This window comes from Ruegeria sp. O5 (assembly GCF_056535105.1).
Genome location: NZ_JBQERN010000006.1, coordinates 57,308 through 113,062 on the forward strand (window position 1 = coordinate 57,308; position 55,755 = coordinate 113,062).

55 protein-coding genes and 4 pseudogenes (2 of these 59 only partly in view) are annotated in these 55,755 nt (G+C 57.7%); 31 read left to right on the top strand and 28 right to left on the bottom strand.

Annotation, left to right across the window (positions count from 1 at the left end; all coding sequences use genetic code 11):
- The 8 genes from ACR0M3_RS10260 to ACR0M3_RS10295 all read left to right on the top strand — a co-directional run.
- Positions 1-96, top strand: the 3' portion of a protein-coding gene (locus ACR0M3_RS10260) for a flavin-containing monooxygenase (RefSeq protein ID WP_480899433.1). 1,221 nt of this gene lie to the left of the window's left edge; 96 of the gene's 1,317 nt are visible here — the last part of the coding sequence; its start codon lies beyond the left edge, outside the window; its stop codon occupies positions 94-96.
- Positions 93-995 carry a bile acid:sodium symporter family protein gene (locus ACR0M3_RS10265; RefSeq protein ID WP_480899430.1) on the top strand — a complete coding sequence of 301 codons (903 nt, stop codon included), beginning with the start codon at positions 93-95 and terminating at the stop codon, positions 993-995. Before ACR0M3_RS10260 ends, ACR0M3_RS10265 begins: the two co-directional genes overlap by 4 nt.
- Complete coding sequence (locus ACR0M3_RS10270) at positions 992-1,924, top strand: SDR family oxidoreductase (RefSeq protein ID WP_480616674.1); 933 nt, start codon at positions 992-994, stop codon at positions 1,922-1,924. The genes ACR0M3_RS10265 and ACR0M3_RS10270 overlap by 4 nt, the downstream gene beginning before the upstream one ends.
- Entirely contained in the window at positions 1,921-2,685 is a 765-nt protein-coding gene (locus tag ACR0M3_RS10275; protein ID WP_480910577.1) for an SDR family NAD(P)-dependent oxidoreductase, read from the top strand. Before ACR0M3_RS10270 ends, ACR0M3_RS10275 begins: the two co-directional genes overlap by 4 nt.
- Positions 2,686-2,764: 79 nt before the next feature.
- Complete coding sequence (locus ACR0M3_RS10280; RefSeq protein ID WP_480910580.1) at positions 2,765-5,233, top strand: heavy metal translocating P-type ATPase; 2,469 nt, start codon at positions 2,765-2,767, stop codon at positions 5,231-5,233.
- A complete protein-coding gene (gene cueR, locus ACR0M3_RS10285; RefSeq protein ID WP_480557736.1) occupies positions 5,230-5,619 on the top strand; it encodes a Cu(I)-responsive transcriptional regulator in 390 nt (129 codons plus the stop codon). The genes ACR0M3_RS10280 and cueR overlap by 4 nt, the downstream gene beginning before the upstream one ends.
- A 26-nt stretch (positions 5,620-5,645) precedes the next feature.
- The gene (locus ACR0M3_RS10290) at positions 5,646-6,593 is read left to right on the top strand and encodes an NAD(P)-dependent oxidoreductase (protein ID WP_480910692.1); all 948 of its coding nucleotides are present in this window, start codon (positions 5,646-5,648) and stop codon (positions 6,591-6,593) included.
- Between the two features lie 107 nt (positions 6,594-6,700).
- Positions 6,701-9,766: an aminotransferase class III-fold pyridoxal phosphate-dependent enzyme gene (locus ACR0M3_RS10295; protein WP_480910582.1), complete on the top strand. Its 3,066-nt coding sequence runs from the start codon at positions 6,701-6,703 to the stop codon at positions 9,764-9,766.
- A gap of 48 nt (positions 9,767-9,814) precedes the next feature.
- Here ACR0M3_RS10295 and ACR0M3_RS10300 read toward each other — a convergent pair whose 3' ends face one another.
- A complete protein-coding gene (locus tag ACR0M3_RS10300) occupies positions 9,815-10,291 on the bottom strand; it encodes a hypothetical protein (protein WP_480910585.1) in 477 nt (158 codons plus the stop codon).
- Complete coding sequence (hemP, locus tag ACR0M3_RS10305) at positions 10,288-10,455, bottom strand: hemin uptake protein HemP (protein ID WP_209504713.1); 168 nt, start codon at positions 10,453-10,455, stop codon at positions 10,288-10,290. The genes ACR0M3_RS10300 and hemP overlap by 4 nt, the downstream gene beginning before the upstream one ends.
- Before the next feature lie 217 nt (positions 10,456-10,672).
- On the opposite strand from hemP, the gene gph reads away from it, so the two are divergent.
- A complete protein-coding gene (gene gph, locus ACR0M3_RS10310; protein WP_480482160.1) occupies positions 10,673-11,332 on the top strand; it encodes a phosphoglycolate phosphatase in 660 nt (219 codons plus the stop codon).
- Between the two features lie 327 nt (positions 11,333-11,659).
- Positions 11,660-13,363, top strand: coding sequence for a SulP family inorganic anion transporter (locus ACR0M3_RS10315; RefSeq protein WP_480482162.1), 1,704 nt, complete (start codon positions 11,660-11,662; stop codon positions 13,361-13,363).
- 17 nt (positions 13,364-13,380) lie between these two features.
- Here ACR0M3_RS10315 and ACR0M3_RS10320 read toward each other — a convergent pair.
- The 4 genes and pseudogenes from ACR0M3_RS10320 to ACR0M3_RS10335 form a co-directional block, all read right to left on the bottom strand.
- Positions 13,381-13,554, bottom strand: a pseudogene (locus tag ACR0M3_RS10320) (D-lactate dehydrogenase); the annotation flags it as partial.
- Positions 13,555-13,576: 22 nt separating this feature from the next.
- A pseudogene (locus tag ACR0M3_RS10325) lies at positions 13,577-14,008 on the bottom strand (integrase core domain-containing protein); the annotation flags it as partial.
- 133 nt (positions 14,009-14,141) lie between these two features.
- A complete protein-coding gene (locus tag ACR0M3_RS10330; RefSeq protein WP_480910586.1) occupies positions 14,142-14,708 on the bottom strand; it encodes a tetratricopeptide repeat protein in 567 nt (188 codons plus the stop codon).
- A 30-nt stretch (positions 14,709-14,738) separates the two neighbouring features.
- Entirely contained in the window at positions 14,739-15,221 is a 483-nt protein-coding gene (locus tag ACR0M3_RS10335; protein WP_480482166.1) for an Lrp/AsnC family transcriptional regulator, read from the bottom strand.
- 108 nt (positions 15,222-15,329) lie between these two features.
- On the opposite strand from ACR0M3_RS10335, the gene putA reads away from it, so the two are divergent.
- Together putA and ACR0M3_RS10345 are read left to right on the top strand one after the other, a co-directional pair.
- Positions 15,330-18,728 (top strand): bifunctional proline dehydrogenase/L-glutamate gamma-semialdehyde dehydrogenase PutA, encoded by a 3,399-nt coding sequence (putA, locus tag ACR0M3_RS10340; protein WP_480910589.1) that lies wholly within the window; start codon positions 15,330-15,332, stop codon positions 18,726-18,728.
- Positions 18,729-18,770: 42 nt separating this feature from the next.
- Positions 18,771-19,514: a rhomboid family intramembrane serine protease gene (locus ACR0M3_RS10345; protein ID WP_480910590.1), complete on the top strand. Its 744-nt coding sequence runs from the start codon at positions 18,771-18,773 to the stop codon at positions 19,512-19,514.
- A 412-nt stretch (positions 19,515-19,926) separates the two neighbouring features.
- On the opposite strand, the gene ACR0M3_RS10350 is transcribed toward ACR0M3_RS10345, so the two are convergent.
- Entirely contained in the window at positions 19,927-20,703 is a 777-nt protein-coding gene (locus ACR0M3_RS10350) for a cupin domain-containing protein (RefSeq protein ID WP_480910593.1), read from the bottom strand.
- Positions 20,704-20,781: 78 nt separating this feature from the next.
- Between ACR0M3_RS10350 and ACR0M3_RS10355 the strand changes: the two genes are divergently transcribed.
- The 5 genes and pseudogenes from ACR0M3_RS10355 to ACR0M3_RS10375 all read left to right on the top strand — a co-directional run bounded on the left by ACR0M3_RS10355 (position 20,782) and on the right by ACR0M3_RS10375 (position 24,702).
- Complete coding sequence (locus tag ACR0M3_RS10355) at positions 20,782-21,525, top strand: ABC transporter substrate-binding protein (RefSeq protein WP_480910595.1); 744 nt, start codon at positions 20,782-20,784, stop codon at positions 21,523-21,525.
- 79 nt (positions 21,526-21,604) lie between these two features.
- A complete protein-coding gene (locus ACR0M3_RS10360) occupies positions 21,605-22,261 on the top strand; it encodes an amino acid ABC transporter permease (RefSeq protein ID WP_480773744.1) in 657 nt (218 codons plus the stop codon).
- Positions 22,258-22,995, top strand: coding sequence for an amino acid ABC transporter ATP-binding protein (locus tag ACR0M3_RS10365; RefSeq protein ID WP_480557754.1), 738 nt, complete (start codon positions 22,258-22,260; stop codon positions 22,993-22,995). The genes ACR0M3_RS10360 and ACR0M3_RS10365 overlap by 4 nt, the downstream gene beginning before the upstream one ends.
- A 180-nt stretch (positions 22,996-23,175) precedes the next feature.
- Positions 23,176-23,412: pseudogene (locus ACR0M3_RS10370) on the top strand (cupin domain-containing protein); the annotation flags it as partial.
- Positions 23,413-23,445: 33 nt separating this feature from the next.
- A complete protein-coding gene (locus ACR0M3_RS10375) occupies positions 23,446-24,702 on the top strand; it encodes an NAD(P)/FAD-dependent oxidoreductase (protein WP_480899409.1) in 1,257 nt (418 codons plus the stop codon).
- A gap of 90 nt (positions 24,703-24,792) precedes the next feature.
- On the opposite strand, the pseudogene ACR0M3_RS10380 reads toward ACR0M3_RS10375, so the two are convergent.
- The 3 genes and pseudogenes from ACR0M3_RS10380 to ACR0M3_RS10390 form a co-directional block, all read right to left on the bottom strand.
- Positions 24,793-24,899, bottom strand: a pseudogene (locus ACR0M3_RS10380) (transposase zinc-binding domain-containing protein); the annotation flags it as partial.
- Between the two features lie 720 nt (positions 24,900-25,619).
- Positions 25,620-26,405, bottom strand: a complete 786-nt coding sequence (locus ACR0M3_RS10385; protein ID WP_480773747.1) for an inositol monophosphatase family protein — start codon at positions 26,403-26,405, stop codon at positions 25,620-25,622.
- Between the two features lie 98 nt (positions 26,406-26,503).
- On the bottom strand, positions 26,504-27,409 hold the full coding sequence (locus ACR0M3_RS10390; protein WP_480482174.1) for a LysR family transcriptional regulator: 906 nt from the start codon (positions 27,407-27,409) through the stop codon (positions 26,504-26,506).
- Between the two features lie 94 nt (positions 27,410-27,503).
- On the opposite strand from ACR0M3_RS10390, the gene metF reads away from it, so the two are divergent.
- Positions 27,504-28,370, top strand: a complete 867-nt coding sequence (gene metF, locus ACR0M3_RS10395) for a methylenetetrahydrofolate reductase [NAD(P)H] (protein WP_480773748.1) — start codon at positions 27,504-27,506, stop codon at positions 28,368-28,370.
- Between the two features lie 229 nt (positions 28,371-28,599).
- On the top strand, positions 28,600-29,265 hold the full coding sequence (locus ACR0M3_RS10400) for a DnaJ domain-containing protein (protein WP_480910597.1): 666 nt from the start codon (positions 28,600-28,602) through the stop codon (positions 29,263-29,265).
- Positions 29,266-29,314: 49 nt separating this feature from the next.
- On the opposite strand, the gene ACR0M3_RS10405 is transcribed toward ACR0M3_RS10400, so the two are convergent.
- Positions 29,315-29,833 carry a YHS domain-containing (seleno)protein gene (locus ACR0M3_RS10405; RefSeq protein WP_480475567.1) on the bottom strand — a complete coding sequence of 173 codons (519 nt, stop codon included), beginning with the start codon at positions 29,831-29,833 and terminating at the stop codon, positions 29,315-29,317.
- 248 nt (positions 29,834-30,081) lie between these two features.
- Between ACR0M3_RS10405 and yghU the strand changes: the two genes are divergently transcribed.
- Positions 30,082-30,960, top strand: a complete 879-nt coding sequence (gene yghU / locus ACR0M3_RS10410; protein WP_480505973.1) for a glutathione-dependent disulfide-bond oxidoreductase — start codon at positions 30,082-30,084, stop codon at positions 30,958-30,960.
- A 59-nt stretch (positions 30,961-31,019) separates the two neighbouring features.
- Here yghU and ACR0M3_RS10415 read toward each other — a convergent pair whose 3' ends face one another.
- Together ACR0M3_RS10415 and ACR0M3_RS10420 are read right to left on the bottom strand one after the other, a co-directional pair.
- A complete protein-coding gene (locus ACR0M3_RS10415) occupies positions 31,020-31,808 on the bottom strand; it encodes an SseB family protein (protein WP_480482184.1) in 789 nt (262 codons plus the stop codon).
- Positions 31,801-32,388 carry a uracil-DNA glycosylase family protein gene (locus ACR0M3_RS10420; protein WP_480910600.1) on the bottom strand — a complete coding sequence of 196 codons (588 nt, stop codon included), beginning with the start codon at positions 32,386-32,388 and terminating at the stop codon, positions 31,801-31,803. Before ACR0M3_RS10420 ends, ACR0M3_RS10415 begins: the two co-directional genes overlap by 8 nt.
- A gap of 248 nt (positions 32,389-32,636) precedes the next feature.
- Here ACR0M3_RS10420 and ACR0M3_RS10425 point away from each other — a divergent pair, with 248 nt between their 5' ends.
- The 4 genes from ACR0M3_RS10425 to ACR0M3_RS10440 are packed head-to-tail and all read left to right on the top strand — an operon-like array spanning position 32,637 to position 37,208.
- Positions 32,637-33,296 (top strand): ABC transporter ATP-binding protein, encoded by a 660-nt coding sequence (locus ACR0M3_RS10425; RefSeq protein WP_209504732.1) that lies wholly within the window; start codon positions 32,637-32,639, stop codon positions 33,294-33,296.
- Entirely contained in the window at positions 33,274-34,857 is a 1,584-nt protein-coding gene (locus ACR0M3_RS10430; RefSeq protein ID WP_480910603.1) for a capsule biosynthesis protein, read from the top strand. Before ACR0M3_RS10425 ends, ACR0M3_RS10430 begins: the two co-directional genes overlap by 23 nt.
- A gap of 5 nt (positions 34,858-34,862) precedes the next feature.
- The gene (kdsA, locus tag ACR0M3_RS10435) at positions 34,863-35,696 is read left to right on the top strand and encodes a 3-deoxy-8-phosphooctulonate synthase (RefSeq protein ID WP_267364357.1); all 834 of its coding nucleotides are present in this window, start codon (positions 34,863-34,865) and stop codon (positions 35,694-35,696) included.
- A gap of 15 nt (positions 35,697-35,711) precedes the next feature.
- Positions 35,712-37,208: a phosphomannomutase/phosphoglucomutase gene (locus ACR0M3_RS10440; protein ID WP_480910604.1), complete on the top strand. Its 1,497-nt coding sequence runs from the start codon at positions 35,712-35,714 to the stop codon at positions 37,206-37,208.
- A gap of 47 nt (positions 37,209-37,255) precedes the next feature.
- Here the strand turns inward: ACR0M3_RS10440 and ACR0M3_RS10445 are convergent, their stop codons facing one another.
- Positions 37,256-39,211 (bottom strand): AsmA family protein, encoded by a 1,956-nt coding sequence (locus ACR0M3_RS10445; protein WP_480910606.1) that lies wholly within the window; start codon positions 39,209-39,211, stop codon positions 37,256-37,258.
- Positions 39,212-39,306: 95 nt separating this feature from the next.
- On the opposite strand from ACR0M3_RS10445, the gene rimO reads away from it, so the two are divergent.
- Complete coding sequence (rimO, locus tag ACR0M3_RS10450) at positions 39,307-40,695, top strand: 30S ribosomal protein S12 methylthiotransferase RimO (RefSeq protein ID WP_480910609.1); 1,389 nt, start codon at positions 39,307-39,309, stop codon at positions 40,693-40,695.
- Positions 40,696-40,831: 136 nt separating this feature from the next.
- Here rimO and ACR0M3_RS10455 read toward each other — a convergent pair whose 3' ends face one another.
- Positions 40,832-41,020, bottom strand: coding sequence for a hypothetical protein (locus ACR0M3_RS10455; RefSeq protein ID WP_209504738.1), 189 nt, complete (start codon positions 41,018-41,020; stop codon positions 40,832-40,834).
- A gap of 227 nt (positions 41,021-41,247) precedes the next feature.
- Here ACR0M3_RS10455 and ACR0M3_RS10460 point away from each other — a divergent pair, with 227 nt between their 5' ends.
- The gene (locus tag ACR0M3_RS10460) at positions 41,248-41,490 is read left to right on the top strand and encodes a CDGSH iron-sulfur domain-containing protein (protein ID WP_480773753.1); all 243 of its coding nucleotides are present in this window, start codon (positions 41,248-41,250) and stop codon (positions 41,488-41,490) included.
- Here ACR0M3_RS10460 and ACR0M3_RS10465 read toward each other — a convergent pair whose 3' ends face one another.
- The 5 genes from ACR0M3_RS10465 to ACR0M3_RS10485 form a co-directional block, all read right to left on the bottom strand.
- The gene (locus tag ACR0M3_RS10465) at positions 41,491-41,751 is read right to left on the bottom strand and encodes a DUF6455 family protein (RefSeq protein WP_480487616.1); all 261 of its coding nucleotides are present in this window, start codon (positions 41,749-41,751) and stop codon (positions 41,491-41,493) included.
- The gene (locus ACR0M3_RS10470) at positions 41,751-42,020 is read right to left on the bottom strand and encodes a DUF6455 family protein (RefSeq protein ID WP_267366459.1); all 270 of its coding nucleotides are present in this window, start codon (positions 42,018-42,020) and stop codon (positions 41,751-41,753) included. Before ACR0M3_RS10470 ends, ACR0M3_RS10465 begins: the two co-directional genes overlap by 1 nt.
- A 14-nt stretch (positions 42,021-42,034) precedes the next feature.
- Positions 42,035-42,286 (bottom strand): DUF6455 family protein, encoded by a 252-nt coding sequence (locus tag ACR0M3_RS10475; RefSeq protein WP_480910610.1) that lies wholly within the window; start codon positions 42,284-42,286, stop codon positions 42,035-42,037.
- Between the two features lie 68 nt (positions 42,287-42,354).
- Positions 42,355-42,723, bottom strand: coding sequence for a YigZ family protein (locus tag ACR0M3_RS10480; RefSeq protein WP_480773754.1), 369 nt, complete (start codon positions 42,721-42,723; stop codon positions 42,355-42,357).
- Entirely contained in the window at positions 42,720-43,427 is a 708-nt protein-coding gene (locus ACR0M3_RS10485) for a M48 family metallopeptidase (RefSeq protein ID WP_480773755.1), read from the bottom strand. The genes ACR0M3_RS10480 and ACR0M3_RS10485 overlap by 4 nt, the downstream gene beginning before the upstream one ends.
- A gap of 121 nt (positions 43,428-43,548) precedes the next feature.
- On the opposite strand from ACR0M3_RS10485, the gene ACR0M3_RS10490 reads away from it, so the two are divergent.
- Positions 43,549-43,788: a hypothetical protein gene (locus ACR0M3_RS10490; protein ID WP_267364243.1), complete on the top strand. Its 240-nt coding sequence runs from the start codon at positions 43,549-43,551 to the stop codon at positions 43,786-43,788.
- Here ACR0M3_RS10490 and ACR0M3_RS10495 read toward each other — a convergent pair.
- On the bottom strand, positions 43,785-44,060 hold the full coding sequence (locus ACR0M3_RS10495; protein WP_480910613.1) for a DUF167 domain-containing protein: 276 nt from the start codon (positions 44,058-44,060) through the stop codon (positions 43,785-43,787). The two genes, ACR0M3_RS10490 and ACR0M3_RS10495, sit on opposite strands and share 4 nt — an antisense overlap.
- Positions 44,061-44,194: 134 nt before the next feature.
- Here ACR0M3_RS10495 and ACR0M3_RS10500 point away from each other — a divergent pair, with 134 nt between their 5' ends.
- Positions 44,195-44,773 (top strand): nitroreductase family protein, encoded by a 579-nt coding sequence (locus ACR0M3_RS10500; RefSeq protein WP_267364247.1) that lies wholly within the window; start codon positions 44,195-44,197, stop codon positions 44,771-44,773.
- Positions 44,770-45,468, top strand: a complete 699-nt coding sequence (locus ACR0M3_RS10505; RefSeq protein ID WP_480910616.1) for an EI24 domain-containing protein — start codon at positions 44,770-44,772, stop codon at positions 45,466-45,468. The genes ACR0M3_RS10500 and ACR0M3_RS10505 overlap by 4 nt, the downstream gene beginning before the upstream one ends.
- 6 nt (positions 45,469-45,474) lie before the next feature.
- On the opposite strand, the gene ACR0M3_RS10510 is transcribed toward ACR0M3_RS10505, so the two are convergent.
- The gene (locus ACR0M3_RS10510) at positions 45,475-45,747 is read right to left on the bottom strand and encodes a DUF1467 family protein (RefSeq protein WP_267364249.1); all 273 of its coding nucleotides are present in this window, start codon (positions 45,745-45,747) and stop codon (positions 45,475-45,477) included.
- A 24-nt stretch (positions 45,748-45,771) separates the two neighbouring features.
- Positions 45,772-46,176, bottom strand: coding sequence for a methylmalonyl-CoA epimerase (mce, locus tag ACR0M3_RS10515; RefSeq protein ID WP_170346086.1), 405 nt, complete (start codon positions 46,174-46,176; stop codon positions 45,772-45,774).
- Positions 46,177-46,312: 136 nt separating this feature from the next.
- Between mce and ACR0M3_RS10520 the strand changes: the two genes are divergently transcribed.
- Entirely contained in the window at positions 46,313-47,032 is a 720-nt protein-coding gene (locus tag ACR0M3_RS10520) for a response regulator (RefSeq protein WP_267364252.1), read from the top strand.
- A gap of 180 nt (positions 47,033-47,212) precedes the next feature.
- Here the strand turns inward: ACR0M3_RS10520 and aspS are convergent, their stop codons facing one another.
- From aspS to ACR0M3_RS10540, 4 genes are all read right to left on the bottom strand, one after another.
- Positions 47,213-48,988 (bottom strand): aspartate--tRNA ligase, encoded by a 1,776-nt coding sequence (aspS, locus tag ACR0M3_RS10525; RefSeq protein ID WP_267364254.1) that lies wholly within the window; start codon positions 48,986-48,988, stop codon positions 47,213-47,215.
- 79 nt (positions 48,989-49,067) lie between these two features.
- Positions 49,068-49,739: a CPBP family intramembrane glutamic endopeptidase gene (locus ACR0M3_RS10530; RefSeq protein ID WP_480910619.1), complete on the bottom strand. Its 672-nt coding sequence runs from the start codon at positions 49,737-49,739 to the stop codon at positions 49,068-49,070.
- A complete protein-coding gene (locus tag ACR0M3_RS10535) occupies positions 49,736-50,383 on the bottom strand; it encodes an aminotransferase class IV family protein (RefSeq protein ID WP_480910622.1) in 648 nt (215 codons plus the stop codon). Before ACR0M3_RS10535 ends, ACR0M3_RS10530 begins: the two co-directional genes overlap by 4 nt.
- Entirely contained in the window at positions 50,338-51,465 is a 1,128-nt protein-coding gene (locus tag ACR0M3_RS10540; protein WP_480910625.1) for an aminodeoxychorismate synthase component I, read from the bottom strand. Before ACR0M3_RS10540 ends, ACR0M3_RS10535 begins: the two co-directional genes overlap by 46 nt.
- A gap of 178 nt (positions 51,466-51,643) precedes the next feature.
- On the opposite strand from ACR0M3_RS10540, the gene carB reads away from it, so the two are divergent.
- Positions 51,644-54,997: a carbamoyl-phosphate synthase large subunit gene (gene carB / locus ACR0M3_RS10545; RefSeq protein WP_480546130.1), complete on the top strand. Its 3,354-nt coding sequence runs from the start codon at positions 51,644-51,646 to the stop codon at positions 54,995-54,997.
- A gap of 65 nt (positions 54,998-55,062) precedes the next feature.
- Here carB and ACR0M3_RS10550 read toward each other — a convergent pair whose 3' ends face one another.
- Positions 55,063-55,755 carry the end of an efflux RND transporter permease subunit gene (locus tag ACR0M3_RS10550; protein ID WP_480910627.1) on the bottom strand. 2,355 nt of this gene lie beyond the right edge of the window, so the window shows 693 of its 3,048 coding nt (coding positions 2,356-3,048); the start codon falls outside the window, past its right edge; the stop codon is at positions 55,063-55,065.

Here is a 55,755-nt window from a genome sequence, read left to right on the forward strand (position 1 = left end):
ATCGACCTGCCCCGCATGGCCTATTACGTGGACAAGAATACCTACAGAAAGGCTGTCACCGGCTGGATCGACCGGCTGCGGAAGGCCGCCGCATGAGTGGTATTGACCAGATCACACTGAATTTCAGTCCGGCGTCTCTGACGCTGTTGAATGCTATTCTGGCAATCGTGATGTTCTCGATTGCCATCGACCTTACGCCTCGGGATTTTGACCGTTTAAGGCGCGCACCCAAACCAGTGGTTGTCGGATTGTTTTCACAACTCGTCGTCCTGCCTGCGCTGACCTTTGTGATGGTGTGGATTACCACACCGCAACCGTCAATTGCGCTTGGCCTGATCCTTGTCGCGGCCTGCCCAGGGGGCAATATCTCGAACTTCATCACCCACCGCGCGGGCGGGAATGCAGCGCTTTCGGTGTCGATGACAGCCTTCGCCACCATCTGTGCGATCTTCATGACACCTTTCAATATTGCGCTTTGGGGTGGGCTTTACCCACCGACCCGCGCAATCCTGCAACAGACCCAGATCGACCCAATGCAGATCGCAATCCTGGTCGGTCTGATGCTGATCCTGCCGCTGGTTCTGGGAATTACGCTGAATCAACGCCTCCCCGCCTTGACGGCACGGTTGCGCGCACCGCTGCAACTTCTGTCGATGGGTATCTTTGCTGGGTTTATCGTACTTGCTCTGGCTGCCAACTGGGGGTTTTTCCTTGGGTTTGCCGGGGCTGTTGCCGGGCTTGTAATCCTTCACAATGCCCTGGCGCTGGGGGGCGGTTGGGTTGTGGCCACTCTGACCGGGCTGTCCCCCTTTGATCGCCGCGCCATCACCATTGAGACCGGCATTCAAAACTCCGGGCTTGGGCTCGTCCTGATCTTTGCATTCTTCAACGGTCTTGGCGGCATGGCCGTGGTCGCTGCATTCTGGGGAGTATGGCACGCTATTTCGGGCCTGGCTTTGGCTTCGGTCATGGCACGAACCGAGGCCGCGCGATGACCCGCATCCTGATTACCGGCGCTGCCGGGATGGTCGGGCAAGCGCTGTTGCCCGAACTTGTTGGGCACGAGGTCTTTGCAACCGATCTGAAACGCCCGGATAACCTGCCGGAAGACGCCTCATTTTTGTCCATGGATGTTACAACCGACGCTCCTGCACGTGCGATTGCCAAGGTGAATCCGGATGTGATTGTGCATTTGGCTTCAGTCGTAACGCCGCCGCCAAAGATGGGGCGCGCCGCAGCCTATGCTGTCGATGTCGAAGGCACGCGAAAAGTGGTGAATGCCGCCATCGCAAACGGGGTGCGCAGATTGGTCGTCACATCTTCCGGTGCCGCTTATGGCTATCATGCAGACAATCCTGTGCCGTTGCGCGAAGGCGATCCATTGCGCGGCAACCCCGAGTTTCCTTATTCAGATCACAAGCGTCAGGTCGAAGAGATTTTGGCCGAAGCCCGCAGCACCGCCCCCGATCTTGAGCAGGTTGTCCTGCGTGTGGGTACGGTTCTGGGAGCCGGAACCGAGAACCAGATCACCGCCCTGTTTCGAAAGCCCCGGTTGCTGGCGGTGTCCGGCAGCGAAAGCCCGTTTGTCTTTATCTGGACCCGGGACCTGGCACGCATCCTTCAGCGCGCAGCAACCGACGGACCAGCCGGGATTTACAACGTCGCCGGTGACGGCACGATGGGTGTGAACGACTTGGCGCGCGCCATGGGAAAACCGGTTCTGCGCCTCCCCCCCTGGGTGCTGAAAGCGGCCCTAGCCTTGGCTCGCCCACTGGGTTTATCTCGCTATGGGCCGGAACAGGTAAGGTTCCTTCAATATCGGCCAGTTCTGGATAATTCTGCCCTGAAATCTGAATTCGGCTATACGCCTGAAAAATCCAGCGCCGAGGTTTTTGCGCTCTGGCAACGGCAGGCCGGGTTATGAAAACCGCGGTCATCTCTGGCGGTGCGGGCGGTTTGGGACAGGCTTTAAGCCGTGCATTGCAAGCCCGTGGGTGGCGGGTGGTGCTGTTAGACCTTGATGTGTCCGGTCTGCAAACAGAACCGAACCAACTGCCAATTGCCTGTGATCTGACTGACCCCGAACAGCTTGCCAACGCAGCTCAAAGGGCGATCACGTCAAGCGACAGCATTGATCTGGTCATCTACAACGCCGGGGTTACGCAAATTCGGGGGTTTGACCAGTCCGACACGGCCAGTCACCGTGCACTGTTTGATATCAACTATTTTGCAGCCGTTGAGATGGCTCGCGTATTTTTGCAGCCTCTCCGCGCGTCAAAGGGAACACATCTGGCGATCTCGTCGGTGGCTGGTTTCGCTCCGCTCTGCCATCGCACGGCTTATGCAGCCTCAAAACACGCGCTTGAGGGTTTTTTCAAATCGCTTCGATCCGAAGAAAAGCCACATGGCGTTCAGGTTCAGATTGCAGCGCCGTCTTTTGTGGCCACCAACCCCGGCAACGCAATGGAGCAACCCGATGGAACCGCGCGCCCCGGATCGGCCAAGGACGGAATGGACGAAATGAGCCCCGAGAGTGCTGCCATGGCAATCCTGCGCGGACTGGACAAATCGCAGCCCATGATCCCGGTCGGACGCGTTGCACACTTATCGTGGTGGCTCAACCGTCTGTCCCCACGCCTGTATCAGTGCTTAATGGAACACAACATGCGCGGGCCGGGATCGTAGAATTTTGCCGTGACCCCCTTGACCTTCCTGTCACTGGAACCCCCATCTGGAGGGCAGACAACCACGTGGGATGAGTCGCATGGCGCAAAAAGCACTGACAGAACTGAAAATCACCGGCATGGGATGCGCATCCTGTGTGGGCCGTGTCGAGGCTGCACTGCGTGATGTGTCTGGTGTTGATGCGGCCTCGGTCAATTTCGCGACCAAAACGGCACAGGTGGAATTTGACGGGCCAGTTTCGGCCCTGACAGCGGCGCTGGATGCAGCTGGCTATCCGGCTGAAACAAGCCATTCAGATCTGAGCATCGAGGGCATGAACTGCGCATCCTGCGTTGGCAAGATCGAGCGCGCGTTGGCTTCCACCGCTGGCGTGATCGAAGCGCAGGTCAATCTGGCAACTCGGACAGCTACGGTGACTTACGCCACAGCTGCAACTACGCCCGAGGCGCTGGCTCAGGTTGTTACCGGAATTGGATACCCCGCGCGTATCCAAGGCGTTGCGGAACCAGAAAGCCGGGAAGACGATGAAATTCAGCGGCTGGTCCGTTCCACAATACTGGCAGCGGCACTAGCCCTGCCCGTATTCATTCTTGAGATGGGCGGGCACATGATCCCCGTCTTCCACCATTGGATACAGGCGACCATTGGAACGCAGACGAGCCATTTGATTCAATTTGCCCTGACCTCGGCTTTGCTTATCGGACCGGGCCGTGTGTTTTACCGCAAAGGTATCCCGTCGCTGTTGCAGGGCACGCCGGACATGAACGCGTTGGTAGCGCTTGGGACCGGCGCGGCTTATCTGTATTCGGTCACGGCCACATTCGCGCCCGGCCTGCTGCCGCAAGGTACCGCCAATGTCTATTTCGAAGCGGCCGCGGTGATCGTAGTTCTGATCCTTCTCGGCCGGTTGATGGAGGCGCGTGCCAAAGGCAAAACAGGGGCTGCGATCCGAAAACTGGTGGGTTTGCAACCAAAAACCGCGCGGGTCGAACTGGATGGACAGATACAGGACCGGCCAATCGCCGAAATTGTTGTCGGAGATATCCTGCACATCCGCCCCGGCGAGCGTGTGCCGGTGGATGCCGAAGTGCTTGAAGGCACCTCTTACGTCGATGAAAGCATGATCACGGGCGAACCAGTGCCTGTTGGCAAGTCGGCAGGTGCGCCTGTTGTCGGCGGCACCGTGAATGGCACCGGAGCTTTACGGGTAAGCGCTACCCGCGTCGGCGGCGACACGGCTCTGGCACAGATCATTCGTATGGTGCAGCAGGCGCAGGGCGCGAAGCTGCCGATCCAGGGGTTGGTGGATTGGATCACCTATCGCTTTGTTCCTGCGGTCATCGCTGTTGCGGTGATCACTGTCGCGCTCTGGCTGATCTTCGGCCCCAGCCCGGCCCTTCCCCTGGCGCTTGTCGCAGGTGTTTCAGTTCTGATCATCGCCTGCCCCTGCGCTATGGGGTTGGCGACCCCAACCTCGATCATGGTGGGCACCGGGCGTGCGGCAGAACTCGGGGTTTTGTTCCGCAAGGGGGATGCGTTGCAACAGCTTCAGCAGGCGCGCGTCATTGCGTTGGACAAGACCGGAACCCTGACGCTGGGGCGCCCCGAACTGGACAGCGTGACAACGGCAAAGGGGTTTGACCGGGAGGAGGTTCTGCGGCTGACTGCAGCCCTTGAGGCACGGTCGGAACACCCGATCGCATCCGCCATCACCCGCGCGGGGCCCGCGACACTGCCAGAGGTATCGGATGTCCGTTCGCTTACCGGGCTTGGCCTGCAAGGGTTGGTTGAAGGCCGCGACGTGTTGATCGGGTCGCACCGGTTGATGCAGCAGCGTGGGATCACCCTTGGAGCCCTGGCGGATGAGGCAGAAGCCCGTGCCGCACAGGGGGCAACCCCTCTGTTCGTCGCTCTGGATGGGCAGGCAGCGGCCACTTTGTCCGTTTCCGACCCGATCAAGCCCGGCACAGTGGAAGCGCTGGAACGGTTGCACCAGATGGGTTTGACCGTGGCCATGATCACGGGTGACAACGCACGCACGGCGCGGGCTCTGGCCGACCGGCTGGGGATTGATCATGTCACTGCCGAGGTACTGCCTGATGGCAAGGTAGACGCAATCACGGCCTTACGGGACCGGTTCGGAGTGCTGGCCTTTGTCGGTGACGGGATCAACGACGCCCCCGCTCTGGCGGCGGCTGATATCGGCATCGCCATCGGAACCGGCACGGATGTGGCCATCGAAACAGCCGACGTTGTCCTCATGTCCGGTGATTTGCGGGGCGTCGCGAATGCGACCGAGATCAGCCGCCGGACAATGAGGAATATTCGCCAGAATTTGGGCTGGGCCTTCGGATACAATGTCCTTCTGATACCGGTGGCTGCCGGTGCGCTGTACCCGTTTGGCGGCTATCTTCTGTCCCCAGCACTGGCAGCTGGTGCAATGGCACTGTCGAGCGTTTTTGTGGTCTCGAATGCGCTGCGCCTGCGCCGTATTCGCGCTAGCGTGCCGGAAACCTCAGGTACGGCCACCAAAGAGGTGCGCGCATGAATATCGGAGATGTTTCCACGCGCACCGGCCTGCCCGCCAAGACGATCCGGTATTATGAGGACATCAACCTGATCAAACCAATGCGCGACGACAATGGCTATCGCCGGTTTCGCGACCAGGACGTGCACAAGCTGAACTTTCTGGGCCGCGCCCGGGCGCTTGGGTTCACCATCGAGGATTGCCGGACCCTGCTGGCACTCTACGAAGATGAAACCCGTGCCAGTGCCGACGTGAAACAGGTTGCACGCGATCATCTTGTTCAGATTGAAACCAAGATCGCTGACCTGAACGCCATGCGCGATACGCTGAGCCATCTGATCGAGGCCTGCGCGGGGGACGACCGGCCCGATTGCCCAATCCTGCGAGATCTGGGCGGGAAAGGCTGACTTGGGGTTGCCCTTTGGGCGCAGCTTTGCTTTGTCTTCGCCAGAGATTTCGGTCAGGCCTGTTTCGCGGAAGCCGACCGAACAGCGGAGAGGATCACAAAATGGCAAAAGTCGCGTTCCTTGGCCTTGGTGTCATGGGCTATCCCATGGCCGGACATCTGCAAGCCGCAGGCCATGACGTCACCGTTTACAACCGCACGACCACCAAGGCCGAGGCCTGGGTCGCGCAGCATGGCGGCGCAATGGCGACCACTCCGAAAGGCGCCGTCAAGGGTGCTGAGTTTGTCATGGCCTGCGTCGGCAATGACGACGACCTTCGCGCGGTTTGCACCGGAGAGGATGGCGCGTTTCAGGGCATGTCCGACGGGGCCATTTTTGTCGACCACACGACAGTTTCAGCAAAGGTCACGCGCGAGCTTTACGCTGCTGGCCAATCTCAGGGTATCGCTTTTTTGGACGCCCCTGTTTCGGGTGGTCAGGCAGGTGCTGAAAACGGCGTTCTCTCGATAATGTGTGGCGGTGATCAGGCAGCTTATGATGCGGCTGAGCCGGTGATGAATGTCTATTCCAAGATCTGCCGTCGACTCGGAGTCAGCGGCGCGGGCCAGATGACCAAGATGTGCAACCAGATTGCGATTGCCGGTCTGGTTCAGGGTCTCAGCGAAGCCTTGCACTTTGCCGAAAAAGCGGGCTTGGACGGGAAGGCCGTTGTTGAGGTGATCAGCCAGGGTGCGGCTGGCAGCTGGCAGATGTCAAACCGGTATGAAACCATGCTGAATGATCAGTTCGAACATGGCTTTGCTGTGGACTGGATGCGCAAGGATCTGGGGATTTGTCTGGATACGGCCAATGAAACCGGCGCGTCTCTGCCGGTGACCGCTCTGGTCGATCAGTTCTACAAGGACGTGCAGAAACTGGGCGGCGGGCGATGGGACACGTCATCGCTGTTCAAACGTTTGCGTGCCTTGGATTAAGGGGTCGGGGGGCTGTCTGCCCCCTCTTGTCCCTTTGGGCCAATTCACCCCCGAGGATATTTTCGGCCAGATGAAGAGGATCCCGGATGAGCGGGACGGAGAAAGACATGAGCGATTTGGTGAACTTCTGGGCGGACGCGCTGCGCCAAAATTGGGGACTGGACGCACGGTTAACCCGGCTGGATGGCGAATATGATCTGAACTTTCTGGCGCAAGCCACAAATGGCCAGGACTATGTGCTGAAAGTCATGCGCGCGGGGTGCGATGCGGGTCTGGTAGATCTTCAGATCGAAGCACTTGCGCATATCGCCTCGGAAGCTCCCGGGTTGCCGTTTCCAAAGGTGTTCCCGGCGTTGAACGGCGCAATGTTGCCGGAAATTTCCGATTCCGAAGGGAAATCGCGGCTGGTGTGGTTGCAGGAACGCCTGCCCGGGCGCTGCTATGCACAAGCGAACCCGAAATCCGAAGAGTTGATCCTGAAATTGGGTCGTGTTCTGGGCGCAACGGATCGCGCTCTGGAGGGGTTTCAGCATGAAGCTTTGCACCGCCCGGATTTCAAATGGGACCTGGCGCAAGCGGGTTGGATCAGTGACAAGCTGGGCGCCATCAGCGATCCCGCGCGTCGGGCGTTGCTTCGGGATATCTGCAACGAATTCACGGCGATCACGGATAGGCTCGAAGGCCTGCCGAAACAGGCCATTCACAACGACGCCAATGACTATAACATTCTTGTTGAAGGTGAATTGGGTGAGCGGAGGCAGGTTTCCGGCCTGATTGATCTGGGTGACATGTGTGCGGCACCGCGCGTCTGTGATCTTGCGATCGCCGGGGCCTATGTGGTGCTAGATCATGCCAGACCCGAGCGGGCATTGACTGCCCTTGTGCGGGGATACCATGCCGCAAACCGGCTGCAAGCCGAGGAGATCGACCTGATCTGGCCTCTGCTGCGGATGCGATTGGCAGTGTCTGTCCTCAATTCGACCCTTATGGCAGTCGAAAACCCGAACGACCCATATGTGACAATCTCTCAGGCACCTGCGTGGCGGTTTCTTGAGAATGCTTCCGTCAATGGCGGGCTGATGTCTGCGCGTCTTCGGGCAGCGTGCGGGCTGCCGGTCGTGGACGGCGCAAAACGCATCCATGCGTATCTGCAAGGACATCGCGGCCGGTTTTCCCAGATGTTCGGTCAGGACCTAAGCGATATTCCGATGGGGTCGTTGTCGGTTGAAAATTGCGTGTGGCCCCAGAACCCTTTCCACATGCCATTGGCCGAGGCCGCACGTGTTGGCGAGGAGTACGGCGAAGGGCTGTGGTTGGGCTATTACAACGAACCCCGCCTGATTTATGCCGAGCCAGGATTTCGCAAAGGGCCATGGAAAGCCTCGGACCGGCGAACAGTGCATCTGGCGGTGGATGTGTTTGCACCCGCAGGGACGGTGCTGCACGCGCCAATGAGCGGTCGGGTCGAGGTGGTCGAGAACCGAGATCAGCACCTCGATTACGGTGGGGTAATTATCCTGCACCATGAAACGCCCGAGGGCGATCCGTTCTACACACTCTATGGTCATCTGGACCCGGAATGCTGTGACCGGTTGAAACCCGGTGATCCGGTGGCACAAGGGGCAGCGTTTGCCCGATTGGGCGACGCCAGCCAGAATGGCGGATGGGCCCCACATGTGCATTTCCAGCTGGCGCTGACAACCAATGGCATGGAAGCGGATTGGCCTGGTGTCGGCGACCCGGATGAGATGGAGCTATGGCACGCGGTTTGCCCGAACCCGGCGGCCTTGCTGAACCTGCCGGATGACAAGGTGTTCTACCAACCCACCGACAAGCAGGCGATCCTGCAAGGCCGCCGCGATCACTTTGGTGGCAACCTGTCGCTGACTTATGATGACCCAGTCATGCTGGTACGCGGGTGGAAACATCACCTGTTTGACGAATGGGGCCGCCCCTATCTGGACGCCTATAACAACGTCCCTCATGTGGGTCATGCGCATCCCCGTATTCAGGCAGTGGCTGCGGATCAGTTGAAGCGGATGAACTCAAATACACGATACCTGCATCCGGCACAGACAGCTTTCGCCGACAAGATCCTGTCCAAATTGCCCGATCACTTCGAGGTCTGCTTCTTCGTCAATTCCGGAACTGAAGCCAACGAACTGGCCCTGCGGCTTGCCCGTGCCCATACTGGGGCCAAGGGGATCGTGACACCAGACCATGGCTATCACGGCAATACGAATGCGGCTGTGGCGATATCGGCTTACAAGTTCAACAAACCGGGCGGCATCGGGAAAGCCGACTGGGTTGAACTGGTTGAAGTTGCAGACGACTATCGCGGTTCGTTCAAGCGTGACGATGCGGATCGGGCGCAGAAATTTGCTGATCTTGTGGACCCGGCCATTGCTGCCTTGCAGGACCGGGGTCAGGGTCTGGCCGGGTTCATCGCCGAAACTTTCCCGTCTGTCGGTGGACAAATCATTCCGGCCAAAGGTTACCTGCCTGCGGTTTATGAAAAAATCCGTGCCGCCGGGGGTGTCTGCATAGCAGATGAGGTACAGACCGGTCTGGGTCGCCTGGGTGAGTATTACTTTGGATTTGAACATCAGGGCGCGCTTCCTGATATCGTGGTGATGGGTAAACCCATTGGTAACGGGCACCCTCTGGGTGTGCTGGTGACGACGCGGGCGATTGCCGACAGCTTCAATAACGGGATCGAATTCTTCTCGACCTTTGGCGGATCGACGCTGTCTTGCCGGATCGGCAAGGAAGTATTGGACATCGTCGATGACGAGGGCCTGCAGGACAATGCGCGTCAGATGGGTGACCGCCTGAAAATCGGGCTGCGCCAGATCGAAGCCGACTTTGGTTGCGTTGGCGATGTACGGGGCATGGGGCTGTTTCTGGGTGTTGAGCTGATCAATCCCGACGGAACCGAAGGAACCGAGATCTGCAGCTATGTCAAAAATCGGATGCGCGATCACCGAATTCTGATCGGCAGTGAGGGACCAAAGGACAACATCCTGAAAATCCGCCCACCGCTGACGATTGAGGCCGAGGATGTGGACATGATCCTGTGGGCGCTAAGGGACGTGCTGTCCGAGGTCGGTGACTTCTCTCCTGCTCCGGTTTGCGATCACGACCATCACCACGCGGGATGCGGGTGCTGCTGAAGGATTGACCCCGGCGCTTTGCCGGGTTTGACCGTCCTGCAAGCACAGTCAATGCAAAACGGCAGTGGAGGTATCGTGGCCTGTCGTCGGAATCGCATTTCCCGTTGTCATACGCCGGAGCGTCAGGCCCAGTTCCTCCGACAGGGATGCCAGAGCAGGCGCAAAATCCGGGCGCACGATCAGTGACGCCATCATCATCGCGTCTTCGCGTGCCCCTTCGGATGCGGCGGCAACCATTTGGGCAAAACAATTCTCATCCGCGCCCAGACATGCACACCCCAGACCGTGCCTGATTAGCGGGCGTCGACAATGCGTTGCGCAAAGCGAACACAGACGATCCAGCGTCAGCATGGCGGCACGCCCATAATCTGATCCCAGCGCTATGCAAAAATCGCTCGCGATATCAGCGCGACCGCTTTCACCCTGGCTCCACATCCGCAGATACATCACCGCACCCGCTTCGACTGGATCAAGATCCGCCAGACGGCCGACCGCGGCACCGCCGCGCAATGAATGCGCGCTCATTTCGTCAGGATCAGTTTACCTGCACGGGTGATGCGCAGGGTATACAATTGGTCACCCAACTCGATATGGGCCAGGTGGCCACCTTTGGTCAAATCCTCGGCCTTGTGCGCAGGCAGCATCGAGACAGCATAACCTTGGGTTGGGGTCGGGTTCTGTACGTTCATCGGGGCATCTCCAGAGCGAGTCGGCATGGTGCCATACCTGTTGCGTTTCGTTTTATCTGGCTGACCCGAGAGGGTTGGCTTTCCGTTCCTGTCATTAAATCTGATTATTTTAGTAAGGAATGTCAAGCGCTGTTTCAAATCAGGCGTCATTGAGCCGATTGCGCCCCTGAAAACGACGGGTTAAGACTTGGGGCGGGTATTGAAAGGCAAGCAAAACGTGACCGCAGCAGTTGTTTTTGATCTGGATGGAACGTTGGTCGACAGCGTCGGGGACCTGGCAGCAGCGGCCAATAAAACGCTGAACGGTCTGGGTCACGATCCTGTGCCCGTTGATGTGATCAGAGGGTTTGTTGGCAATGGCCTTCCCAAACTGGTCGAGCGTTTGATGCGACACTGTGATTTGCCCATGGATCGCCACGCGGAACTGACCCAACAGACACTGAAGCATTACAATGCGGCGGTCAGTGCAACGACAGTGCCTTATCCCGGGGTTCTGGAGGCCCTGGAAACACTGAAACAGATGGGTTGCGTTCTTGGTATCTGCACCAACAAACCCGAAGCACCCGCACGTCACGTGCTGGAGGCGCTCAACTTATCCCGGTTCTTCGACGTTGTTTTCGGCGGTGATACATTGCCAATTCGCAAACCGGATCCGGGCCACCTGCTGGAAAGCTTCAAAGCACTTGGGACCTCGGGCACACGCTTGTATGTGGGTGACAGCGAGGTCGACGCAGAAACAGCTGTAAACGCCAGGATACCGTTTCTGCTGTTCACGGAAGGGTACCGCAAAACCCCGGTGGCCAATATACCGCACACCGTTGCTTACAGTGCGTCCGAAACACTGCCGACACTCGTGACCAAATTGATCCAAAACTAAGTAAGTTCACTCGACACGAGTCATAAAACGAATGACTTGGGCTTTCGCAAACCCCAAAAAGTTAAGAGGGGCCGGCCGAGGGGGTGTGACCAGCCCCTCATCGGGGAAAGTAAATACCGTGTTTGTGTGTGGTAAGTACGGTAGGTCATGTTTACCCCTGATCGGCAGTTTGCGAAATTGGGGGATTCCCGTAGTTCGGCGAAAATAACTGAAAAACTGGAAAAAGAGGCACGTCAGACCACACAATTTACCTGTGATAATTTGCCTGTAAGATAGCCCGACGGTTCGAACATTCGGTTCGCTGGTTGAATGGGTATAGGGTAACCCATGAAAAAACAGGACAGAAATCAGAGAGCGGCGCGTCTGCAAATCCTGCAGGGCATTCTGCCTGTTGACCGCGCGCGCCTTCCGGCGGAAATGCTGGCTGGTCTGAGTTTTGCCTGCCTCGCGATCCCCGAAGTCATGGGTTACACCAAAATCGCCGGCACTCCGGTCATGTCCGGGCTGTATACGATCCTGATTCCCATGGCTCTGTTTGCGCTGTTCGGATCGTCCCGACACCTTGTTGTCGGTGCCGATTCGGCGACAGCAGCCATCACCGCCTCGGGACTGGCGGGCTTGGCGATGTCCGGAACGTCTGAGTATCTGGCACTGGCGTCCTTGCTGGCGCTTATGGCTGCCATGCTTTTGATTGCCGCGCGTGTCATCGGGCTGGGGTTTCTGGCTGATTTTCTGTCCAGAACGGTATTGGTCGGCTTTCTGACCGGCGTGGGCATTCAGGTTGCAACGGGTCAAATCCCCGGATTGTTGGGCATCGAATCCGCTGGGCACGGAACACTTGCAAGGTTGAAGGACGTTTACTTCAACATATCCAACGTCAACTGGCCAACCGTGATCGTCTCATCAGCCGTGTTAGGCATTGTCCTGGGATGCACAAGACTGTCGCGCAAAATCCCGGGGCCATTGGTTGCCATTGTCGGGGTGATCCTGTGCAGTTGGGCCTTTTCATTCAACATTTCCGGAATCTCGGTGTTGGGAGAGGTTGTCGGCGGTTTGCCCTCGTTCTCGATCCCGGACGTGCAGTGGAGCTGGACCTTGTTCAAACAATTGCTCCCCACGGCCTTGTCCATCTTCGTTGTTATTCTGGCACAAAGCGCCGCAACATCACGGGCATACGCCTCGAGATATGATGAGACTTTCAACGAAAACACGGACCTGATCGGACTGGGTCTTGCGAACTTCGGAGCCGCATTCACGGGGACATTCGTGGTCAATGGCAGCCCCACAAAGACCGAGATGGTCGCCAGCGCCGGAGGGCGCAGCCAGGTGGCGCAACTGACAACAGTGGTAATAGTCCTGTTGGTTATCCTGTTTCTGACCAAGCCTTTAGCCTATCTTCCCACAGCAGCACTTTCGGCCATCGTTTTCCTGATCGGTCTCAAGCTGATCGACCTGCACGGAATGGCAACAATTTACAGGCAGGCCCGGTCCGAGTTCTGGGTTGCCACGGCAACCGCCACCGTGGTTGTTCTGGTTGGTGTCGAGCAAGGCGTCATTTTTGCCATGGTCCTGTCTTTGGTCGACCACACACGCCGGGGATACCACCCAAAGAATTCGGTAGTATTGCGTACCGAGTCCGGTGGCTGGCGTTCAAAGGGATTGGAAGCACCAAACCAATTCGAGCCCGGTCTGGTAATCTACCGGTTTTCCCACGGCATGTACTACGCGAACATGCAGATATTCACCGAGGAAGTCACAACAATCGTTCAGAACGCAGACGGAAAACTGACATGGTTCTGCATCGACGCCTCGGCAATTGACGTTGTCGATTTCACAGCCGGGTTCACGTTGCGCAGTATCGCCAATTTCCTGCAATCCAAGGGGATACGGCTGGTTTTCACGCTGGTCGAGCCAGACGTGAAAGCCGAGTTGGATCGCTACGGTGTAACAGAACTGGTTGGCGAAACTGCGTTCTATGAAAACGGCAAAGCTCTGCTGGATGCCTATCACATGCGCCCAAGTCCCATCTGACATTGTCACCGGTAGGTTCACGCCTTGGACATCTTCCCGACCCCCGGATTGAAAGAGTTGGTCGGATCACAGGATTTGTAATGCGCCGCCAAATCGGGTTTGGCTTTGTACAAGTGGCCCACATTGTGTTCGGCAGGATATTCAAAAAGGGTCAGCATAGCCGCCTTCAGCGCCTTCGGCGGCGTGCCCCTATCGGGTGGTCCGGTTTGTTTGTTACTGCACCCTGGGCCTCTGGTCTATCGGGACGATTATTTCGGGCGCAGGCCGGCGGTAGCCCAACGCGCTGTGCGGCCTGACGGAGTGATAGTGGACACGACATTGCTCAATCAGGATTTGCGCCTTCCTTAAGCTGTAGAAGATCTCACCGTTGAGCAGCTCATCCCGGAACCGAGCGTTGAAGCATTCGCAATAGCCGTTCTCCTAGGGTGATCCCGGTTCGATGTAAGCCGTCTTCGCCCCGACAGCTGCGATCCACCCTCGCACCTTCTGGGCGAAAAATTCCGGCCCATTGTCGGTTCTTATGTATTCCGGCGGGCCGCGGAGGATGAACAGGTCAGTCAATGCATTCAGCGCATCGGTTGAGTTGAACTTGCGATCGACACGGATCATCAGCCCCTCGTTGGTGTATTCGCCAATGATGCTCAGCGTCGATAGACGCGTCCGTCAGCCAGAAGTCATGCCATATGATAGCCAGTGAACAACTCGGGTGGGTCCAACACGACCAGTTTGCTTGCAAATAGGTTCGGTTTCCCATTGCGGTTCTTTCGAAAACCCGGCGTCAGATATCTTGACCGGGCGGTTCCAAAAGACCGCCGGGTTCTAACAATGCCCGCTCTGACAGCCATGGGTTAAGTTCTAGCGCTTCGGCAAGTGCCGCGCGCGCGTCGTCAAGGCGCTTCAAACCCAACAGTGACAAGGCGCGTCCGCTCAGCGCACCTATATGGTTCGGCGACAACTCGATCGTGACATTCAGATCCTGCAAGGCAGCAGCGAAGTCTTGTCGGAGATAGTTCACAAACGCACGCTGATTGTAGCCTTCGGCGTAGTTCGGGCAGTATTCGACTAGCTGGTCAAGCTCGTCCAACGCCCCCGGTAAATCCCAGGCCTCCCGCCGCGCCATTCCTCGGTCCAGCAAGCCTTGTGCACGCGCATCTGGCGCATCGGTCCAAAGCTCCCACATCTGGTTGGAAATAGCGCGCGCATCACTTTGCGATTCTGCCTTCTGAACCTGATTGATTAGCGCATCCACACCTTCTGAATGATCCCGAGCATCAGGGCAGGACTGGGCGTGCGCCGCGCAGGACAAGGCAACAACAGCAAGAGCAGCGAGGAAAGCGTGTGTCATGTACCAAGGATGGCTCGTAATCCCGATCCGTCAAGCCTGATGCTCGAACCCACCCAAACTGCCGGTTTCCTTAACCGCCTCCATCGCCACAAAGGTCGAGGTGCTGGCGACATGCGGCAAGGATGAAATCTTTTCGGCCAGAACACGACGATACTCTGACATCGTGGCTGTGCGGACCTTCAACAAATAGTCGAAATTCGAAGCGATCATATGGGCTTGCTCGACCTCGGCAGTTTTTCGGACAGCCGCGTTGAACTCGGCCAGTGCCTTTTCGCGGGTATCGGTCAGACGCACCTCGACAAAGGCAACGTGGTCCAGCCCCAGTCTGATCGGATCCAGCATCGCCCGGTACCCCTTGATCACCCCGCTTGCTTCAAGCCGTTTCAGGCGCGCCTGTGTCGGTGATTTCGACAGACCGATTTCGCGTGCAAGATCGGCGACCGAAATGCGCCCATCCTCGGCCAGAATTCTAAGAATCGATCGGTCAAACCGGTCCAGGTCGGGGAAGTTCATTTGCGCTGCTCTCTGGTAAAATTTCAGGTGTTCCGCCTTCAATTACCGTAAACTCAGGCGATTGTCCTGAGTTTTCGCAGGTATATTGGCACAAAGACCGGAGGACCCATGTCTCATACCCTGCGTACATTAATCGACACCTCAACCTATGCTGACCAGTCGGCGATCCTTGAAACCCTGATCTCTCAGGCCAGCCTGAGCGCCACGGACCGCGGCGCCATCAGCGCCGCTGCCGCGCAGCTTGTGCGCGACATCCGATCCAGCACGTCTCCGGGGTTGATGGAGGTGTTTTTGGCCGAATACGGCCTGTCCACCGACGAAGGCGTCGCCCTGATGTGCCTGGCCGAGGCGCTGTTGCGCGTGCCGGATGCCGACACGATTGACGCGTTGATTGAAGACAAAATCGCCCCTTCGGATTGGGGTAAGCATCTTGGGCACTCGTCTTCATCCTTGGTGAACGCCTCAACCTGGGCACTGATGCTGACGGGCAAGGTTCTGGACGAAGGCAAGACTTCGCCCGTTGGCGCCCTGCGCGGGGCCATCAAGCGATTGGGTGAACCCGTGATCCGTACTGCTGTGTCGCGGGCGATGAAGGAAATGGGGCGGCAATTCGTGTTGGGTGAATCCATTCACGCTGCGATGGAACGCGCGCGCGGGATGGAAAGCAAGGGATATACCTACTCTTACGACATGCTGGGAGAGGCCGCGCGAACCGAGGCGGACGCCGCGCGTTATCACCTGTCGTATTCACGCGCCATCTCGGTCATCGCCGAAGCCTGCACCCATGATGATATCCGCGCCAACCCCGGCATTTCGGTCAAGTTGTCGGCCCTGCACCCCCGCTATGAACTGGCACAAGAAAAGCGGGTGATGGATGAACTGGTCCCGCGCCTGCGGGCGCTGGCCCTTTTGGCCAAGGCCGCTGGCATGGGGCTAAACGTCGACGCCGAAGAGGCGGATCGCCTGTCTTTGTCATTGCAGGTGATCGAGGCGGTGATGTCCGATCCGGCTCTGGCCGGCTGGGAAGGGTTCGGCATCGTGGTTCAGGCCTATGGGCCACGCGCTTCGCTGGTTCTGGACACGCTCTATGACATGGCGGAACGCCACGATCGCAAGCTGATGGTGCGTCTGGTCAAAGGCGCCTATTGGGATACCGAGATCAAACGCGCGCAGGTCGAAGGCGTGGATGGCTTTCCCGTCTTCACGCACAAGGCGGTCACCGACGTGTCCTATGTCGCCAATGCGCGCAAATTGCTGGGCATGACAAACCGGATCTATCCGCAATTCGCCACCCACAACGCCCATACAGTCAGCGCCATTCTGCACATGGCCGAAGGTCAGCCTTTTGAGTTCCAGCGCCTGCATGGCATGGGCGAGACATTGCATCAGCTTGTGATGAACAGCCAGAAGACCCGCTGCCGCATTTATGCACCGGTTGGCGCGCATCGTGACCTGCTGGCCTACCTTGTGCGGCGTCTACTGGAAAACGGGGCAAACTCATCCTTCGTCAACCAGATTGTCGACGAAAACGTCCCGCCGGAAGTGGTTGCCGCAGATCCGTTTGTTACTGTTCAAACGCCCCCACCCCCTTTGCCCACCGGCCCCGAACTGTTCCAGCCGGATCGTCCCAATTCCATGGGATTCGATCTTCACCACACTCCGACGCTGGACAAGGTTGATGCAGCGCGGGACCAGTTCCGTGCGTATCACTGGTATGCACAACCCTTGTTGGCTGACGCTGCCAAACCCCAGGCGGATGAGCCGGTAATCAACCCGGCGAATCCTGCCGACAAGCCCGGCGCGGTCGCCTCGGCAAGTGACGCGGATGTTGAACTGGCGCTGGCTTCGGCAAAGCCGTGGCAGGCCCCGGCAGCCGAACGTGCCCGCATCCTGAACTCTGCCGCCGATCTTTATGAAACACACTACGGCGAATTGTTCGCCCTGCTGGCGCGCGAGGCTGGCAAATCGCTGCCTGACGCCGTGGCGGAACTGCGTGAGGCGGTGGATTTCCTGCGCTACTACGCCGCCAACATACCTGATGCCGAGCCCGCGGGCGTATTCACCTGCATCAGCCCGTGGAACTTCCCGCTGGCGATCTTCTCAGGGCAAATTTCGGCAGCTTTGGCGACCGGGAACGCCGTATTGGCCAAGCCTGCACCGCAAACACCCCTGATTGCGCACCGCGCCGTTCAATTGCTGCATGAGGCCGGTGTGCCGCGCGACGCGCTGCAATTGCTGCCGGGTGGTCCGGCCGTGGGCGCGGCGCTGACATCGGATGCGCGCGTCTCGGGCGTGGCCTTCACCGGCTCGACAACGACCGCTCTCAGAATCCGGTCGGCAATGGCTGGGGCCATGCGCCCCGGCACGCCGTTGATCGCAGAAACTGGCGGCCTGAACGCCATGATCGTCGACAGCACCGCACTTCCCGAACAGGCCGTGCAATCGATCATTGAAAGCGCTTTTCAGTCCGCGGGTCAGCGGTGTTCCGCACTGCGATGCCTGTACCTGCAACAGGATATCGCAGATGACGTGCTGACCATGCTCAAAGGGGCAATGGACGCCCTGCGCATCGGGGACCCCTGGCTGATCTCTACCGATTGCGGCCCGGTGATTGACGCGCAGGCCCGGCAGGTCATCGCCGATCACGTCGCTATTGCACGGGCCGAAGGGCGCGTTCTGAAAGAGCTGCCGCTACCACCCGAAGGTATCTTTGTTGCCCCCACGTTGATCGAAATCTCGGGCATTGCCGCGCTGGAGCGCGAAATATTTGGCCCCGTATTGCACGTGGCAAGGTTCAAAGCGCAGGAGATCGACAAGGTCATCGCGGATATCAACGCCACCGGATACGGGCTGACCTTTGGCCTGCAAACCCGGATCGACGACCGGGTGCAGCATGTGACCGAAGCAATCCATGCCGGAAACATCTATGTAAACCGCAATCAGATCGGTGCCATCGTTGGCTCCCAACCTTTTGGCGGTGAAGGGCTGTCAGGCACCGGCCCGAAGGCGGGCGGCCCGAATTACATGGCCCGGTTTTGTGCACCGGATCGGCAAATCACGACAGAATCCTGGGAGCATTTGGCAGACCAACCTGCCCCTCAAGGCCAGCCTGCCCCAATACAAACCCGTTCTCTGCCCGGTCCGACCGGAGAATCGAACCGGCTGAGCGAATATCCCCGCCCGCCTCTTCTGTGCATGGGGCCGGGGGAAACGGCGGCGCGCGCGCAGGCTGAAGCTGTACAGGCACTGGGTGGCACGGCCATTCAGGCAACCGGAATGCTTGACCTTCACCGGTTGGAGAACCTGACCGGTATCTCTGGTGTTCTTTGGTGGGGCGATGCTGAAACCGCGCAGCAGATCGAACTGCATCTGGCCCGTCGGGACGGCCCCATTCTTCCCCTGATTCCCGGCAGACCCGACCGCGCGCGTGTGCTGGGTGAGCGCCATGTGTGTGTCGATACGACCGCAGCTGGCGGAAACGCTGCGTTGTTGGGAGGTGCGGCATAAGCTTGCCTTGACGCTGGGCGCGCAAAAGCCCAGCGTCACCTCATGTTTCCGATACGTGACCATAACCCCTCGGGGCGCACGCCTTATGTTGTCTACGTCTTATTGGCGGCCAACATCCTGATCTTCCTCAGCTATGTGGGGATCATGAATGATGCGCCACTTATCAACCGGCTGTTCTTCGACTACGCCATCATCCCGGCGCGGGTCAGCAATGGGGTTGGTCTGGAAACCCTTGTAACATCCATGTTCCTGCATGGAGGCTGGATGCATCTGGCCGGGAACATGCTGTTCTTATGGATATTCGGCGACAATCTGGAAGACGAAATGGGCCATCTGCCCTTTTTGCTGTTCTACCTGGTCGCAGGTATCGGCGCAGGTCTGATCCATGTGGTTACAGGGCCGGACTCTCAGGTGCCTACCGTCGGCGCCTCGGGCGCGATTGCGGGTGTCATGGGGGGATACCTGCTGCTGTTTCCCAAAGCGCGTGTGGATATTCTGCTGATCCTGGTTGTCTATTTCAGGGTCTTTACCATCCCCGCTTTCATCATGCTGGGCGTATGGTTAGCGATACAGTTCTTTGGCAGCGTCACCAGCAACCCGGACGAAGGCGGTATCGCCTACTGGGCCCATACCGGCGGATTTGCAGTAGGGCTGATCCTATGTGTGCCGCTATGGCTGCGACGCGGTGGCGTGCAATTCTGGAACCGCACGCACGGGCACCCGCCCCACCCTGAGGCAAAGTATAAGCTGTCGCAGTCACGTATACCGCGCGTTCCGCGTCGATAAAGCTGAACTGAGGGGCGATCAGCCCATGGGCGCTATCTTACCAGATCGAATACCAAAATTGGGTAGCCTACGCATCCTGTGAGCGGTTGTTGCCGTTCGTGCAGAACGCGGCGAAGGTGCCAAGAGAACTCGGGGTCAGCATGCCAGTTTTGGTGCGCGTGTTCGCAGCATGGGAACCGCCGCGGCTGCTTCATTCTCAACGCCGCCGCGCGGGTTAAAACCAGCCATTCAAGCTTGGCCCTGCGAGACTAGATTCCAAATTCAGGGTTGCAAGGCACGCTCGCCGTTCACCGGCACGGTAATTGTTCGCACCTGAGGTGTCAGATTTCGCTCCGAGCAGCCAGGTGCGTTGCCCAAGCTCCGAAAAAAGTTTGACGTTGAGCGGTTCATTGCTGAACCCCCTGCCTCAACACTACCAGATTGGAGGAGTCGTTGCCCAGATAACCCTGCATTTTCCCTCGCCAAGGTTTCGATACCGATGAGGGAGGCTACTTTCAAAATGAAATGAATCCCCTTGGTTCAGGATATGCGGCCTGCCATCAATCGATATTTCCAGACATCCTTCAATCACGACCCCGCATTCCTCACCGGCATGAGAATACGGTACATCACCTGATCCGCCTCCCGGCTCAAGATCTAGATCCATGACCTGTAATTCACCTTCGTCGTGCGCTGTCAAAAAGGACTTGAGCACCCCCTTACTGCTGAGATCAATTGACCTGCGGTGATTGGCCCGAACGATATAGCTCTCATCATCTGCCGCCTCGTTTTCATCTACACTGAACAGCTGTAGTACCGACAACCGCAACGCGCCACTGATCGAGCGCAAGACCCGAACCGACGGCGACGATACCCCCCTTTCGATTTGGCTAAGTAGGCCCACCGATATCCCTGCCTCGTCAGAGATATAAGTCAGTGTAAGTCCCAGTTCTTTACGCCGATCGCGTATCGCGCGACCAAGTCGCACGTCTTCGCTTACTCCATCCGTTGCAGCCGCTGCTGAGTGATTTGAGTTGTTTGGCATAATGATAAAGACACGCTCTCTTCGTTGCTTGAATACGAAGAATACCTTCCACCACATTTCATGTCCATGAAATACGCCCAGCTTTTCACATTGACCGTGGAAGAAGCCCGAATAAGCAAAATATTTCATTTTAATGAAAAATTTTTGAATGTTTTTCAATCTCATCTACACTCTGGGAGTGTTGACCTGTCAGGCGGGTCCGCAGGACCTCAGAATAGTGAAGAACCAACAAGGAGAAGTTTCATGAACATGAAAATACTTACCACACTCGCTGCAGCGACCTGGCTGTCTGTTGCGAACGGCACTTTCGCGGAAACTCTTAATGTCGGGGTAACGACCACGGGTGTGCCGTTTACGTTTGTTGATATCCAAACCGGACAACCGACAGGAGCCATGGTTGACATTGCAAATGCGATTGGTGCGGAAATCGGAATGGAGATGCAATTTGAAGTTACTGCGTTTTCGGCACTCATTCCCGCGCTGACCACAGGAAAGATTGATCTTATCTCTGCGGGCATGCTGATCACCGACAAACGCGCAGAGGTCGTTGACTTCTCAGACAGCCCCTACAGCTATGGGGACGCAATGTTCGTCGCTGCGGACAACCCTGAAAACTATACACGAGACGATCTAGCGGGCGAGGTGATTGGAGCGCAGGTTGGAACTGTGTACGCGGATTCCCTGGCGGAGATTGGGGGATTCGGCGAGATCAAATTGTATGACTCGATCGTAGATATCATGCGCGACGTTCAACTTGGTCGGATCAAAGCGGGTTTCGGCGACGGCCCCATTGTCGGATACCAGATTTCACAAAATCCCAATCTGGGTGTTCGTCTGGTTGAAGGCTATGAACCAATGAAACCGGGCAGAGTCGGGTTGGCTGTAGACAAAGGAAATGCCGAGCTGCTGAAACAGGTGAACGAGGCGTTAGCAAAGTTGCAGAATTCGGGTGAGCTGAAGGCCATCTTCAACAAATACGGCCTTTGAGAAACTTCCCTAACCAGCAAGAGGGCGCTGGCAGCTCACCAAGTGATGTGCCAGCGCTACGACCGTAGGAACAGCGCCAATGTCAACCTTTCTTGAACGCTCGATCGAGTATCTACCTCTGCTTTGGAGTGGATTGAAGCTTACAATTGCCGTCACAGTGCTTGCACTGCTTTTATCAACCTTGTTGGGATTATTGTGGGCTCTGCTCAGAACTTCAGGAATCCCAGTCCTTGCTCAAGGTATTCGGTATCTGACAGAATTCATACGCGGCATCCCGATCCTCGTGGTTTTGTTCTATATCTATTTTGTGATGCCCGAAATCGGCATCGACCTTACCGCGTTTCAGGCTGGCATCATCGGGTTGGCGCTGACCTATTCCTGCTATATCGGCGAAACCTTTCGTGCGGGGATAGAGGCGGTAGACCGCGGCCAGGTAGAGGCGGCAAAAGCCATCGGAATGAAGCACGGTATGATGATGCGTCGAGTGGTACTGCCGCAGGCGTTTAGAATTGTCCTGCCACCCTATGGCAACAATACGATCATGCTACTCAAAGACAGTTCACAGGTCTCTGTTATTTCAGTTGCCGAGTTGACCATGCGGGGAAAAACACTGGCTTCTTCAACCTTCGACAACATGACAATTTTTACTTTGGTTGCGCTGCTTTACCTGAGCTTGACCATCCCCCTGAACATCGCGATCCGGCGAATGGAAAACAAAATGGGCGACGCAAAATGATCGAATTCAAGGAGGTTCATAAATCCTTCGGCTCACTGAACGTGTTGCAAGGTATCAACGCCAATGTCGAAGTGGGCGAAGTTGTTTGCCTTATCGGGCCTTCGGGCTCTGGTAAATCAACGATGCTCCGGTGCGTAAACGGTCTGGAATCTTACCAGGCAGGTGACATTCTGATCGATGGGAAGCGTGTCGATGTCGCATCACCGACAATTCACCAACTTAGAGCGCAAGTGGCTATGGTGTTCCAACGTTTCAACCTTTTCCCCCACCGAACGGCTTTGGAGAATGTCATGGAGGGGCCGCTTTATGTTCTGAAACAGGACAAGTCCGAGGTGCGGGATCGCGCAATCGGATATCTGGAGCGGGTCGGATTAGCCGAAAAAATCAACGCCTACCCTGCCTCGCTGTCCGGAGGGCAACAGCAAAGGGTCGCTATTGCCCGGGCCTTGGCTATGCAACCCAGAGCCATTTTGCTCGACGAACCAACATCGGCACTTGATCCGGAAATGGTCGGCGAGGTGTTACAGGTTATGCGCGCCCTCGCTGAGGAGCACATGACCATGTTTGTGGTGACCCATGAGATTCAATTTGCCCGGGAAGTCGCTGACCGCGTGCTGTTCCTGGATAAGGGTCAAATCGCTGAGCAGGGTAAGGCGCAGGAAGTTTTGCGAAATCCAACACATCCGCGCACCCAGGAATTCCTAAGGCGGGTCACACACCCTGAACAAGGGTGAAATGATGCTGGTTAAATCCAGCCGCTGCCCCAATGACATTTACGGAGAACAACAATGTTCAATCTTGTTGGCCTGAAAGATCTCGATGCGATCCAAGTTGGCGACTACAGACCCAAACCGACAACCCTGACGCCGGGGCAACAGTAAGCTACTGCGCACGTTTACACATCGCCAACAGGCGATACCAAGATCGGTATCTGGGAATGCACTCCGGGCGAGTTCACCGCAGACCGTAGTGGCATGGCAGAATACTGTCACATTCTGTCCGGTTCGGCGACGATCACTGATGCCGATGGTGGCCGTTCCGTAACCCTTGGCGCGAATGATTTTCTTGCCCTGCCCAAAGGTTGGAAAGGCACCTGGGCAATCCACTCCCACGTCCGCAAGCTCTATTTCCTGGTAGAGAACGCAAATTGACGACCGTATTTTGAGATTCGGAGTTTGACCGCAATGCTAGACTCTATCTGGTCCGCTACGGCAAATAGCACCCCAAAATTCCCCGCTTTGGCCGGCAACTGCAAGGCTGATGTCGCGATCGTAGGCGCAGGTTACACTGGCCTCTCCTGTGCTCTTTCTCTTGCTGAAGCGGGTGCAAACGTCATCGTCGTTGAAGCTGAGCAACCTGGATTTGGTGCCAGTGGGAGAAATGGTGGTCAGGTCATTCCCGGCCTCAAGTACGATCCTGACAAGCTGGACCGCATGTATGGCGAGGCAACCACCGAATTTGTCGGCGGTGCTGCGCAACATGTGTTTGATATTATCGATAGACATAACATCCAATGTGACCACCGCCAGGACGGCTGGATTCAGACAACTGTAAAAACCTCGCATATCCCCACTTTGCAAAGCCGGATGCAGCAATGGGAAAAGCGGGGGGCCTCCGTCGAATGGCTGGATGCTGCGCAGGTCGCTCGTCAGACGGGTTCAAGAAGGTTTGTTGCAGGTTGGAAAGACCGGAGGGCTGGCTGTGTGCACCCGCTGAATTATGCCACCGGGCTTGCACAAGCGGCTGCGGATGCCGGGTGTAAGATTTACGGCAAGAGCCCTGTTTCCCGGATACAATCAGATGGAGCGGGATGGAAACTGTCGGTAGGCGAGCAAGGGCAGATCAAAGCAGATCAGGTGGTGCTGGCGACCAACGGCTATACAAGCCACCTGTGGCCCGGATTGCGCCAGACAATGGTGCCCGCCAACAGTTTTCAGGTGGCCACAAAGCCTCTGCCCGAAAGCATTAGCCAATCAATCTTGCCCGAAGGCTGCGTTGTATCGGACACTCGGCGTATCGCTAATTATTTTCGGATTGGCCCGGGGAACCGTCTCATGGTGGGGGGGCGAGGACATTTTGCAGAACCACGCGGGCCGAACTCTTTCAAACGTATCCATGCTGACTTGAAGGCGCTTTTCCCTTCTCTGGAAAATCAAGAGTTGGAATTTATGTGGTCTGGACGCGCTGCAATGAATTTGGACCACCTGCCTCATATCTATCAACCGGCTGCCGGAGTCACGGCCGCACTGGGGTATAATGGCAGAGGTCTGGCGCTTGGCAGTGCATTGGGGGCGGCAATTGGTGCCCATCTGGCGAACTCTTCCATCCCTCTGCCGTTGCCGGCGGACCGGATGAAGCAACTCCCCTTTCATCGCTTGCACCCATATTACGGCACCGCCGCGATCTGGTACTTTCGTCTGCGGGACTTACTGGAGAGGTGATCTGAGAATCGACCTGGCGCATCAGCAAGCACCTGGAAGGATAGCAGCGGCCCCATTGCACGGCTGTCATGTCCAGACGTGGTGCTCGGGATCGGCTGGCAGCGTGACGACAAAGTGTGGAAGTACTCTATGGGAAGCAGGTTCTCCTTCCGCGAGGCCATCCACTCGCGCTTCGCCGGTCTCTGGCTTTCGCGGCAAAGCCAGTATTAGCCGAACTTGTACATGTCATGCTGAACACATCGCCATTTGGTGACGATTGTTGATACGCGGGCCATCCCGAGCGGACAATGAAATCGGCACCGCTCTCCAAAATATACTCCAGCCGCGACGGCCTCTCATTGGCGCGGGCACCATCGGCAATATCCCCGGTATGAACCGGAAAGTGCTTGTGGCATTCACCACTATGCCCGTCGGTAACCTCAATGGCCCGGAATATGTCCGTCGCCCCGCAACGATATGTAATCGCCACGCCTGACCATTCTTTCTGGGTCCCATGACCGTTATTCCGTCAACCAATGAGGCAACCGAACGGTCATGTGACCAGATCTTGATCTTATCCGCCAAAAGCATCTGGCATGTTGTTTCCAGCCAGCTTGCACTCCCGCGGGGCCGCTTCAATACACCAACGTCATACAAACCGTGATCTCGGCAGACGCTGCGCAGGCCGAAGCGGACGATAGTGAATGGCCATAGGGCCTATGATGCTGGCAAGCCGCAAAAGTGACTGGGAGACCGCGACCTTCCGGCTGCGTCGGCAGGCACCGGCTTCCCGTGCGGCCACCCAAATGTCAACTACATCACCATGAACGGAAACAAGCCCGCTCCGGCCCTTTAACTCGGGAATGAAACCAGTCCTACGCCTTCCAAAACAGAGCAAGACTGATTTATGGATCGCTTAAGTTAGCGCCTGTGGGCGATCAGCCCCGGATCACTTTGGCGAATTGATCAAAGATTGGTTCATTCGAACAGATCACTTCACCATCTTCCAGCGCGTTACCCTCGGGGTTCAGGGCCTGCACAAAGCCGCCCGCCTCTTTCACGATGATGATACCGGCGGCGACATCCCACGCGTTCAGGCGGCGTTCCCAGAAGCCTTCGTACCGGCCCGCAGCCACATATGCCATGTCAAGCGCCGCAGCACCCCAACGGCGCACACCGGCGCAAGCGGGCATCAGACGCGCCAGATCCTGCAGGGTTGCAGGCAGGTCAGAACGACCCCCAAAGGGCAGGCCGGTTGCAAAGATCGATTCTATCATGCGGTGACGCCCCGACACTCGAATTCGGGTGTCGTTCATCCACGCGCCCTCGCCTTTTTCGGCAAAGAACATCTCATCCTTGGCGGCGTCATAGATCACGCCGGCTACGATCTTGCCTTTGTGCTCCAGCGCGATGGAAATCGCCCAGTGCGGCAGGCCATGCAGAAAATTGGTGGTGCCGTCCAACGGGTCAACGATCCAGCGGCGGGTCGGGTCTTCTCCGTCGATGGAGCCACCCTCTTCAGCCAGCCAGCCATAGGTCGGGCGTGCGCCCAGCAACTCGTCCTTCAGGATGGCTTCGGCCGCGATATCGGCCTTAGACACAAAGTCACCAGCGCCTTTCATCGACACCTGCAGATTCTCGACTTCACGAAAGTCCTTGACCAAAGAACGCCCCGCCTTGCGCGCGGCCTTGATCATGATGTTGAGATTTGCACTGCCAACCATTGTAAAAAGGCTCCTGTCCGGTCAAACCGCGCGTATACTGCCGCAAGGCTTCCTTGCCAAGAGGAATGATGTGCATAACAGACCCGCAGAAAACGCCTCTACCGGGATTGCAGCTTGCGCGCCTCTTCGCGGGCCAGTTTCACCAGTTCCTGCACATAGGGCTTGTCCAGATCTTCTGATCGGACCGCTGCATAAAGGCGACGCGTGATCCCCTCTTTGGTCAGGGGGCGGGTCACATAGTCCGAGTTGTATTTGACCTCGCGCACGACCCAATCCGGCAGAACCGAGATGCCTCGGTTTGAGGCCACCAGAAGCAGGATGACAGCTGTCAGTTCCACCTGCCTGATCGAGGCGGGTTCGACCCGTGCAGGGATCAACAATTGGCTGAACACATCCAGACGTGTGCGTTCCACCGGGTAGGTGATCAGGGTCTGGCCTCGGAAATCCTCAGCCTCGACATAGGCTTTTTCCGCCAGTGGATGGGCTGATGCAGCGACAAAGACGGGGTTGTAGTCAAACAGCTCCACAAACTCGACACCCGGCAGGTCTTCGGGATCGGATGAGACCACCAGATCAACCTCTTCCTTCTGCAAGGCTGGCAGGGCGTCGAAGGCCAGACCGGGTCGGATATCGACATCCACGTCGCCCCAGGATTTCCTGAAGGATTCAAGAACCGGAAACAGCCATTCGAAACACGCGTGGCATTCGATGGCGATATGCATCCGCCCGGTACGCCCGTCCCGCAGCGATGAAAACTCATTCTGTGCCGCCTCGACCTGCGGCAGGATCTGCTCGGCCAACCGCAGCAGACGCAAACCGGCGGCTGACAGCTTCATCGGCTTTGAACGTCGCAGAAACAGCTCGACCCCGGCCTGATCCTCCAACCCTTTGATCTGATGACTCAATGCGGATTGAGTGATGTTCAACTGGTCGGCAGCGCGCGCCAACCCACCGCATTCATGGATCGCCTTGATGGTACGCAGGTGGCGGAATTCAATGTGCATCTCAAGTATCGTTCATGTTGTTGTTGAATAATATGAGTTTGTCTCACAATGCCCGTCATGGCACAAGATAGTCAGTTGATCCAGTGAGGCAGCCATGTCCAAACCCGAAATTTCATTCGAGTTCTTTCCGCCCAAAACTCTGGAGGCTTCTTTCCGCCTTTGGGATACGGTCCAGACATTGGCACCGCTGGAGCCCCGTTTTGTATCCGTCACCTACGGTGCAGGCGGTACGACCCGGGAACTGACGCGCGACGCGGTCGCAACCCTGCATAAATCCTCTGGTTTGAAGGTCGCTGCACACCTGACCTGTGTTGACGCTTCGCGGCAGGAAACGCTGGAAATCGCCGACACATTCGCACGTGCGGGCGTGCAGGACATCGTGGCCCTGCGGGGCGACCCGCCAAAAGGGCATGATCGGTTCGTACCGCACCCCGAAGGCTTTAACAGTTCGATTGAGTTGATTGAGGCGCTGGCTGAAACCGAAATGTTCAGCATCCGTGTCGGGGCTTATCCTGACAAGCACCCTGAAGCCGCCGACATGTCAGCAGACGTGGACTGGCTGAAGGCCAAACTTGACGCGGGCGCTGACGAAGCGCTGACGCAATTCTTTTTCGAGGCCGAAACCTTCTTCCGTTTCCGTGATGCCTGCGCAAAGGCGGGTATCGACAAACCGATCGTTCCGGGCATTCTGCCGATAGAAAACTGGGCAGGTGCGCGCAAGTTCGCCAAAAGCTGTGGCACACATATTCCCGATTGGGTCGAACAAGCCTTTGAAAAGGCCGTGCGCGACGGGCGAGAGGATCTGCTGGCAACTGCGATCTGCACCGAGTTGTGCTCGGACCTGATCGAAGGTGGTGTGGACAAGCTGCATTTCTATACCCTCAACCGCCCGGAATTGACGCGCGATGTGTGCTTTGCCCTTGGAATTACGCCACAAGTCGATCTTCAAAACGTCGCCTGACAACTGAAAAATCCAATGATTCGCCCGGGTTACGAATTTTCCCGGGCGTTTTCCTTTTCTTATGCGTGACCTGTTTCACAGTCGTATCCGCGAATTCACACCTTTGCGGAACAATAGAATCTTCGCATCGCGATTGTTGTCAGCTTCCCTCTCAATCAACCATGAAATTTGACAAAACCATGCCCTCGGCAACACTAGGGCTGTGTAGTTTTTAATGAGTGTTTTGAGTATGGAACCTGTCGATAAGGTTAGGGCACGCACGGATGCCCTGGCAGATCTGGGCCTAAACCCGTCTGCCAATTCCAGTGAAATACGAGAGGCCTGGCGTCACATCGCCTTTCACACGCATCCTGATCACAAGGAAGGCGACAGTTCCGGGTTTTCGCGCGCCAAGGCAGCCTATGATTTTCTGCGCAAAGAAGGGCTGGCGACAAAGGGCGGTGCCGCTGCTGGCCCGCCGCAACCACGTCGGGCACGGTTGAAAAAACGTATCATCGAGCTTCCGCAAGAGGATATTGCCGCCTGTGAGGCAATGCTGAATCCGGGGCAAGTGCTGTCGCATATGAACAGTCAGCCTGGTATTCAACCCAAATGTGGCAGCGGTGTTGCTGACCATGTCCCCGACGCGATCGGATGCTTTGGGCGACACCTGACCTACTTCGTCACGACACCGGTTAATCAGGGCGCAAATCGTGTGGCTTTGCCAACGACCGTTCTGACCAGTGCGCGGCACACCACAGCGGAAATCCTGAGCTTTCAATCCAGCGACACGGGCGCTGGGGAAGTCGTCATTCCCGATACGATCCGAGAACGCAAATTTCCGGGTGCCAAGAGCGTCAGGATCCGGTTTGACGCCGACCAGACGATACGGGATCAGTTCTGGCTTGCTGGCTGAACGAAAAAGCCCGGCTGGGTAAGCCGGGCTTTGTGCAATTTTGGCCGGGTCAGTTTTTCACCGGACCTTCCGAGGTAAATTTCGGGATCACGCTGGTCGAGGCGTCAGACGGCTCGATACCCGGCCAGTTGCCTTCAGCAAGGTTGATGTTGCCCGGAATGTCTTCTTCGAAGAACCCGACGACCACATCCGTGATGTTGAGATACAGCTTGTCGTCAACGATCCGCCACAAGTTCGGGTTTGCCGGAACCTTGCCACCGCGCGACACGCCATAGGCGCAGTGCCCATCATATTGCGGCGCATAATAGGCCGGGTTTTCCAGAAATTTGTCGCGGTTTTCCTCGGACGAGAATGCCCAGGTTGCACCATTGTATTCGGCAGTAATGCTGGCATTGCCACGCACGCCTTCGTGCTGTGGCTGACCTACCGGTACCTGATCCAGGTTGCGATAGGCGACAACATCATACCCCGAAACGGCAAACCCTGTGCCGTCAATATATTGCGGCCCGGCAAATGCCGGAACGGCCAGGGCCATGGCCGCAGCAAAGGTCAAAGCAAAGCGTTTCATGTAGTTTATCCTTTTCGTTCCAGCGGTATCGGTGACGCCGTGATGGCAGGTCTGGCAAAACAATATGCGATTCCCATTCTGTTCGTAGCCCTCCTCGCGCCGCTGTGACCCCTCTCGAGCAAACGTGAGAGTTTGGTCGCGGATTATTACAAATTATGCCGGAAAGGCTGGGTTGGACTCGGCGGATTGCAACACTACCTGTAAGACTGCATCGAACGCGGCCCGGACAAAGGCATGAAAGGCAAGACATGAGCGACCAATCTTCGTATACCCCACCAGCAGTCTGGACATGGGACAGTGAAAGTGGCGGACAGTTCGCCAACATTAACCGACCTATTGCCGGCGCAACCCATGACAAGGACTTGCCGGTTGGACGTCACCCATTGCAGTTGTATTCCCTTGCCACGCCCAACGGTGTCAAAGTCACCGTAATGCTGGAAGAGTTGCTGGCATTGGGTCACGAAGGCGCTGAATACAACGCGTGGCTGATCAACATCGGCGAGGGCGACCAGTTCGGTTCAGGGTTTGTCGAGGTCAACCCAAACTCGAAAATCCCCGCCCTTTGGGATCGCTCTGGCGACAAGCCGGTTCGGGTGTTTGAAAGTGCCTCGATCCTGTTTCATCTGGCTGAGAAGTTCGGAGAGTTTCTGCCCGCGTCCGGGCCGGAACGGACCGAAGTCATGAACTGGCTATTCTGGCAAATGGGCAGCGCCCCTTATCTGGGCGGCGGGTTTGGCCATTTCTACGCCTACGCGCCCGAAAAGTGGGAATACCCGATCAACCGCTTTGCGATGGAGGCAAAACGCCAGCTGGACGTTCTGGACAGGGAACTGGCGAACAAGACCTATATCGCGGGCGAGGAATATACCATTGCCGACATGGCGATCTGGCCGTGGTACGGTCAACTGGTTCTGGGCCGACTGTACAGCGCGGCAGAGTTCCTTGACGCGGAATCCTACAAGAACGTGGTGCGCTGGGCCAAAGCGATTGACGCACGACCTGCGGTTCAGCGTGGCCGTATGGTCAACCGCGCCTTTGGCGAGCCGCACACACAGCTTCACGAGCGTCACGACGCCAGCGATTTCGAAACACGTACGCAGGACAAACTGGAAGCTGCTGCGGAATAGCAGCGTCCGATCCTGGTACCACGCGGCGCAATATGCGCCGCGTGTTTGCCTTTTGGTCGTTACTTCAGAATTGGCGGTTTCGCGGGATTGCTGCCCGGAACCTCGCGCACCAGATCTGCAACCTGCGGTTCGGGCAGGTCAAAGCGAAGCCCCGTCTTCGCCAGCAGCGCGGCAGCGGCGTCATCTGTGGCAAAGAACCCGACATCTATCGCCCCCGCTTCGATCCCCGAAAACGTCAACGCCTCTGAAGCTGCCCTGGCCAGCGCTGGCTCGGCCCCTTCGACCGCACCGACAAACCCCAGCAAATGACCCTGAGCGCCCGCTTCGGATTTCGTGGCGACCAGATAGGCCGCACTGGCAAGCCCGCCAGCAGTTGCCAGCTTTGCATCAAGGGCGGTCAACAGGCTGTCCGGCAGACCGGAGGGCGGCATGAACTCGGCAAGCTTTTCCTCGACCTCTTTGGGGCCATGCTGCAACGTTTCGGCCAACCAGCCCAGGGCCTCGGCAGGCACCAGCATGGATGATGGCGCAGTTTCCAGGTTCAGGCCCAGCCCGATACCCTGCCCTGCCAGCATCCCCGACAACACACGCCCCGACAGCGCAACATAAGGCACAGGCCTCCCGGCAAACTGCGCCAATCGTTCCTCGCGGTCGAACGCCAACACAAAGCGCCCGTCGGCCACATCGAACACCTCGGGCGAGATGTTTTCGCCCATCGCTTCCTCGGTCAGCATCAAAAACAGCTCACTATCTGCAAGCCGTTCAAAAAACCGCAGACGGGCAGCATCGTTCTGCGGATCTGCCAGCATCGCGGCATGCGCCGTGTCCAACGCTGTGGTTTCAGTCATTCAGCACCTCTTGGACCCGCGCGCGCAGAACCGGCAGCAGTTCTGCCTCGAACCACGGGTTTTTCTTTACCCATGCCGTATTCCGCCAGGACGGATGAGGCAAGGCAAAGACCCGCGGCGCATGGTCCTGCCAGTTCCGAACGGTATCCGTCACCGACCCTCGCGCGCCCAGATGGTATTTATGCGCATGACCACCGACCAACACCGTCAACGGCACCTGCCCCAGTTCCTGCATCACCCTGTCATGCCAGGTTTTGCCGCATATCGCGGGCGGAGGAAGGTCCGCGCCGCGGGCATCATAGCCGGGGAAACAGAATGCCATGGGTACAATCGACACAAGGTCACGATCATAAAAAACAGGTTCATCGACCCCAAGCCAGTGGCGCAGCCTGTCGCCTGACGGGTCAGTAAAGGGCTGCCCCGACTCGTGCACGCGCGCACCCGGTGCTTGCCCTGCGATCAGGATGGGTGTTCCGCGCCGAAACCAGACCACCGGGCGGGGTTCATGAGCAGTTCTGGTTTGCGCGAAAGACGCGGCGCACAGGCGACACGCGCAGATTTCGCCATCTAAATCTTTCATCTGGTTGCGAAACCTCCCAAAGCTGTTTTGCAAAGATCAGGCCTGAAACCACATAATATAGGTGCGGCAGATTACCAGAAGTGCAGCGGAATTGCCGACAACCGATCAGTTGTTTGCGGGTTCGGCAGCAACGCATTGAACATTTGTTTCATAATTCGACATAATGTAGCCAACATGGATCGGTAAAAACCATCCTTTCTAACCGCCAAAAACGCGGCAACACAACGGAAACGAGCAGCAGGCTGCGAATGCTGGAATTCGACAATGTCAGCAAGTCCTTCTGGACCGGGACGCGCCGTAAGGTGATCCTGGACAGGGTCTCATTCCGTGTCGAACTGGGCACGTCGCTGGGCGTTCTGGCCCCGAATGGTACTGGCAAAACCACACTGATCAACATGATGGCCGGGCTGGAAAAGCCCGACGAGGGTGTAATCCGCCGCGAATGCCGGGTCTCGTTTCCAATGGGATTCACTGGGGGTGTGACCGGCAAGTTGTCAGCGCTTGAGAACGCGCGATACATCGCCAAGATTTACGGCATGGACCCGGACTATGTTGAGGCGTATTGCAAATGGCTCTGCGGTTTGGGTGAATATTTCGAACAGCCGCTGTCCACCTATTCGTCGGGGATGCGGTCGCGATTCACGTTTTCTTTGATGCTTGCGCTGGATTTCGACATGTATCTTGTCGATGAAGGGATGCCAGCATCTACAGATGTTGAATTCAACGAAAAGGCAGGGGCGATCCTGAAGGAAAGGTTGCGCACTACGACATTGGTGATCGTGTCGCACAGCCCGACTGTATTGGAAAAATTCGCGCAGCAGGCCGCCGTTCTGCTGGACGGGCAATTGTACATGTTTGACTCCTTGGAAGAGGCAAAGCAGCTATATGACTACGAAACCCAAGGTTAGAAAGTACAACTGGCGCAGCAATCGCCCGGTGGACGATTCGGCCGAGGCGCGTGCGGATGCAATCTCGCGCATACGAGGCGCGACGCAAGGCCAGGCACCGGCGGCCGAGGCCCAGCCAGGCACGCAAATTGACGACATCAAGCGCGAAGGTCTGACAGGTCGCCAGTTGCGCATTGCGCGAAAACTGGCGCAGAAACACGGACTGGCAGCAACATCGGACTATGATGCGGTGCGCTTGCTGCGCAAGAAAGGCATTGATCCGTTTCAGCGCACGAACCTTCTTGATCTTGCCGCGGCAAAGCCCTCTGCACAGGGCGACAGCTCGAAGGTCAAAGACAAGATCAGCATTCAGTTGCCGCAATCCATAGGCGCAAGCACGCCAAACCTTCCGGGACCCGAGCTCAGCCCGGCTGAGCGGCGGAACCTTGAAATCGGTCAGATTCAGAAGGACATCGCGCGCCGACGCAGGCGTAAACTGTTTGGCCTGTTCGCGCGTCTGGCCGCCTTTGTGTTCCTTCCGACCTTTGTTGTGGGGTTTTATTTCTATCGCATCGCCACCCCGATGTATGCCAGCGATTCCGAGTTTCTGATCCTGCAAGCCGATGGCGGGCCGGGTTCCATCGGCGGGCTGCTCGCTGGAACGCAATTCGCCACCACGCAAGATTCAATCTCGGTTCAATCTTTCCTGGAATCGAAAGAGGCTTTGTTACTGCTGGATCGGGACGCCGGTTTTTCTGATGTCTTCAAGCAGGAAGTGATTGATCCGATTCAAAGGCTATCACCCGACGCCACGCTGGAAGACGCATACAAGCTGTTCAAACGCATGATCACAATCGGGTATGATCCAACCGAAGGGGTCATCCGGATGGAGGTTGTTGCACCAGACGCACAGACCTCGACCGAGTTCTCGGAGCGTTTGATCTCTTACGCCGAAGATCGGGTGAATGCCCTGTCCGGCAAGAAGCGCGAAGACCAGATGCGCGACGCATTGGAAAGCTTTGAAGCGGCGCAGGAGGCGCGGCGGCAGGCGCAGGAGGAATTGATCGAGCTTCAGCTTCAAGGGGCGGTGCTGGACCCCGAGAATGTCATTGCCAGCCTGCGCGCCCGCATCAACGAGATCGAGATATTGGTGCAGGACAAAGAGCTTGAACTTGCCGCCCTGCAAGACAACCTGCGCCCGAACAAAGCCAAGGTCGACGGCGTCAAGGCTGACATTGCCCGGCTTGAAAAGGTGCTGGAACAACTGAATGCCGAGATGCAGGATGCTTCCGATGGCGAAAATTCGCTGGCGCGGTTGAGCGTGCGCATCCAGATCGCTCAGGCGGATCTGGCGGCACGGGACATGATGCTGCAAACGGCAATGCAGCAAATGGAATCGACCCGATCCGAAGCTAACCGGCAGGTGCGTTACCTGACCGTCTCGGTGAACCCGATCCCAAGTCAGGAACCCAGCTATCCGCGCAAGTTCGAAAATACGATTTTGGCATTCCTGTTGTTTGCTGGTATCTACCTCATGATCTCGCTTACCGCGTCGGTCCTTCGTGAACAGGTATCCTCATAAGACTCATGAAACATGTAAAAATCTCCGACCTGACAGTCGGCAACGACCTTCCGCTGACCATCATTGCAGGCCCTTGCCAGCTTGAAACGGCAGACCACGCACAGATGATTGCTGGCAAGATGAAAGAGGCCTGCGATGCAGCCGGCGCGCAATATGTCTTCAAGGCATCTTATGACAAGGCGAACCGGACCTCGCTGTCCGGCAAGCGCGGCATGGGCATTGATGCGGGGTTGCAGGTTCTGGACAGTATCCGCAAGACAATGGGCATACCGGTCCTGACCGATGTTCATACCGAAGCGCAGTGCGCCATAGCTGCCGAGGCGGTAGATGTCCTGCAAATCCCGGCGTTTTTGTGCCGCCAGACGGATATGCTGCTGGCTGCGGGCAATACGGGCGCAGTGGTTAATGTGAAAAAGGGTCAGTTTCTTGCGCCGTGGGAGATGCCCAATATCGTGTCCAAGATCGAAAGCACAGGCAACACGAATATCCTGCTGACCGAACGTGGCACTTCGTTCGGCTATAACACGCTGGTGGCTGATATGCGGTCCCTGCCGCAAATGGCCCAGACCGGATACCCGGTGGTGATGGATGCGACCCATTCCGTGCAGCAACCGGGTGGAAAAGGTGGCTCCTCGGGCGGGCAACGCGAATTTGCACCGGTCATGGCACGCGCCGCCGTGTCGCTGGGTATTGGCGCGGTGTTCATTGAAACACACCAGGATCCGGACAATGCCCCTTCGGATGGGCCCAACATGATTCCGTTGGATCAGATGCCCCAACTCATTGACACTTTGATGCGCTTCGATGCGCTGGCCAAAGCTGATCCTATTCAGATTTAACGACTGAGACTTGTTATGACCAAACCAATTCCCGAGGTAACACCAAACACCTGGAGTTTTCTGCGCGACGCGATGATCAAACCCACCGGGTTTCGCGAATATGACGCCCGCTGGAAATATCCGGAAGAGATCAACCTTCCAGGCATGACAGCGCTGGGCCTTGGGCTGGGTACCCAAATGCGCAGGCGCGGGATCGAACCCGTGATCGCCGTAGGAAACGATTATCGTGACTATTCACTGGCGATCAAAAACGCCCTGATCCTGGGATTGATGCAGGCCGGTATCCGCGTGAAAGACATTGGCCCTGCGCTTAGCCCAATGGCCTATTTCGCGCAGTTTCATCTGGATGTACCGGCCGTGGCGATGGTTACGGCCAGCCACAATCCAAACGGCTGGACTGGGGTCAAAATGGGCTTTGACCGCCCTTTGACACACGGCCCCGACGAGATGTCTGAATTGCGCGACATCGTTCTAAACGGCGAAGGTCAGGCGCATGAGGGTGGATCTTGGGAATTCGTCGAGGGCGTGAAGGAAGCGTATATCGACGACCTCGTCGGTGATTTCAAAGTGTCCCGCCCGCTAAAGATTGTCTGCGCAACCGGAAACGGCACCGCTTCGGCCTTTGCGCCCGAAATCTTCGAACGGATGGGGGTTGAGGTCGTCCCCAGCCATAACCGGCTGGATTACACTTTCCCGAATTACAACCCGAACCCCGAAGCGATGGAAATGCTGCATGACATGGCGGCAACGGTAAAATCCAGCGGTGCCGATCTGGCACTTGGGTTTGACGGTGACGGTGATCGTTGTGGCGTCGTCGATGATGAAGGCGAAGAAATCTTTGCCGACAAGGTGGGTGTGATCATGGCCCGCGATCTTGCCAAGCTGCACCCCGGATCGACCTTTGTCGCAGATGTGAAATCTACCGGCCTGTTTGCCAGCGATCCCGAGTTGCAGGCACTTGGCGTCAAGGCAGATTACTGGAAAACCGGCCACAGCCACATGAAACGGCGCGTCAAGGAAATCGGCGCGCTGGCTGGGTTCGAAAAGTCGGGCCATTACTTTCTGGCCGAGCCGGTCGGGCGCGGTTATGACTGCGGAATGCGCGTAGCGGTCGAGATCTGCAAGCTGATGGACCGCAACCCGGATCAAAGCATGTCCGACCTGCGCAAGGCGCTGCCCAAAACATGGTCAACGCCCACCATGTCACCTTATGCAGCAGATACCGAAAAATACGATATCCTGCAGCGTCTGGTCGACAAGCTCGTTGCCAAAAGCGAAGCTAGTGAGACATTTGCTGGCCGTGCGATCAAAGAGGTCGTTACGGTGAACGGCGCACGTGTCATTTTGGACAATGGCAGCTGGGGGCTGGTGCGGGCTTCATCCAACACACCCAATCTGGTGGTCGTCTGTGAAAGCAGCGAAAGCGAGGCTGAGATGCGGGCGATCTTTGCCGATATCGATGCGGTGATCCGAACCGAACCCGGTGTTGGCGATTACGACCAGACCATCTGAGGAAAACTGCTTGGGGCATATCTGATTGCCCCAAGCGCAACACTTGCTCAGTTGCCGCCAAACAGTTTGAGCAGCCCTTTCTTCGCCTCTTCTTCAAGCTTGTTCTTAAGCGCATCTTCGATCTGATCGCTGTCCGTGATGGTGGTATCCAGCTCGTTTCCAACCTTCTCGAAAACTTTCTGTTTCGCGTCGTTTTCCAGCTCTTTGACCTTCACATCTGCCGCCGCTTCGATGACCTTGGTCAGATCCGGCTTGATTGACGGGTTGCTCCACGGGCCAACGATACGCACAGGCACCGATATGCCCTGCCCCGAATTGGCCCGCAAAGCTACGGGCGTGAACAGATAATCGATATTGCGCGCACCCAGCCCCACGATCCCCTGACCATCGGCGCGAAAATTCTTGAGCGACATAAGCAGATCGTTATTCGTCAACACACCCTGATCGATGGCGAAGCTGGCCGACAGGCTGTTGAACACAGTCGTCCCGCCTGATCCGGTCCCCTGCCCCATAAGTCGATCCAGATCGAAACCGGATATTACCCCCGTCCCGACATCCAGATTTCCCTTACCGCTGAGAGAATGCATAATCTGATCCTCAGACTGACCTACACCCAGAAACTCAACGGTTCCTGCCGCGCTTCCCGACAGGCGTTCGACCCCGGCCAGTGTCGACAACGCCTGTTTCAGATCAATCTCACTTGCCGTCACCTTGCCGCCCACGGACAGGCCATTGCGATTGTTGGCAACCACCTGCCCATTCAACTGACCCGAAAACAACGTCGCGGGATGCATGGCAAGAACCGCCCGCGCGCGATCAAGTGTCAGCGTCAGGTCACTTTTCCCAAAGGTCATGCCGGGAACCGCGATTGAGTTGGCCGTCAGGCGAATATTGCCATTCGCCAAAGCCAATGCGGATGCGTCGATTGGGTCTTTTGACCAGCCTTCCTGAACTGGTGACGCAGGTTGAGACGCGCCACCCGACCCGGCGCCGGTTTCGGATATCTTTGACAGGTCAAGATCGCCCGCATCCAACCGTGCGACGATCTGAGGGGGATCGGAAATGGTGATATCCGCCTCTCCGACGAACTGGTTGCCATCCAACTGCGCTGTCATGCTCCGCAGGGAAATCCGACCGTCCCGCGTATAGGTCATTTGTGCAGAGATATCGGCAACGTTACCCAATCCCCACGGCACAGCCACACCCGCCTGACCGAAGGCCGCCAGCATCTTTTCCGTATCTCGGGTGGTGATCTTTGTGGTCCCGTCCATCTCTCCGGCCAGATTGACGTGGCCGTCAAAGCCTATCTCACCACCCGGTGCAGTCAGGGCCAGTTCAAGCGCGGTTACGGACCCTGCGGCAAAAGTTGGCAAGTCCGGGATCTTCAAATCAACCTGAACAGCACCTCCGGGTACAGGCATTGATGCTTCCATTACCATCGGCGCAGTGACCTGAGGCCAACTGGCCGACAAGGTGACATCAGGAAAATCCATCTGCGTGGCACCGTCTTCCACATAGATCAGTCGCGCATTATTTAGCTGCAACTCTTCCAAAGTTACGGCCGACGATGCGCCTGCCGGAACCGTCCCCGCAGACGGTGTGGCAGTCGCGGTGGTCACAGGCGCGCTCAGCCCCCAGTTTCCGCGCCCTTGCGAACGCTCCAGCCGCAGCACCGGGTTTTCCGCGAAAACGCGTTTGATCCGCAGATCCCCATTCAAAAGCGCAGCAGCATCCACGCCCACGGCAAGGCTATCAGCGCTCAGCATCGGCTCTGGCCCGGCCCAGCTGGCGTTCCCAAAACGCACCGGCCCGGTTTCCATACCCAGCACCGGCCAGAACGACAGGCGCACATCGCCGCTCAATGTCAGTTCGCGCCCTGTCTGGGCTTTGACCTGCTCGGCCAGAATCGCGCCAAGCTTGTCGCCGGGCATCAGCAATAGCGCGCCAATGACCAGCCCAACCACCGCCACAACAATAAACAGGATGCGTATCAGCCATTTCATGATCTGCTCTCCGCCTTTTGGCTTGTCTTTACCGCGATCATTCAAATCGCACGTCACATTTGCAAGGGGAAGCTTTCCCCACTATATGCCGCGCCATGACGACGAACCCGCCAAACCTCCGCCCTGACCTGGCTCCGGCCGCCCGGATCACCGAGACACCCCGTTCAAACCAGCCGACGATCGGCATGGTGTCGCTGGGCTGTCCAAAAGCTTTGGTCGACAGCGAACGCATTCTGACCCGGCTTCGTGCTGAAGGATACGGCATTTCGCCCGATTATGCCGGGGCCGATGCCGTCATTGTGAACACCTGCGGGTTCCTCGACAGCGCCAAGGCGGAATCGCTGGACGCAATCGGAGAGGCACTGGTTGAAAACGGCAAGGTCATCGTCACCGGCTGTCTGGGGGCCGAACCGGATTACATCCGCGAACACCACCCCCGCATCATGGCGGTCACCGGTCCGCATCAGTACGAACAGGTACTGGATGCGGTTCACGCCGCCGTTCCCCCTGACCCTGACCCGTTCGTCGATCTGCTGCCCGCCAGCAGCGTTCGACTGACCCCCCGCCACTACAGTTATCTGAAAATCTCCGAGGGCTGTAACCACAAATGCAAGTTCTGCATCATCCCCGATATGCGGGGAAAACTGGCCAGCCGTCCGGCCCATGCGGTTCTGCGCGAGGCGGAAAAGCTGGTCGAAAATGGCGTGCGTGAACTGTTGGTGATCTCGCAGGATACTTCGGCCTATGGGCTGGATCGGAAATACGATGTGAACCCGTGGAAAGACCGCGAGGCGCGCAGCCACATCACCGATCTGGCCCGAGAACTGGGTCAGATGGATGCCTGGGTACGGCTGCACTATGTCTATCCCTATCCGCATGTGCGCGAGTTGATCCCGCTGATGGCGGACGCCGGGTCCAACATACTGCCCTATCTGGATATCCCGTTCCAGCACGCCCACCCGGATGTTCTGAAACGGATGGCCCGCCCCGCCGCAGCGGCCAAAACTCTGGACGAAATTCAGGCCTGGCGCGCAATCTGCCCCGATATCACCCTGCGTTCGACCTTTATCGTTGGCTATCCCGGTGAGACCGAGGCCGAATTCCAAACCCTGCTGGACTGGATGGATGAGGCGCAACTGGATCGTGTCGGCTGTTTTCAATACGAAAACGTGGATGGTGCGCGCTCAAACGACCTGCCTGATCATGTTCCGGCCGAAATCAAGCAAGAGCGGTGGGATCGCTTCATGGAAAAGGCTCAGGCCATTTCAGAAGCCAAGTTGCAAGCTAAAGTCGGACAAACGCTTCAAGTAATCGTTGACGAAGTGGATGACGAAGCCGCCACCTGCCGCACCAAATCGGACGCGCCCGAGATCGACGGTAACCTGTTCATTGACGAGGGCTTCGAAGGCCTCAAACCCGGCGATATCGTCACGGTCGAAGTGGACGAGGCGGGGGAATACGATCTGTGGGGGAAACCCGTTTGACGCCAGTAACCTGCCCATAATGCCCTCGGGTGAATAGTTACCCCGTACAGCGCAGGTAGCAAAAAACCGCCAGAATGGCGGCGATAATTCCTGAAAATGGTGCAGGCGGTCCGCAATCAGACCGCCTGCGATAAGCTTACTGAGAAACCGGGTTGCAGACAGTCTGACCTGCTTCGGTTGTTGCCAGTTCATAGCCTGCCGAGCAGCTGGCCGAGCCATACTTGTCGTAGTCGGGTTGTACGTAAACAGGGGTCGGTTCTTCCTGCTGCGCACAAGCAGTCAGGACCAGGGCAAATGCGCCAACGGCTGCAAGTTTCAGTTTCATGTCCGTCAATCCTCTATTACTTTTCTGATATTGCCCAGCTTTTCGGGGCCGCCATCAGAATAAGGATTGAACGGCAATCTGGCAACAGCATCAATCACATCATTGTGAGACAGAGCGATTCCATGCCAGTTCGAAGCCCAAATGATGATCCTTGCGGCATTACAGCTACCTTTTTGTCTGCATCGTCCTAAACTGTGCGACGTTTCAGCCAAAGACGGAGAAGCCACATGTCAGACACACCCGTTATTGCCCAGAAAACCCCTTTTTCAGTCGAGGTTGTCGAAGGGAAAACCTATTTCTGGTGCGCGTGTGGAAAATCGAACCGCCAACCCTTTTGCGATGGCTCACATAAAGGCAGTGGGTTCGAACCGGTGAAATACACGGCCGAGACCAGCAAAAAGGTCTTCTTTTGCGGGTGCAAACACAGTGCAAACGCGCCGCTATGCGATGGAACGCACAAAGACCTTTGATCAACCTTTTAATCGGTTCAGTGTCTCTGAATTTGCACAGAAATCCGGGGCCGTATCCGCTGGATGCTGCCGCTGAGCCAGCCAGCTGGTGCATTGCGCATCACAGCCCGATGCGCGACAACGCGTGACCAGTTTGGCGTATTCTTCGGGCGACAGCCGCCCTTCGGCCATTGCTTCGCTCAGTGAAATTCCCATGCTTCGCGAGACAGAGCGCGTCAACCAAAAGTGCTTTTCGACCTCACCCAGAATATCCCGAGGCATCACGCGTCCTCCGCTTGCAAAGCTTTGATGGCCTTGAAACGCTCACGGTTTGGGCATGTGCATGGGGCATGATCAATCTGTTCGCGCCGTTCCAGCCACTCTGGGCAGGTTCTGGCCCAGGCACAGCCTCGGCATTGCTGCACGATCTCGGCCCAATCCTCATGTTTCAGGTGACCGTCCCGATAGGCTGCGGCCAGGTCGGTTCCTGTGACCTCGCCCATCCGCAGTACCAGGCGCAGGTGGGCCATGATTTCACCGAGACGTGGCATGGCGAACCTGACAGTTAAGGCATCAATTTGTGCAGTAACTCCTGGTTACGGCAATATTCAGGTGTCCGCGCAGCGGTCGCCATTTTCTTAAGCAGATCCTGACAATGATCCGGGTTCGGACAATCGGTACATCGCAGAACTGCGTCAGAAATCTGGTCGACAGATAGCTTGCCGCCAATGGCTGCTTCCTCAAGATCGATGTCCAGCATTCTGGCCATATCGTCCACCAATCCGGCATGAAGCCGCAAGGACTCTCGGGTGGGCATGCTATATCCTTTCCCTTTCGCGCTTTACGAAATCCTAGCGCATCCGGAAGGTCAGACTTTGATACAGGTCAAGATTGGACGCCGATGTGGTCCAGATAGGCCCGGGTTGCATCCTGAACGCGGCGAAAGCGGTCCCCGCCCAGCTTTTTGCCTCCGTACCAGCGGGTGACGATGATCACGTGATTGTCCAGCCCTGCACGCTCGATCATCCGCAGGATTACCATACCGGCGCCGCTCTCCCCATCATCGGCCTTCAGCGCGCCGGTCGGCAAAGAGGCGGCCCAGGTGTTATGTGTGGCCTTGGCATAGGATTTATCGGACTTCAGTTGGTCCAAAACCGCGTCGACGTCCGCGCGTGACGCCACAGGCGCGCCAGATACCGCATATTTCGACCCGCGATCCGTCAAAATCACGCCAAGGCGCACAAGATCGGTCATTGCGTCAGTCCCAGTTGTGTCGCGGTTTCAAGCACGATGTGAACGCGCTGCGCGTTTGGCGGGTGGGTGCCCAGAAACCTGTCACCGGGATCCGGAATGCGATCAAAGAACTTTGCCCCGATCAGCGGGTTGTAGCCCGCATTATGTGTAATGATCGTGCCCATCTGGTCAGCCTCAAGCTCAAAATCCTTCACATAAGCCTGAACACCAACCTGCGCCCCAACTTTCTGGGCCTCTTCTATGTCGGCGGCGTCGCCCCCGCGCAGCTTTTCCGCCTTTCCGAACTCAGTTGCGCTTGCGCTGGCATTTTCGCTTTGCCGTGCGATGTGGCCCAGCACGTGATGGGCCGCCTCGTGCCCCATGACAAAAGCCAGTTCATCTGCATTTTGTGTGGAACGGATCATCGCAAGTGTAAAGATTATGGTGGGTTGCTTCTGGTCGTCCAATGTCTGAAACGCATTGGCCGGCGCACGTGGGTTCAGATCAACGAGAACCCGGAAATCGCATTTCTGAGGCCTTGATTGTTTCAAACACTGGCTGCGAGCCTCGGCCCCAATGTTCTGGCTGACTTCGCGAAAGGTCTGGGCCATGGTTTCGGACTCCGGCCCTTCACCCAGCCAATCCGCGGCGGGTTGCACGCGCAATGCACCTTCCGCACAGGCCGCAAGCAGCAGGGGAAGCACCAAAACAAAGCGTCTGCGCATGTTACATCCTTCGGCTCGGTCTGACCGTGATTTCAACATAGTACGTGCTGTTCAGAGTAACCACACAATGCTTTGAAACGAACGTCTTGCATTGCGCGTCGACGGCTTGCACTCTGTCCTTATGTTTTCGATTGAGCATGAATTCGACTCGACGGTCATAACGCTTGTGGACGAAGGTGAAAAACCTTTGCAAGAGGATGTTGTGATCAACAATTTCGCCGAATGCGTCACGCTGGAACAGTTTGATCCGCGAACCGACCAGGTGCAAAAGATCACCTTGTCGCCCGAACAGGTCCGCGATCTGGCCGCAGCGCTGGACCTGCCCGAGGGTGTTTACCAGATCCGTGAAACGGGGCCTTAGGGCATATAGACAAACACCTTGTTGCGCGCGGTTTGCCCCTGCTTGAGTGTCAGTGTCGAAGGGGCAACGCCAAGACATTTCGCAAGGATCACCTGAACCGCATGGTTGGCTTTGCCGCTGTCAGGCGGTGCCGTGACAAATACCCTGATCTGCCCGTCTTTCACGACCACCCGGTCGCGCGCGGCCTTGGGTGTAACTTTCAGATGAAACGTTGCCCCGGCGTGCGCCTGCGCGCTGAGATCCGGCAGATCCCGTAGTTTGGATTTCGCCATTGTCGCCCCTTCCCTCAATAGTCTTGCATGATGGGCGGTGGAATGAAATTGATCCACGCGATCCGTCGCCGCGCCCTTGAAACCCTCGGCATGCCGACCAAGATACAGAGACGTGATGTAAAGGAAGTTAACATATGTCCATGAAAAACCCCGCTGCTCTGGAGTTTTTGCAGTCGCGCCGGTCCCGACCCGCCAAGACACTGGTTGCCCCGGCTCCGACACGGGACGAATTGCGCCCCCTGCTGACCGCAGCCGCACGCAGCCCCGATCACGGAAAACTGGAACCCTGGCGATTTATCGTTCTGGAACAGGGGGCCATGGCACGGTTGGCAACCTTGACCGAGGCCTGCGGGCAAAGGCTGAACAAAAGTCCGGAAGATATTGCAAAAGCACGCAGCCAATTTGACATGGGACATCTGGCCGTAGCCGTAATCGAAGTACAAAAACCGTCCGAAAAAATACCTGCAATCGAACAAACCTATTCTGCGGGCGCGGTCTGTCTGGCCCTGCTGAATGCCGCGCTGGCCGCAGGCTGGGGCGCAAACTGGCTATCGGGTTGGCAAACCCATGACCACGACTTCTGCGTCGACGCCTTTGGGCTTGCCGACAACGAACGTGTCGCCGGGCTGATACATATCGCCACCGAGGGAACAGCGCCACCCGAACGCCCGCGGCCCGATGTGGCAGCCTTGACGGAATGGATCACAGAATGATCATCCTGAACGCCTTTTTCAGCGCGCTCGGCCAAATCGGAGATCCCAAATTCCGCGCCGTTCTGCTGCGCGGTGTAGGTTTGACCATCCTGTTGCTGGGTCTCGCCTGTGCGGGTGCGATCAGGTTGATCAACTGGTTGTCGGGCAGTGAACTCTCGCTGCCATTTGTCGGCGCAGTGCCATGGCTGAATGACGTTCTGAACTATTCAGGTATCGTTCTCGTCCTGATCCTGCCTGTTTTCCTGATGGTGCCGGTGGCGTCAGCCATCACATCGATCTTTCTGGACGAAGTGGCACAGGCCGTCGAGGACAAGCACTTTCCAGCCTTACCACCTGCACGACGCATCCCGGTGTCAGAAGCCCTGTTGGACGGCCTCAGCTTTCTTGGCGTGCTGATTGTCGCAAACCTGCTGGCGCTGATCCTCTATGCGATCTTCACCCCGTTTGCGCCCTTCATCTTCTGGGCCATGAACGGGTTCCTGTTGGGGCGGGAATACTTCACGCTGGTTGCAATGCGCCGGATCGGACGGGACGGCGCACGCCAATTGCGAGCCAGGCATTCGACCACGATCTGGGTCGCTGGAACGCTGATGGCCATTCCGCTGTCGATACCGCTGTTGAATCTGGTGATCCCGATCCTTGGCGCGGCGACATTCACCCATATTTTTCATGCTGTGTCAGGCCAAAAGGTCTGACACAGATTAGCGCGGCTCCAGTTGGTTCAGCCAGTCGAAGTCCCGCACTGAAATCACACCAGATATGATGATCCCGGCAATGATAGCCCACAAAACCACAGCAATGGCGGTGGTGATCCACATCTTTGCCTTCAGATGATGGACTTCCGGCGCACCCGCATGGGTGCCCGGAACGATATCGTTCAGGTCACCCTGAGTTTTGATGCGAATGGGCAAAACCACTAGCAACGTCATGAACCAGATGACGGCAAACAGCACCAATGCAGCAGTAATGGTCACTTCAGCCCCTCCGGGTTTTGCGGATCATACCTGTTCCAGCTCGACAAGGCAGCCGTTGAAGTCCTTGGGATGCAAGAACAGCACCGGCTTGCCATGCGCGCCGATCTTGGGCTCCCCCGACCCCAGAACACGGGCACCGGTCGCTTTCAAATGATCACGGGCGGCGATGATGTCTTCGACCTCATAGCATACGTGATGAATACCGCCTGCCGGGTTCTTTTCCAGAAACCCGTTGATAGGGCTGTCGTCGCCAAGCGGGTACAAAAGTTCGATCTTGGTGTTGGGCAGTTCGATGAACACAACCGTGACGCCATGATCCGGCTCGTCCTGCGGCGCGCCAACCTTGGCGCCCAGCGCATTGCGGTACTGTTCGGATGCCGCCTCAAGGTCGGGTACGGCGATGGCAACGTGGTTCAGACGCCCAATCATGTCTCACTCCTGATGTCCTGCGTTGCGTGGGTTATGGGGGCTGCTCTGCAAAAGGACAAGTGCGCCAAATCGCGCGTTAACGTCGTGTTAGCCAGAAGTTCCTAGCGTGAAGCATCTGCTGGATAGGAGAGCTGCCATGGACGATTCGGGCCTCATTGCCACCACCGCCGCCACGCCCACCGCAACGCGGCCCTTGCTGGGACAGACAATTCTGGTTGTTGAAGACAGCCGATATGCCTGCGACGCGATCCGCCTGATGTGCCTGCACAGCGGCGCACGCATCCGACGCGCTGACTGCCTGAAATCGGCACGGCGACACCTGCAGATCTATCGCCCCTCGGTCATTCTGGTCGATATGGGCCTGCCCGACGGGTCCGGAGCTGACCTGATCGCCGAACTGGCCGAAGCTTCACCACGGATCAGCGTGATCATGGGCCTGTCGGGCGATGACGCTACCGAAGGTCTGGCGTACGCAGCCGGAGCGGATGGATTTCTGTCCAAGCCGATAAAATCATTGTCTTATTTTCAGAAGTCCATTCTGGAGCGCCTGCCCGAAGATCGACGCCCAAGCGGGCTCCACTCGGTTCGCGACGAAGTCATCCGACCCGACCCGATGGCTTATCAGGACGACATGGCGCATATCGCCGATGTCCTTACCGGGCCCAACGATCATCGCACATGGGATTACGCCGCCCAGTTTCTGCAAGGGGTCGCACGGGAAGCCGATGACAGACCGTTGGCAGAAGCCGCCCGAAAGCTGGCGCTGTCACGGGCGAACGGCGCACCGATCACGGCGCAGGCAGCGCAGGTCGCCGGCATGGTGCAGAACCGTTTGGAACAAAGAAAGGCGATTTGACGTGATTGCAGCTTATTTCATCACTGCAACGCTTCTGTGCATCTGGGCCTATCGCCAAACACGGCAGACTGCACGCTCAATTCGTGTCAACCGAGGCGATTTGAACAACCCACTGGACTGACCCGCGAATACGCACCGGCACCAAAATGAAACCGCCCGCTGAATGCGGGCGGCTCTCGTTCAGTCCTGCGGGATGAGGCGCAAGCCCAGTTCCATCAGCTGATCCGAGGTCGGGTCTGAAGGTGCGTCCATCATCAGATCTTCGGCCCGCTGGTTCATAGGGAACATCATGACCTCGCGGATATTGGCCTCATCCGCCAACAGCATCACGATCCGGTCGATCCCAGCGGCGCAGCCACCGTGCGGCGGCGCACCGTAGTGGAAGGCGTTGAACAGAGCGCCAAAGCGGGATTTCACTTCATCCTCGCCATAGCCTGCCAGTTCAAAGGCCTTCAGCATGATTTCCGGCTTGTGGTTCCGGATCGCACCCGACACCAGCTCATATCCATTGCACGCGAGGTCATACTGATACCCGCGCACATCCAGCGGATTGCCCTGTAGCGCTTCCATGCCGCCCTGCGGCATCGAGAACGGGTTGTGCTCAAAGTCGATCGCGCCGGTTTCTTCGTCTTGCTCGTAGATCGGGAAATCAACGATCCAGGCAAAGGCAAAGCGGTCTTTCTCGGTCAGCCCAAGCTCGTCGCCGATCACATCGCGCGCCTTGCCTGCAACCTTTTCAAAGGCTTTCGGCTTGCCGCCCAGGAAAAACGCCGCATCGCCGACACCCAGACCCAATTGCTGACGGATAGCCTCGGTCCGCTCGGGGCCGATGTTCTTGGCCAGCGGGCCTGCGGCTTCCATCCCTTCGCCCTGATCGCGCCAGAAGATGTAGCCCATACCGGGCAGACCCTCTTTCTGGGCAAAGGCGTTCATGCGGTCACAGAACTTGCGGCTGCCACCGGTTGGCGCGGGGATAGCGCGAATTTCGGTGCCTTCCTGTTCGAGCAGCTTTGCAAAAATCGCAAAACCAGACCCGCGGAAGTGGTCGGAAACCACCTGCATCTTAATTGGGTTCCGCAGGTCGGGCTTGTCCGTGCCGTACCACAGAGCCGAATCCTTGTAGGAAATCTGCGGCCAGTCCTGATCGACCTTGCGACCGCCACCGAACTCTTCGAACACACCGGTCAGAACGGGCTGGATCGTGTCGAACACGTCCTGCTGCTCGACAAAGGACATCTCGAGGTCAAGCTGGTAGAAATCGGTGGGTGAGCGGTCGGCGCGCGGGTCTTCGTCGCGGAAGCAGGGCGCAATCTGGAAATACTTGTCGAAACCCGACACCATAATCAGCTGCTTGAACTGCTGCGGGGCTTGCGGCAACGCGTAGAACTTACCCGGATGCAGGCGCGACGGCACAAGGAAGTCACGCGCGCCTTCGGGTGAGGACGCGGTGATGATCGGCGTCTGGTACTCGCGGAACCCCTGATCCCACATACGCTTGCGCATGGAGGCCACCACGTCCGAGCGCAAGGTCATGTTGCGCTGCATCGCCTCGCGTCGCAGGTCGAGGTAACGATAGCGCAGGCGGGTTTCCTCGGGGTATTCCTGATCGCCGAACACCATTAGCGGCAGTTCCTCGGCGGCCCCCAGAACTTCCAGTTCGCGCACGTAAACCTCGATCTCACCGGTGGGCAGTTTCGGGTTCACCAGTTCGGCGGCACGCGCCTTGACGGTTCCGTCGATGCGGATGCACCATTCGGAACGCACCTTTTCAAGCGCAGCAAAAGCGGCGCTGTCGCCGTCACACAGGATCTGGGTTACGCCGAAATGGTCGCGCAGGTCGATGAACAGGACGCCCCCATGATCTCGGACCCGATGCACCCAACCGGACAGGCGAACGGTTTCACCGACATTAGCGGCGGTCAGTGCGGCGCAGGTGTGGCTGCGATAGGCGTGCATGGATCATATCCCTTCGGGCGCAGAATTCGTCGCGCCGATACACCCTGTCAGGCCCGGAAAGTCAAGGCGGGTCGCCCTGTCAAAACGGCCTTTGCACGTTGCCTGAGTAGAAATAGACACCCAGCCCGACCGCAAAGATGATATTGCCCGCAATCGCGTGCAGCAGCACCGCGTAGAAGAACGAACCGCGCTGCCTGTAGGCCCATGTAAACAGCAGCCCGCCCGCAAATGTCATGAGGGCGACAGTCCAGCTCCAATACATCAGATGCGCGAACGAGAAGATGGCAGCATTCAGCACATAAGCCGCACGCCCCTCTGGCAGGATCGAGTGATAACGCCGGAAGAACAGTGGGCGGAACAACAGTTCCTGAGGCAGTGCAGACAAAACAGGATAACCGATCCAGATAAGCGCCAGCATCTCAGGGCGGTGTATCAGCAGAAGAAATGCGGCGTCGGGGCGTGTCACCTGAATCAGCCCGACGCAAAACACGGACATGAAAGCGGTAAACAGCACAACTTCGCGAAGCGACCAGTTGGCCCAATCATAGCGCAACTCGGCCCATTGAAAGCCCGGTGTCCAATGCAGCAGCATGATCCCCAGCCCGGTCAGGGCAAACAGAGCCGGAAACATCCAGTTCGGTGGAAACAAAACCGCGATGATCAGCGGCAGGACAACATAGAACAGGCCGAACTCAACCCTTAACCGCGGCAATGCAACCGGCGGTCCGACCATCGCGCTGTCTTTGGTCACGTGTCTATCAGCTCCACCCGAATCAGCCCGCGCAATGAATTGCCCATGTAGGCAGTTTGTGCATTTTTCAGGTCGCTCAAGGTCAGCACGGCCTCAGACACCGTTCCTTTATCCAGTAATTCTTCGCGCAATATGCCAGGCAACAGACCGCTGGACAGCGCAGGTGTCAGAATACGACCGTCCTGTTTTTCGACGAAAAGGTTGCTGATGGTGCCCTCACACAGCTCATCAAGCTCATTCAGGAATAGCACCTCGTCTATGCCATCCGTCAGCGCGGCGCGAGTATTGTCGTAAAGGGCGCGGCGGCTTGTCTTGTGACGCAGCCAAAGATCATTGGATGCCAGCCGCTGTTCGGACAGGGCGATGCGCCAGACCGGGAGATTGTTGGCCAGAACCCCGGTCGTCAATTCGAACGCACCCGATGCGTCCAGTGTAAGGCGGCACCGCAAGGGAGTGTCGCCCAACGCGCCATCCAGCGCGGCGGTCGCTGCATCCGGGTTAAAGGTAAGGCCAAAGGCCGCAGCGGTTCGGGCCATGCGCGCAAGGTGACGGTCTTTTCGGACAAAGCCCCGACCTGGCCGAAAGGCCAGCGTTTCGATCAGGCGGAAATCAGGCTCAGCTGGCGGGCGAAGCGGGCTTTCCATAGCGCCTCCTCATATTCTGCCGGGGCGGTGCTGTCCCAGACAAGGCCCCCGCCCACGTTCAGGGTGGCCTGATCGGCTTCCAGCATCAGCGTACGGATGGCCACGTTGAACTCGGACCGGCCATCAGGCGCGGCCCAGCCGATGGTGCCACAATAGATGTCGCGCGGCCAGGGTTCCAGCCCGGCCAGAATTTCCATGGCGCGAATTTTGGGGGCGCCCGTGATCGAGCCGCAGGGAAACAACGCCGTCAGTATATCGCTGAGCCCTGCGCATTTGAGCAACTGGGCACGGACAAGGGAAACCATCTGATGCACTGTCGCATAGGTTTCCACCTTGAACAGTTCAGGGACATGAACGGAACCGGGCAATGCGACACGGCTGATATCGTTGCGCAGAAGATCGACGATCATCAGGTTTTCCGCCCGGTTCTTTTCGTCCGTGGTCAGAAACGCCCGGCGCCGCATATCCTCATCCGGGTCTTCGCTGCGCGGCTGGGTGCCCTTCATCGGTCGAGTCTCGATCTTTCCATCCGCGTCTGTGCGGAAGAACAACTCTGGCGAGCGGCTGAGCAAATCCGGCAACCCGACCTGCTGCACCAGCGCACCATGCCCAACGGGCTGCCCCGCTGCCAGTGCCGCATAAAGGGTTTCACTGCTGCCCGAGACGGTCAGGTCAATCGGAAAGGTCAGGTTCGCCTGATAGATGTCACCGGCACCGATGGCATCATGCACCACTTGAAAGGCTTCGCCATAGCGCGCCTCGTCCCAGCGCGGCTGAAACGCGCGCACCTCGCCTGCGGGCGTCGGTAAAGAAACCCGATCCGGCGCGCCGTAAACTCCAAAGCACAGCAAGGGCAGCCGACGCGATTCCGGCAAAAGTTTGATCAGCCGGGGTTCAAGCACATATCCCAGTTCATAACTGGCATAGCCAGCCAGCCAGGCGCCGCGCGCGCGCGCCTCATCCAGCGCCGCCAGAGCCTGGGGCACGTCCTCCGCCGTATCCGCGCGGATAATCCGAGACGGGCGCTGAAACCGGGTTCCGCGACCGGCTGGTCCCTGATCAAAACGAATACGCAACTGCATCCTCTTTTGCCGTGAAGGGCGATATAGAGAATACTCTGGCAGGGGAAAGGGGGGAAAGCGGCAATTTCGCTTCTGTTTCCGATACCCCTTGAACCTTTCTGCGTGGTCCCTATAACGCACGACAATTTGGGCGCTTGGGCGGCGCCCGCGACTCGTGCAAAATCGAAGGGGCCAGGCCATGCCGAAGAGAACCGACATCAAGTCGATCATGATCATCGGGGCGGGTCCCATTGTTATCGGTCAGGCCTGCGAGTTCGACTATTCCGGCGCTCAGGCCTGCAAGGCCCTGCGCGAAGAAGGTTACCGGGTTATTCTGGTCAACTCGAACCCGGCGACAATCATGACTGACCCCGGACTTGCCGATGCCACCTATATCGAGCCGATCACGCCCGAGGTCGTCGCCAAGATCATCGAAAAGGAACGCCCTGACGCCCTGCTGCCCACAATGGGCGGGCAAACCGGTCTGAACACCTCGCTCGCGCTGGAAGAGATGGGGGTGTTGGACAAGTTCGGTGTCGAGATGATCGGTGCCAAACGCGACGCCATCGAGATGGCCGAGGATCGCAAATTGTTCCGCGAGGCGATGGATCGGCTGGGGTTGGAAAACCCCAAAGCCACCATCGTGACCGCCCCCAAGAAGGCCGACGGCTCTGCCGATCTGGAAGCAGGTGTGCAGATCGCTCTGGACGAGTTGGAGGAAATCGGCCTGCCCGCCATCATCCGCCCGGCCTTTACCTTGGGCGGCACAGGCGGCGGCGTGGCCTATAACCGCGAGGATTATATCCATTTCTGCCGCTCGGGCATGGATGCCTCGCCTGTCAACCAGATCCTCGTCGATGAAAGCCTGCTGGGCTGGAAAGAATACGAGATGGAAGTGGTGCGCGACACTGCCGACAACGCCATCATCGTCTGTTCCATCGAAAACGTCGACCCGATGGGCGTGCACACGGGTGACTCGATCACCGTGGCCCCTGCCCTGACGCTGACCGACAAGGAATACCAGATCATGCGCAACGGCTCGATTGCCGTGCTGCGCGAGATCGGGGTGGAAACCGGCGGCTCGAACGTGCAATGGGCGATCAACCCCGATGATGGCCGCATGGTTGTGATCGAAATGAACCCGCGCGTGTCGCGTTCATCGGCGCTGGCCTCCAAGGCGACGGGTTTCCCGATTGCCAAGATCGCCGCGAAACTGGCCGTGGGCTACACGCTGGACGAGTTGGACAATGACATCACCAAGGTCACGCCTGCGTCGTTCGAACCTACCATCGACTATGTCGTCACCAAGATCCCGAAATTCGCGTTTGAAAAATTCCCCGGCTCTGAACCCTACCTGACCACTGCAATGAAGTCGGTGGGTGAGGCGATGTCCATCGGGCGCACCATCCACGAATCCATGCAGAAGGCGCTGGCATCGATGGAATCCGGCCTGACCGGGTTTGATGAGATCGAAATTCCGGGGCTGAGCATCGGCCTGTGGGATGAGGTCGAAAGCAGCGACGACAAAGCGCATGTCATCAAGGCGATCAGCAAGCAGACCCCCGACCGCCTGCGCACCATCGCCCAAGCCATGCGTCATGGCCTGAGCGACGATGAAATCTTTGGCGTCACCAAGTTTGACCCCTGGTTCCTGGCCCGCATTCGCGAGATCATCGAAGCAGAACGCACCGTGCGTAAGGATGGTCTGCCAGTGACCGAAGAAGGCATCCGCAAGCTCAAGATGCTGGGCTTCACCGATGCGCGTCTGGGCAACCTGTCAGGCCGCAGCGAAGATAACGTGCGCCGCGCCCGCCACAATCTGGGCGTCACCGCGGTCTTTAAACGCATTGATACCTGCGCTGCTGAGTTCGAAGCGCAGACACCCTATATGTACTCGACTTACGAAGCCCCGATGATGGGAGATGTCGAATGCGAGGCACGCCCAAGCGACCGCAAGAAGGTCGTTATTCTTGGTGGTGGCCCGAACCGGATCGGTCAGGGGATCGAGTTCGATTATTGCTGCTGCCACGCCTGCTATGCGCTAACCGAGGCCGGGTACGAAACCATCATGGTCAATTGCAACCCCGAGACGGTCTCGACCGACTATGACACCTCGGACCGTCTGTATTTTGAGCCGCTGACCTTTGAACACGTCATGGAAATCCTGACGAAAGAACAGGAAAACGGTACGCTGCACGGCGTGATCGTTCAGTTCGGTGGGCAAACTCCGTTGAAGCTGGCCAACGCGCTTGAGGCCGAGGGCATTCCGATTCTGGGTACCACACCGGACGCAATTGACCTGGCCGAAGACCGTGAACGGTTCCAGGCGCTGGTCAATGAACTGGGCCTGAAACAGCCCAGAAACGGTATTGCCTCGACCGATGAAAAGGCGCTGGAGATTGCCGAAGAGATCGGTTTCCCGCTGGTCATTCGCCCCTCTTACGTTCTGGGCGGTCGTGCGATGGAAATCGTGCGCGATATGGATCAGCTGCGACGCTATATCAACGAGGCCGTTGTGGTCTCGGGCGACAGCCCCGTACTGCTGGACAGCTATCTGGCGGGCGCGGTCGAGCTGGACGTAGATGCGCTGTGTGACGGCACCGACGTTCACGTGGCGGGCATCATGCAGCACATCGAAGAAGCGGGCGTTCACTCGGGCGATTCCGCCTGTTCGCTGCCGCCCTATTCGCTGTCGAAAGAGATCATCGGGCAGATCAAGGAACAGGCATTCAAACTGGCCAAGGCGCTGAATGTCGTTGGCCTGATGAATGTGCAATTCGCGATCAAGGATGATGAGATCTATCTGATCGAAGTGAACCCGCGCGCCTCGCGCACCGTGCCGTTTGTTGCCAAGGCCACCGACAGTGCAATTGCGTCGATTGCGGCGCGCGTCATGGCGGGCGAGAAACTGGCCGATTTCCCGATGCGCCCGCCCTATCAGGAAGGCAAGGACACCAAGATCGCGGACCAGATGACGTTGGCCGATCCGGACATGCCGTGGTTCTCGGTGAAAGAGGCCGTCATGCCCTTCGCCCGGTTCCCCGGCGTCGACACCATCCTTGGCCCGGAAATGCGCTCGACCGGCGAGGTGATGGGCTGGGACCGTGACTTCCCACGCGCGTTCCTCAAGGCGCAGATGGGCGCGGGCATGGTGCTGCCGTCCTCTGGCCGTGCGTTCATTTCGATCAAGGATGCCGACAAGGGCAAAGCCATGCTGGAAGCGGCGCAGGTTCTGGTTGATCAGGGTTTCACGCTTGTGGCCACGCGCGGCACGCAAAGCTGGCTGGACGAACAGGGTGTTGCCTGTGACGTGGTGAACAAGGTGTACGAAGGCCGCCCGGATGTGGTGGACATGCTGAAAGACGGTCAGGTGCAGCTGGTGATGAACACCACCGAAGGTGCGCAGGCGGTTGAGGACAGCAAGGCCATCCGCTCGATCGCGCTGTACGACAAGATCCCGTATTTCACCACCGCAGCTGGGGCCAATGCCGCAGCACTGGCGATCAAGGCACAAGCTGAGGGCGACGTTGAGGTGAAATCGCTACAGGGGTAAAGACCCATGAACCAAACAGAAAAGCCTCAGAGGAAACTCTGGGGCTTTTCCTTATTTTCAATATTTTACGCAGGTATTTCCATCGTTTTCTTTCGTTCGTCACGGGCGAAGAACAGCAGGTAAAACACCGGTGCCGCGACCATTGTCAGCACGGTGGCAAATGCCAGACCGCCCATGATCGTCACTGCCATCGAGACAAAGAACGCATCCGTCAGCAGTGGCGCCATGCCCAGAATGGTCGTGACAGCCGCCAGCATGACGGGCCGCAAACGCGACACGGATGCTTCGATGATTGCCTCGCGCAGGGGCTTGCCGGTAGCGCGGACCAGATCGATTTCCTCAACCAGAACAATGCCGTTCTTGATCAGCATGCCCGACAGGCTGAGCAGGCCCAGAAGTGCCGTAAAGGTGAAGGGCAACCCTGTTCCCAGCAGGCCGATTACCACGCCGTTCACGGACATCGGCACCAGCAGCCAGATGATGATCGGCTGGCGGATTGCGTTGAACAACAGGACCGAAATCAACACCATGATCAGCAGGCTCAGCGGCAATTGTCTGCCCAGGCTTGCCTGCGCGTCGCGCGAATTTTCGAACTCACCGCCCCACTCCATCTTGTACCCGGGCGGCAATTCGATGGCCTCGATGGCGTCTCGCACTTCGGCGTGAACCTGTGCCGCAGTCAGGTCGGGCGGGATGTCCGCGCCGACGGTGATGGTCAGAACCCGATCACGACGGTGAACCAGCGTATTGAGCGTTTT

What these genes read in the sequence shown, in the direction of transcription:
- metF (WP_480773748.1), top strand. Translation starts at nt 27,504, where the DNA reads ATGTCCAAACCCGAAATTTCATTCGAGTTCTTTCCGCCCAAAACTCTG.
- ACR0M3_RS10275 (WP_480910577.1), top strand. Translation starts at nt 1,921, where the DNA reads ATGAAAACCGCGGTCATCTCTGGCGGTGCGGGCGGTTTGGGACAGGCT.
- ACR0M3_RS10490 (WP_267364243.1), top strand. Translation starts at nt 43,549, where the DNA reads ATGTTTTCGATTGAGCATGAATTCGACTCGACGGTCATAACGCTTGTG.
- carB (WP_480546130.1), top strand. Translation starts at nt 51,644, where the DNA reads ATGCCGAAGAGAACCGACATCAAGTCGATCATGATCATCGGGGCGGGT.
- ACR0M3_RS10460 (WP_480773753.1), top strand. Translation starts at nt 41,248, where the DNA reads ATGTCAGACACACCCGTTATTGCCCAGAAAACCCCTTTTTCAGTCGAG.
- ACR0M3_RS10495 (WP_480910613.1), bottom strand. Translation starts at nt 44,060, where the DNA reads ATGGCGAAATCCAAACTACGGGATCTGCCGGATCTCAGCGCGCAGGCG.
- ACR0M3_RS10270 (WP_480616674.1), top strand. Translation starts at nt 992, where the DNA reads ATGACCCGCATCCTGATTACCGGCGCTGCCGGGATGGTCGGGCAAGCG.
- ACR0M3_RS10295 (WP_480910582.1), top strand. Translation starts at nt 6,701, where the DNA reads ATGAGCGATTTGGTGAACTTCTGGGCGGACGCGCTGCGCCAAAATTGG.
- rimO (WP_480910609.1), top strand. Translation starts at nt 39,307, where the DNA reads ATGACGACGAACCCGCCAAACCTCCGCCCTGACCTGGCTCCGGCCGCC.
- ACR0M3_RS10315 (WP_480482162.1), top strand. Translation starts at nt 11,660, where the DNA reads ATGAAAAAACAGGACAGAAATCAGAGAGCGGCGCGTCTGCAAATCCTG.
- hemP (WP_209504713.1), bottom strand. Translation starts at nt 10,455, where the DNA reads ATGAACGTACAGAACCCGACCCCAACCCAAGGTTATGCTGTCTCGATG.
- ACR0M3_RS10440 (WP_480910604.1), top strand. Translation starts at nt 35,712, where the DNA reads ATGACCAAACCAATTCCCGAGGTAACACCAAACACCTGGAGTTTTCTG.
- ACR0M3_RS10455 (WP_209504738.1), bottom strand. Translation starts at nt 41,020, where the DNA reads ATGAAACTGAAACTTGCAGCCGTTGGCGCATTTGCCCTGGTCCTGACT.
- yghU (WP_480505973.1), top strand. Translation starts at nt 30,082, where the DNA reads ATGAGCGACCAATCTTCGTATACCCCACCAGCAGTCTGGACATGGGAC.
- ACR0M3_RS10360 (WP_480773744.1), top strand. Translation starts at nt 21,605, where the DNA reads ATGTCAACCTTTCTTGAACGCTCGATCGAGTATCTACCTCTGCTTTGG.
- ACR0M3_RS10475 (WP_480910610.1), bottom strand. Translation starts at nt 42,286, where the DNA reads ATGCCCACCCGAGAGTCCTTGCGGCTTCATGCCGGATTGGTGGACGAT.
- ACR0M3_RS10425 (WP_209504732.1), top strand. Translation starts at nt 32,637, where the DNA reads ATGCTGGAATTCGACAATGTCAGCAAGTCCTTCTGGACCGGGACGCGC.
- ACR0M3_RS10470 (WP_267366459.1), bottom strand. Translation starts at nt 42,020, where the DNA reads ATGCCACGTCTCGGTGAAATCATGGCCCACCTGCGCCTGGTACTGCGG.
- ACR0M3_RS10335 (WP_480482166.1), bottom strand. Translation starts at nt 15,221, where the DNA reads ATGAACTTCCCCGACCTGGACCGGTTTGACCGATCGATTCTTAGAATT.
- ACR0M3_RS10365 (WP_480557754.1), top strand. Translation starts at nt 22,258, where the DNA reads ATGATCGAATTCAAGGAGGTTCATAAATCCTTCGGCTCACTGAACGTG.
- ACR0M3_RS10505 (WP_480910616.1), top strand. Translation starts at nt 44,770, where the DNA reads ATGATCATCCTGAACGCCTTTTTCAGCGCGCTCGGCCAAATCGGAGAT.
- ACR0M3_RS10405 (WP_480475567.1), bottom strand. Translation starts at nt 29,833, where the DNA reads ATGAAACGCTTTGCTTTGACCTTTGCTGCGGCCATGGCCCTGGCCGTT.
- ACR0M3_RS10540 (WP_480910625.1), bottom strand. Translation starts at nt 51,465, where the DNA reads ATGCAGTTGCGTATTCGTTTTGATCAGGGACCAGCCGGTCGCGGAACC.
- ACR0M3_RS10375 (WP_480899409.1), top strand. Translation starts at nt 23,446, where the DNA reads ATGCTAGACTCTATCTGGTCCGCTACGGCAAATAGCACCCCAAAATTC.
- ACR0M3_RS10385 (WP_480773747.1), bottom strand. Translation starts at nt 26,405, where the DNA reads ATGGTTGGCAGTGCAAATCTCAACATCATGATCAAGGCCGCGCGCAAG.
- ACR0M3_RS10445 (WP_480910606.1), bottom strand. Translation starts at nt 39,211, where the DNA reads ATGAAATGGCTGATACGCATCCTGTTTATTGTTGTGGCGGTGGTTGGG.
- ACR0M3_RS10280 (WP_480910580.1), top strand. Translation starts at nt 2,765, where the DNA reads ATGGCGCAAAAAGCACTGACAGAACTGAAAATCACCGGCATGGGATGC.
- ACR0M3_RS10300 (WP_480910585.1), bottom strand. Translation starts at nt 10,291, where the DNA reads ATGAGCGCGCATTCATTGCGCGGCGGTGCCGCGGTCGGCCGTCTGGCG.
- ACR0M3_RS10485 (WP_480773755.1), bottom strand. Translation starts at nt 43,427, where the DNA reads ATGCGCAGACGCTTTGTTTTGGTGCTTCCCCTGCTGCTTGCGGCCTGT.
- ACR0M3_RS10535 (WP_480910622.1), bottom strand. Translation starts at nt 50,383, where the DNA reads ATGGAAAGCCCGCTTCGCCCGCCAGCTGAGCCTGATTTCCGCCTGATC.
- kdsA (WP_267364357.1), top strand. Translation starts at nt 34,863, where the DNA reads ATGAAACATGTAAAAATCTCCGACCTGACAGTCGGCAACGACCTTCCG.
- ACR0M3_RS10520 (WP_267364252.1), top strand. Translation starts at nt 46,313, where the DNA reads ATGGACGATTCGGGCCTCATTGCCACCACCGCCGCCACGCCCACCGCA.
- ACR0M3_RS10465 (WP_480487616.1), bottom strand. Translation starts at nt 41,751, where the DNA reads ATGCCTCGGGATATTCTGGGTGAGGTCGAAAAGCACTTTTGGTTGACG.
- ACR0M3_RS10345 (WP_480910590.1), top strand. Translation starts at nt 18,771, where the DNA reads ATGTTTCCGATACGTGACCATAACCCCTCGGGGCGCACGCCTTATGTT.
- mce (WP_170346086.1), bottom strand. Translation starts at nt 46,176, where the DNA reads ATGATTGGGCGTCTGAACCACGTTGCCATCGCCGTACCCGACCTTGAG.
- ACR0M3_RS10420 (WP_480910600.1), bottom strand. Translation starts at nt 32,388, where the DNA reads ATGAAAGATTTAGATGGCGAAATCTGCGCGTGTCGCCTGTGCGCCGCG.
- aspS (WP_267364254.1), bottom strand. Translation starts at nt 48,988, where the DNA reads ATGCACGCCTATCGCAGCCACACCTGCGCCGCACTGACCGCCGCTAAT.
- ACR0M3_RS10500 (WP_267364247.1), top strand. Translation starts at nt 44,195, where the DNA reads ATGTCCATGAAAAACCCCGCTGCTCTGGAGTTTTTGCAGTCGCGCCGG.
- putA (WP_480910589.1), top strand. Translation starts at nt 15,330, where the DNA reads ATGTCTCATACCCTGCGTACATTAATCGACACCTCAACCTATGCTGAC.
- ACR0M3_RS10430 (WP_480910603.1), top strand. Translation starts at nt 33,274, where the DNA reads ATGACTACGAAACCCAAGGTTAGAAAGTACAACTGGCGCAGCAATCGC.
- cueR (WP_480557736.1), top strand. Translation starts at nt 5,230, where the DNA reads ATGAATATCGGAGATGTTTCCACGCGCACCGGCCTGCCCGCCAAGACG.
- ACR0M3_RS10265 (WP_480899430.1), top strand. Translation starts at nt 93, where the DNA reads ATGAGTGGTATTGACCAGATCACACTGAATTTCAGTCCGGCGTCTCTG.
- ACR0M3_RS10390 (WP_480482174.1), bottom strand. Translation starts at nt 27,409, where the DNA reads ATGCACATTGAATTCCGCCACCTGCGTACCATCAAGGCGATCCATGAA.
- ACR0M3_RS10415 (WP_480482184.1), bottom strand. Translation starts at nt 31,808, where the DNA reads ATGACTGAAACCACAGCGTTGGACACGGCGCATGCCGCGATGCTGGCA.
- ACR0M3_RS10355 (WP_480910595.1), top strand. Translation starts at nt 20,782, where the DNA reads ATGAACATGAAAATACTTACCACACTCGCTGCAGCGACCTGGCTGTCT.
- ACR0M3_RS10480 (WP_480773754.1), bottom strand. Translation starts at nt 42,723, where the DNA reads ATGACCGATCTTGTGCGCCTTGGCGTGATTTTGACGGATCGCGGGTCG.
- ACR0M3_RS10350 (WP_480910593.1), bottom strand. Translation starts at nt 20,703, where the DNA reads ATGAGATTGAAAAACATTCAAAAATTTTTCATTAAAATGAAATATTTT.
- ACR0M3_RS10400 (WP_480910597.1), top strand. Translation starts at nt 28,600, where the DNA reads ATGGAACCTGTCGATAAGGTTAGGGCACGCACGGATGCCCTGGCAGAT.
- ACR0M3_RS10330 (WP_480910586.1), bottom strand. Translation starts at nt 14,708, where the DNA reads ATGACACACGCTTTCCTCGCTGCTCTTGCTGTTGTTGCCTTGTCCTGC.